The organism is Acinetobacter sp. AR2-3, assembly GCF_001878775.1.
GTDB lineage: Bacteria > Pseudomonadota > Gammaproteobacteria > Pseudomonadales > Moraxellaceae > Acinetobacter > Acinetobacter lwoffii_D.
Genome location: NZ_MJIQ01000019.1, coordinates 1 through 57,671, shown reverse-complemented (window position 1 = coordinate 57,671; position 57,671 = coordinate 1). Strand labels below are relative to the sequence as shown.

General features: G+C 42.0%; 54 protein-coding genes and 1 pseudogene (1 of these 55 running past the window's edge). 42 read left to right on the top strand and 13 right to left on the bottom strand.

What is annotated here, in order from left to right:
- The 9 genes from BFN00_RS01135 to BFN00_RS01095 all read left to right on the top strand — a co-directional run.
- A protein-coding gene (locus BFN00_RS01135) for a YqaJ viral recombinase family nuclease (protein ID WP_071850205.1) crosses the window boundary here: on the top strand, window positions 1-786 show its 3' portion. It extends 279 nt beyond the left edge of the window; the window shows 786 of its 1,065 coding nt (coding positions 280-1,065); its start codon lies beyond the left edge, outside the window; its stop codon occupies window positions 784-786.
- Window positions 787-963: 177 nt separating this feature from the next.
- Window positions 964-1,866 carry a recombination directionality factor gene (locus tag BFN00_RS01130; RefSeq protein ID WP_071850204.1) on the top strand — a complete coding sequence of 301 codons (903 nt, stop codon included), beginning with the start codon at window positions 964-966 and terminating at the stop codon, window positions 1,864-1,866.
- Between the two features lie 95 nt (window positions 1,867-1,961).
- On the top strand, window positions 1,962-2,192 hold the full coding sequence (locus BFN00_RS01125; protein ID WP_005096077.1) for a helix-turn-helix transcriptional regulator: 231 nt from the start codon (window positions 1,962-1,964) through the stop codon (window positions 2,190-2,192).
- Window positions 2,193-2,264: 72 nt separating this feature from the next.
- A complete protein-coding gene (locus BFN00_RS01120; protein ID WP_071850203.1) occupies window positions 2,265-2,849 on the top strand; it encodes a class I SAM-dependent methyltransferase in 585 nt (194 codons plus the stop codon).
- Entirely contained in the window at window positions 2,842-3,849 is a 1,008-nt protein-coding gene (locus BFN00_RS01115) for a DUF8808 domain-containing protein (protein ID WP_071850202.1), read from the top strand. Before BFN00_RS01120 ends, BFN00_RS01115 begins: the two co-directional genes overlap by 8 nt.
- A 152-nt stretch (window positions 3,850-4,001) precedes the next feature.
- Window positions 4,002-5,558 (top strand): type I restriction-modification system subunit M, encoded by a 1,557-nt coding sequence (locus BFN00_RS01110; RefSeq protein ID WP_071850201.1) that lies wholly within the window; start codon window positions 4,002-4,004, stop codon window positions 5,556-5,558.
- Complete coding sequence (locus tag BFN00_RS01105; RefSeq protein ID WP_071850200.1) at window positions 5,555-6,760, top strand: restriction endonuclease subunit S; 1,206 nt, start codon at window positions 5,555-5,557, stop codon at window positions 6,758-6,760. Before BFN00_RS01110 ends, BFN00_RS01105 begins: the two co-directional genes overlap by 4 nt.
- Window position 6,761: 1 nt before the next feature.
- Window positions 6,762-7,898 carry an AAA family ATPase gene (locus BFN00_RS01100; RefSeq protein WP_071850199.1) on the top strand — a complete coding sequence of 379 codons (1,137 nt, stop codon included), beginning with the start codon at window positions 6,762-6,764 and terminating at the stop codon, window positions 7,896-7,898.
- Window positions 7,899-7,921: 23 nt separating this feature from the next.
- On the top strand, window positions 7,922-11,047 hold the full coding sequence (locus BFN00_RS01095) for a type I restriction endonuclease subunit R (protein WP_071850198.1): 3,126 nt from the start codon (window positions 7,922-7,924) through the stop codon (window positions 11,045-11,047).
- Window positions 11,048-11,344: 297 nt separating this feature from the next.
- Here the strand turns inward: BFN00_RS01095 and BFN00_RS01090 are convergent.
- The 5 genes and pseudogenes from BFN00_RS01090 to BFN00_RS01070 form a co-directional block, all read right to left on the bottom strand.
- Window positions 11,345-11,528, bottom strand: a pseudogene (locus BFN00_RS01090) (transposase); the annotation flags it as partial.
- A gap of 28 nt (window positions 11,529-11,556) precedes the next feature.
- The gene (gene tnpC, locus BFN00_RS01085; RefSeq protein WP_071850197.1) at window positions 11,557-13,140 is read right to left on the bottom strand and encodes an IS66 family transposase; all 1,584 of its coding nucleotides are present in this window, start codon (window positions 13,138-13,140) and stop codon (window positions 11,557-11,559) included.
- 74 nt (window positions 13,141-13,214) lie between these two features.
- Complete coding sequence (gene tnpB / locus BFN00_RS01080) at window positions 13,215-13,550, bottom strand: IS66 family insertion sequence element accessory protein TnpB (RefSeq protein ID WP_005006379.1); 336 nt, start codon at window positions 13,548-13,550, stop codon at window positions 13,215-13,217.
- Complete coding sequence (gene tnpA, locus BFN00_RS01075; protein ID WP_005006377.1) at window positions 13,547-13,930, bottom strand: IS66-like element accessory protein TnpA; 384 nt, start codon at window positions 13,928-13,930, stop codon at window positions 13,547-13,549. The genes tnpB and tnpA overlap by 4 nt, the downstream gene beginning before the upstream one ends.
- A gap of 213 nt (window positions 13,931-14,143) precedes the next feature.
- On the bottom strand, window positions 14,144-14,962 hold the full coding sequence (locus BFN00_RS01070) for an IclR family transcriptional regulator (RefSeq protein ID WP_071850196.1): 819 nt from the start codon (window positions 14,960-14,962) through the stop codon (window positions 14,144-14,146).
- A 248-nt stretch (window positions 14,963-15,210) separates the two neighbouring features.
- Here BFN00_RS01070 and BFN00_RS01065 point away from each other — a divergent pair, with 248 nt between their 5' ends.
- From BFN00_RS01065 to BFN00_RS00995, 15 genes are all read left to right on the top strand, one after another.
- Window positions 15,211-15,516: a non-heme iron oxygenase ferredoxin subunit gene (locus BFN00_RS01065; protein ID WP_071850195.1), complete on the top strand. Its 306-nt coding sequence runs from the start codon at window positions 15,211-15,213 to the stop codon at window positions 15,514-15,516.
- 28 nt (window positions 15,517-15,544) lie between these two features.
- A complete protein-coding gene (locus BFN00_RS01060; RefSeq protein ID WP_071850194.1) occupies window positions 15,545-15,844 on the top strand; it encodes a recombinase-like helix-turn-helix domain-containing protein in 300 nt (99 codons plus the stop codon).
- A 15-nt stretch (window positions 15,845-15,859) separates the two neighbouring features.
- On the top strand, window positions 15,860-16,927 hold the full coding sequence (locus BFN00_RS01055; protein WP_071850193.1) for a Rieske 2Fe-2S domain-containing protein: 1,068 nt from the start codon (window positions 15,860-15,862) through the stop codon (window positions 16,925-16,927).
- Complete coding sequence (locus tag BFN00_RS01050; RefSeq protein WP_071850192.1) at window positions 16,920-17,684, top strand: SDR family oxidoreductase; 765 nt, start codon at window positions 16,920-16,922, stop codon at window positions 17,682-17,684. Before BFN00_RS01055 ends, BFN00_RS01050 begins: the two co-directional genes overlap by 8 nt.
- 10 nt (window positions 17,685-17,694) lie before the next feature.
- Window positions 17,695-18,624 carry a VOC family protein gene (locus BFN00_RS01045; protein WP_071850191.1) on the top strand — a complete coding sequence of 310 codons (930 nt, stop codon included), beginning with the start codon at window positions 17,695-17,697 and terminating at the stop codon, window positions 18,622-18,624.
- A 26-nt stretch (window positions 18,625-18,650) separates the two neighbouring features.
- Complete coding sequence (locus tag BFN00_RS01040) at window positions 18,651-19,859, top strand: NAD(P)/FAD-dependent oxidoreductase (protein WP_071850190.1); 1,209 nt, start codon at window positions 18,651-18,653, stop codon at window positions 19,857-19,859.
- Between the two features lie 42 nt (window positions 19,860-19,901).
- On the top strand, window positions 19,902-21,125 hold the full coding sequence (locus BFN00_RS01035; RefSeq protein ID WP_071850189.1) for an MFS transporter: 1,224 nt from the start codon (window positions 19,902-19,904) through the stop codon (window positions 21,123-21,125).
- Between the two features lie 173 nt (window positions 21,126-21,298).
- Complete coding sequence (locus tag BFN00_RS01030; RefSeq protein ID WP_071850188.1) at window positions 21,299-21,820, top strand: cupin domain-containing protein; 522 nt, start codon at window positions 21,299-21,301, stop codon at window positions 21,818-21,820.
- A gap of 15 nt (window positions 21,821-21,835) precedes the next feature.
- A complete protein-coding gene (locus BFN00_RS01025) occupies window positions 21,836-22,684 on the top strand; it encodes an alpha/beta fold hydrolase (protein WP_071850187.1) in 849 nt (282 codons plus the stop codon).
- A 9-nt stretch (window positions 22,685-22,693) separates the two neighbouring features.
- The gene (locus tag BFN00_RS01020; RefSeq protein ID WP_071850186.1) at window positions 22,694-23,488 is read left to right on the top strand and encodes an SDR family oxidoreductase; all 795 of its coding nucleotides are present in this window, start codon (window positions 22,694-22,696) and stop codon (window positions 23,486-23,488) included.
- A 9-nt stretch (window positions 23,489-23,497) separates the two neighbouring features.
- Complete coding sequence (locus tag BFN00_RS01015) at window positions 23,498-24,289, top strand: aspartate dehydrogenase (RefSeq protein WP_071850185.1); 792 nt, start codon at window positions 23,498-23,500, stop codon at window positions 24,287-24,289.
- Window positions 24,290-24,307: 18 nt separating this feature from the next.
- Window positions 24,308-25,774: an aldehyde dehydrogenase gene (locus tag BFN00_RS01010; RefSeq protein ID WP_071850184.1), complete on the top strand. Its 1,467-nt coding sequence runs from the start codon at window positions 24,308-24,310 to the stop codon at window positions 25,772-25,774.
- Window positions 25,775-25,822: 48 nt separating this feature from the next.
- Window positions 25,823-27,463 carry a thiamine pyrophosphate-binding protein gene (locus BFN00_RS01005; protein WP_071850183.1) on the top strand — a complete coding sequence of 547 codons (1,641 nt, stop codon included), beginning with the start codon at window positions 25,823-25,825 and terminating at the stop codon, window positions 27,461-27,463.
- Between the two features lie 177 nt (window positions 27,464-27,640).
- Window positions 27,641-29,071 (top strand): aspartate ammonia-lyase, encoded by a 1,431-nt coding sequence (locus BFN00_RS01000; protein ID WP_071850182.1) that lies wholly within the window; start codon window positions 27,641-27,643, stop codon window positions 29,069-29,071.
- 97 nt (window positions 29,072-29,168) lie between these two features.
- Window positions 29,169-30,368 carry a hypothetical protein gene (locus BFN00_RS00995; protein ID WP_071850181.1) on the top strand — a complete coding sequence of 400 codons (1,200 nt, stop codon included), beginning with the start codon at window positions 29,169-29,171 and terminating at the stop codon, window positions 30,366-30,368.
- Window positions 30,369-30,436: 68 nt separating this feature from the next.
- Here BFN00_RS00995 and BFN00_RS00990 read toward each other — a convergent pair whose 3' ends face one another.
- Complete coding sequence (locus BFN00_RS00990; RefSeq protein ID WP_071850180.1) at window positions 30,437-31,168, bottom strand: Fic family protein; 732 nt, start codon at window positions 31,166-31,168, stop codon at window positions 30,437-30,439.
- A 162-nt stretch (window positions 31,169-31,330) separates the two neighbouring features.
- Complete coding sequence (locus BFN00_RS00985; protein WP_071850179.1) at window positions 31,331-32,008, bottom strand: cupin domain-containing protein; 678 nt, start codon at window positions 32,006-32,008, stop codon at window positions 31,331-31,333.
- Between the two features lie 199 nt (window positions 32,009-32,207).
- Here BFN00_RS00985 and BFN00_RS00980 point away from each other — a divergent pair, with 199 nt between their 5' ends.
- The gene (locus tag BFN00_RS00980) at window positions 32,208-33,200 is read left to right on the top strand and encodes a Fic family protein (protein WP_071850178.1); all 993 of its coding nucleotides are present in this window, start codon (window positions 32,208-32,210) and stop codon (window positions 33,198-33,200) included.
- Window positions 33,201-33,531: 331 nt separating this feature from the next.
- On the opposite strand, the gene BFN00_RS00975 is transcribed toward BFN00_RS00980, so the two are convergent.
- Window positions 33,532-34,458 carry a LysR family transcriptional regulator gene (locus BFN00_RS00975; protein WP_249449775.1) on the bottom strand — a complete coding sequence of 309 codons (927 nt, stop codon included), beginning with the start codon at window positions 34,456-34,458 and terminating at the stop codon, window positions 33,532-33,534.
- A gap of 130 nt (window positions 34,459-34,588) precedes the next feature.
- Between BFN00_RS00975 and BFN00_RS16090 the strand changes: the two genes are divergently transcribed.
- From BFN00_RS16090 to BFN00_RS00945, 7 genes are all read left to right on the top strand, one after another.
- The gene (locus tag BFN00_RS16090; RefSeq protein WP_249449774.1) at window positions 34,589-35,386 is read left to right on the top strand and encodes an MFS transporter; all 798 of its coding nucleotides are present in this window, start codon (window positions 34,589-34,591) and stop codon (window positions 35,384-35,386) included.
- A 42-nt stretch (window positions 35,387-35,428) separates the two neighbouring features.
- The gene (locus BFN00_RS16215) at window positions 35,429-35,554 is read left to right on the top strand and encodes a hypothetical protein (protein WP_257221145.1); all 126 of its coding nucleotides are present in this window, start codon (window positions 35,429-35,431) and stop codon (window positions 35,552-35,554) included.
- Window positions 35,555-35,575: 21 nt separating this feature from the next.
- A complete protein-coding gene (locus BFN00_RS16085) occupies window positions 35,576-35,917 on the top strand; it encodes an MFS transporter (protein WP_228740346.1) in 342 nt (113 codons plus the stop codon).
- Window positions 35,918-35,947: 30 nt separating this feature from the next.
- Window positions 35,948-37,471: a M81 family metallopeptidase gene (locus BFN00_RS00960; protein WP_044111270.1), complete on the top strand. Its 1,524-nt coding sequence runs from the start codon at window positions 35,948-35,950 to the stop codon at window positions 37,469-37,471.
- 340 nt (window positions 37,472-37,811) lie between these two features.
- Complete coding sequence (locus tag BFN00_RS00955; protein ID WP_044111267.1) at window positions 37,812-39,035, top strand: efflux RND transporter periplasmic adaptor subunit; 1,224 nt, start codon at window positions 37,812-37,814, stop codon at window positions 39,033-39,035.
- Window positions 39,032-40,255 (top strand): ABC transporter permease, encoded by a 1,224-nt coding sequence (locus tag BFN00_RS00950; protein ID WP_044111265.1) that lies wholly within the window; start codon window positions 39,032-39,034, stop codon window positions 40,253-40,255. The genes BFN00_RS00955 and BFN00_RS00950 overlap by 4 nt, the downstream gene beginning before the upstream one ends.
- The gene (locus tag BFN00_RS00945; protein ID WP_044111262.1) at window positions 40,248-40,964 is read left to right on the top strand and encodes an ABC transporter ATP-binding protein; all 717 of its coding nucleotides are present in this window, start codon (window positions 40,248-40,250) and stop codon (window positions 40,962-40,964) included. The genes BFN00_RS00950 and BFN00_RS00945 overlap by 8 nt, the downstream gene beginning before the upstream one ends.
- A gap of 328 nt (window positions 40,965-41,292) precedes the next feature.
- On the opposite strand, the gene BFN00_RS00940 is transcribed toward BFN00_RS00945, so the two are convergent.
- Window positions 41,293-41,793 carry a Dps family protein gene (locus BFN00_RS00940; RefSeq protein WP_044111260.1) on the bottom strand — a complete coding sequence of 167 codons (501 nt, stop codon included), beginning with the start codon at window positions 41,791-41,793 and terminating at the stop codon, window positions 41,293-41,295.
- Window positions 41,794-42,552: 759 nt separating this feature from the next.
- On the opposite strand from BFN00_RS00940, the gene katE reads away from it, so the two are divergent.
- From katE to BFN00_RS00905, 7 genes are all read left to right on the top strand, one after another.
- The gene (gene katE / locus BFN00_RS00935; RefSeq protein WP_044111259.1) at window positions 42,553-44,676 is read left to right on the top strand and encodes a catalase HPII; all 2,124 of its coding nucleotides are present in this window, start codon (window positions 42,553-42,555) and stop codon (window positions 44,674-44,676) included.
- Window positions 44,677-44,745: 69 nt separating this feature from the next.
- Window positions 44,746-44,955, top strand: coding sequence for a hypothetical protein (locus tag BFN00_RS00930; RefSeq protein ID WP_044111274.1), 210 nt, complete (start codon window positions 44,746-44,748; stop codon window positions 44,953-44,955).
- Window positions 44,956-45,007: 52 nt separating this feature from the next.
- Window positions 45,008-45,991, top strand: coding sequence for an acyl-CoA dehydrogenase (locus BFN00_RS00925; protein ID WP_044111257.1), 984 nt, complete (start codon window positions 45,008-45,010; stop codon window positions 45,989-45,991).
- Entirely contained in the window at window positions 45,979-46,764 is a 786-nt protein-coding gene (locus tag BFN00_RS00920; protein ID WP_044111255.1) for a PIG-L deacetylase family protein, read from the top strand. Before BFN00_RS00925 ends, BFN00_RS00920 begins: the two co-directional genes overlap by 13 nt.
- Window positions 46,754-47,368: a class I SAM-dependent DNA methyltransferase gene (locus tag BFN00_RS00915; RefSeq protein WP_044111253.1), complete on the top strand. Its 615-nt coding sequence runs from the start codon at window positions 46,754-46,756 to the stop codon at window positions 47,366-47,368. The genes BFN00_RS00920 and BFN00_RS00915 overlap by 11 nt, the downstream gene beginning before the upstream one ends.
- Window positions 47,365-48,078 (top strand): glycosyltransferase family 2 protein, encoded by a 714-nt coding sequence (locus BFN00_RS00910; protein ID WP_044111251.1) that lies wholly within the window; start codon window positions 47,365-47,367, stop codon window positions 48,076-48,078. The genes BFN00_RS00915 and BFN00_RS00910 overlap by 4 nt, the downstream gene beginning before the upstream one ends.
- A gap of 205 nt (window positions 48,079-48,283) precedes the next feature.
- Window positions 48,284-49,528 carry an MFS transporter gene (locus tag BFN00_RS00905; protein ID WP_044111249.1) on the top strand — a complete coding sequence of 415 codons (1,245 nt, stop codon included), beginning with the start codon at window positions 48,284-48,286 and terminating at the stop codon, window positions 49,526-49,528.
- A gap of 25 nt (window positions 49,529-49,553) precedes the next feature.
- Here BFN00_RS00905 and BFN00_RS00900 read toward each other — a convergent pair whose 3' ends face one another.
- From BFN00_RS00900 to BFN00_RS00890, 3 genes are all read right to left on the bottom strand, one after another.
- Window positions 49,554-50,987, bottom strand: a complete 1,434-nt coding sequence (locus BFN00_RS00900; RefSeq protein ID WP_044111247.1) for an alpha,alpha-trehalose-phosphate synthase (UDP-forming) — start codon at window positions 50,985-50,987, stop codon at window positions 49,554-49,556.
- Entirely contained in the window at window positions 50,944-51,825 is an 882-nt protein-coding gene (gene otsB / locus BFN00_RS00895; RefSeq protein WP_044111246.1) for a trehalose-phosphatase, read from the bottom strand. The genes BFN00_RS00900 and otsB overlap by 44 nt, the downstream gene beginning before the upstream one ends.
- A gap of 1,028 nt (window positions 51,826-52,853) precedes the next feature.
- Window positions 52,854-53,048: a hypothetical protein gene (locus BFN00_RS00890; protein ID WP_044111243.1), complete on the bottom strand. Its 195-nt coding sequence runs from the start codon at window positions 53,046-53,048 to the stop codon at window positions 52,854-52,856.
- A 502-nt stretch (window positions 53,049-53,550) separates the two neighbouring features.
- Between BFN00_RS00890 and sbmA the strand changes: the two genes are divergently transcribed.
- From sbmA to BFN00_RS00875, 3 genes are all read left to right on the top strand, one after another.
- On the top strand, window positions 53,551-54,744 hold the full coding sequence (gene sbmA / locus BFN00_RS00885) for a peptide antibiotic transporter SbmA (RefSeq protein ID WP_004279349.1): 1,194 nt from the start codon (window positions 53,551-53,553) through the stop codon (window positions 54,742-54,744).
- A 688-nt stretch (window positions 54,745-55,432) separates the two neighbouring features.
- Window positions 55,433-56,413: a hypothetical protein gene (locus BFN00_RS00880; protein ID WP_044111241.1), complete on the top strand. Its 981-nt coding sequence runs from the start codon at window positions 55,433-55,435 to the stop codon at window positions 56,411-56,413.
- A 466-nt stretch (window positions 56,414-56,879) separates the two neighbouring features.
- Window positions 56,880-57,368 (top strand): hypothetical protein, encoded by a 489-nt coding sequence (locus BFN00_RS00875; RefSeq protein WP_044111240.1) that lies wholly within the window; start codon window positions 56,880-56,882, stop codon window positions 57,366-57,368.
- A gap of 19 nt (window positions 57,369-57,387) precedes the next feature.
- On the opposite strand, the gene BFN00_RS00870 is transcribed toward BFN00_RS00875, so the two are convergent.
- Window positions 57,388-57,671, bottom strand: a 284-nt coding sequence (locus BFN00_RS00870; protein WP_249449773.1) for a hypothetical protein, incomplete at its 5' end; no start/stop codon positions are given.

Below are 57,671 nucleotides of genomic sequence, written 5' to 3'. Positions count from 1 at the left end.
GGCGTTGCACCGTTGTATTGGGGCAAACAGCTAGAGCCATTGGTTGCTGAGTACTACAGTCTGCACACCAATAATAAAGTGAGACGAGTGAATGCCGTGCTTCAGCATCCCGATCCGGATAAGTCGTTTATGTTGGCAAATCTGGATTATGCGGTTGTGGGTAGTGATGACGTGCAGATCCTGGAGTGTAAAACAGCCGGAGAACATGGCGCTAAACTCTGGAGAGATGGTGTGCCTTTATACGTACTCTGTCAGGTGCAGCATCAACTTGCAGTCACAGGTAAACAGGCAGCGCATGTCTGTGTCCTGATCTGTGGGCATGAAACCAAGATCTTTAAAGTCAGCCGTTCTGAATCAGTGATTCAACACATTATTAAGGCAGAGGGTTATTTCTGGGAATGTGTGGAAACGGATACTCCGCCATCTGTAGATGCCAGTGAATCCGCAGCCAAAGCGATTCAGCAACTCTATCCAGCGCATATCCCACTAAGCGTTGAAGATCTCTCGCAAAATGAAAATGCCAACTTGATGTTCGATCAGCTCATCAAAATGAAGGAAGAGATTCAGCACAAGCAGGAACGCTTTGACCAGCTGAAGCATCACATCCAAATGCTGATGAAAGATGCTGAACGAGCCACCTTTGCTCATGGTTCTGTGGTGTGGAAGAAAGCCAAGGACTCAATCAGTCTGAATACCAAAGCATTGCTTCAGCATCAGCCTGAACTCATTGAGCTTTATCCACTTCAGAAGCAAGGCAGTCGTCGATTCAACATCTATACCGACTAAGTCTGTTTCAGCCCATTCAAATAGCGATGCACAAAAAACGTTCTCCGCCCTCCATTCGCTAGGAATAGAGGGCAATACGGTCGCGGCTTTTGTAGCGAGCTATATACATATTTATTGAATCAGGTGATCTACATAAAGCTGGATGATCTGTAAAAAAATCAAATTGAGGAAAATAGAATGATTAAAGGTTTAGCGATTACACCACCAGCTCTAGGGCGTATTAGTATTGGTCGGGTAGTAGAAAAGAATGGAAAACGCCTACCTGAAAAAGATGATCAGTTCACCATTACTTCCCAGATCCAAAGCAAGGAGAGTGGCTGGGTAAAACATCCACTGGATGAACAGCTTCGAGCCAATACTCCCAATCAAAAGCTACGCTCAATTCCTGTCAGAATGATCTTCAATGATCCTGACTTAAACCTACGTGCAGAATACAGCTTATTTGACCGCCAGACTGGACGGCCAGTCTGTGTCGGCAATGGAGAAACCTGCCAGCGTTTAACCAATCAAGGGGTAGAGCAACATCCATGCCCATCACCTGATTTATGTCCTCTGGCACAAGGCGGCAACTGTAAGCCCTATGGTCGTTTACATGTGAATTTGGATGATTCGGATGAATTTGGCACCTTCATCTTTAGAACCACCGGCTTTAACAGTATTCGGACTTTGGCAGCACGATTGAGTTATTACCATGCAGCTTCAGGAGGCTTATTATCTTGCTTGCCTTTGCAACTGACTTTAAGAGGCAAAAGCACCACACAAAGCTATCGTCAGCCGGTGTATTACGTGGATCTGACTTTACGGGAGGGCATTAGTCTGAATGATGCGATTACCCAAGCTAAGCAGATTGATGAACAGAGTAAGCAGGCCGGATTCTATCAAGAAGCTGTAGATCATATTGCCAGACGAGGTTTTGCCAATGCACGGTTTGAAACGGATATAGAGGAAGGCTTAGATGTGCTGGAAGAATACTATCCTGAACAAGAACAGAACCGGGCGGTGGAGCAACAAGCTTCGCCTGAAGAGTTTGTACAGGATATTCAGCAGGGGTTACAGCAAAGTGTAAGAGCTGTGAATTAAGCGAGAGGAGAGAAGATAGCTAACGTTAAATTTTACAGACCAGCTCTATTATTTGAGCGAATAGCCGCTCGCATCAATGATTAGGAGCTAGCCTCATGAATGCGTTTATCGGTCAAACATTTCAAATGAATCAACTCATCAGCATTAAGCAGGTCGTAGAATTTGTCGGTGTGGGGCGTTCTACCATCTACGAGATGATGGATGAGGACTCCCCCTACTATGATCCAACTTTTCCAAAGAAAGTTAAAATTACTCAAAATCGTATCGGCTGGTCAGCTTATGAGATCCATCAATGGATTGAAAGTAAGTTGGCGAGTCGAGAATAAGGGACGCTCTTAGCTCCCTTATTTTTTTATTTTCTTGTAGACTGAAAATGTCTTTTAGCCTAAGTGTCCGCAATGAAAACAATAGACTACTACAATAAACATGCAGAAGAATTTACAGCTTCAACTTTTGAAGTTGATATGGAAAGCCTATATAAGCCATTTTTAGCTGAGCTGCAGGAAGGTGCCAGGATTCTTGACGTTGGCTGTGGCTCTGGACGAGATACTTTAGCTTTTAAGAGAAAAGGCTATCACGTTGATGCAATCGACTACTCAGAAGAACTTGTTAAAAAGGCGACGGAACTTACTGGTATCCAAGTACATCATACAAGTTTTTATGACTTAGCTGACTCTGATAAATATGATGGTGTTTGGGCTTGTGCATCTTTGTTGCATTGTGAGCGAGATAAGTTGCTTGATGTATTGCATAGAATTCATCGTGCATTGCGCTGTACTGGCATTTGTTATATGTCTTTTAAATACGGCACAACGGATAGAGTAAAAGACGGCAGAGCATTTACCGATTTAGATGAAGAACAAGCTCAGGTATTGTTAGCTCAGTTGGATGGAGTTGCGGTAATAAAACAGTGGATCACTGTAGATAAACGCCCTGATCGAGATGAACAGTGGCTGAATGTACTTTGGAAAAAACATGTCTGACTTTATTCCTACGGCGCAGGAACAACTAAAGTTCCTTAAGAACATTCAGCTCATCTTACAATCAGGAAGTTTTAGTAGTACCTATAAATTTGCATTGCTCATTAGCCTTAGCCGATTGGCTATTGAAAAAGGTGAAGACTCAGGTGAGAGCCTATCACTTGAGTATGCTGAGATTGCAGAAAAGTTTATCGAGCTGTATTGGAAGCAGGCTGTACCGTATGTATTTAACGATGCAGGACAACTGATTTTAAATCAGAACAATGGTAAGCAAGCTGCCATTGTAAACCGAATCATCGAGCTTCGGCATAGTTACTCATCTCTTGGGCTGTTAAGACGAGACTCACTGGTATGGTTAAAGCTCGTTAAAGATGTGGCTCGTACTGTAAAAGACATGCCGGTACGTTATCTGCAAAACATCAATGGTCAAAATTTTGAGTTTTTATATCAGCTTGATCGGTGTGGAAAGCAACTTATTCTTCTACCGCAAGTCATGTTTTGCTTAAGGCAATTCAGTGAGATCATTGAAGAGCTGTGTCAGAAACGTTGGATCGACTATATCCGGAAGAATAGCAGCAATGCGTCCATCTTGAATCAATTACCTAATCTTGAACAATTCATGTTTGAGCCGAGTAGAAACCAGTTGAATGCGGTAGCAAATGTATTGGTCGATCTACAGGACTGCAAATGTTTCTACTGTAATAAGCCAATGAAAAAAGGCAATTATGCCGTTGATCATTTTATTCCTTGGTCCATGTATCCATCGGACACAGGGCATAACTTTGTATTGGCAGATTCAAGCTGTAATTCTAAGAAAAGTAATCTACTCGCATCTGATGAGTTTTTGCATAAGTGGAAAGAGCGAAATGAAGAAAAGGATTTGATTATTGTAGATCGAATCTCAGTTCTAGGTTTTTTAACTGACAAAGAGAGATCACATAAGGTAGCAGAGTGGGCTTATTCACATGGAAAAGAGAACAACTATTTAATGTGGAACGGTTGAAAAGGTTGATTGAACCAAACAATCTGGCTTCGACTAACCATTCTCGAATTTCTCTTATCAAGTTATTTCGCTATAATGTTCAACCAATTAAATACAATGCATTATTTAATGATTATTGTATTTTAAAATTTTGATTTTTAAAGGAAGTATTAATGACTAGTACCCAACAACGTGCAGCACTTCATCGCCAGATTTGGCAAATTGCCAACGAAGTACGTGGCGCAGTGGATGGTTGGGACTTTAAGCAATATGTCTTAGGTGCATTATTCTATCGTTTTATTTCTGAAAACTTTGCTCATTATATTTCGGGTGGTGATAAAGACATCAAATATAATGAGATGCCTGATAGTGTCATTACTCCTGAGATTAAAGATGACGCAATAAAAACCAAAGGTTACTTTATTTTACCTAGTCAAATTTTTAGCAAAGTGGTAAAGAGTGCCAATAATAATGAGAGCTTGAATACTGACTTAGCTAAAATTTTTTCAGCAATCGAAAGTTCTGCGAATGGTTATCCATCTGAGAAAGATATCAAAGGTTTATTTGCTGATTTTGACACTACTAGTAACCGTTTGGGTAATTCTGTTCCTGAGAAAAATAAACGTTTAGCTGCTGTACTGAAAGGTGTGGCAGCATTAGACTTTGGTGATGATATCCAAAATAGCCAAATTGATTTGTTTGGTGATGCCTATGAGTTTCTGATCTCTAATTATGCTGCAAATGCAGGTAAATCAGGTGGTGAGTTCTTTACACCTCAACATGTATCGAAACTGATTGCACAGTTAGCAATGCATAATCAAACGCATGTTAATAAAATTTATGACCCAGCATGTGGTTCAGGTTCTTTGCTTCTTCAAGCTAAGAAGCATTTTGATGCACACGTTATTGAAGATGGTTTTTTTGGACAAGAGATTAATCATACGACATATAACTTAGCACGTATGAATATGTTCTTGCACAATATTAATTACGATAAATTTAATATTCAACTCGGTGACACGCTACATCATCCGCATTTTATTGATGACAAACCATTTGATGCAATTGTATCGAATCCACCGTATTCAGTGAAATGGATTGGTTCAGATGATCCAACACTCATCAATGATGATCGTTTTGCACCTGCTGGTGTACTTGCGCCAAAGTCTAAAGCCGACTTTGCATTTGTATTACATGCTTTAAGTTACCTATCTGCCAAAGGTCGTGCAGCAATTGTTTGCTTCCCTGGTATTTTCTATCGTGGTGGGGCAGAGCAGAAAATTCGTCAATATCTGGTCGATAATAACTATGTTGAAACAGTAATTTCACTTGCACCAAACCTATTTTATGGTACGACTATCGCTGTAAATATTTTGGTGTTGTCAAAACATAAGAAAGATATGTCGATTCAGTTTATTGACGCAAGTGGTGAGGATTATTTTAAGAAAGAAACCAATACCAATGTTTTAACAGATGATCACATCAAGAAAATTATGCAGGTGTTTGATCGTAAAAATAATGTAGATCATTTTTCCCAGTCTATTCCTTTTGAGAGGATCAAAGCCAATGATTACAATTTGTCTGTAAGTAGTTATGTTGAAGCCAAAGATACTCGTGAGGTTGTCAATATTGTACAACTGAATGCAGAGCTGAAAAACACTGTAGCTAAAATTGATCAGCTTCGTAAAGATATAGAGACGATTGTTTCTGAGATAGAGGGCGAAGCATGAGTTTTTTAGAAAAGTTGCATGAAGTTAAGGTTGAATGGAAAGCATTAGGCGATATTGGTAGCTTTACTAGAGGAAAAAGATTTGTAAAAACAGATATGACTTCAGAGGGCGTGTCTTGTATTCATTATGGAGAAATGTACACTCATTATGGGGTTTGGGCAGAAGAATCAAAATCTTTCCTTGATGAAAGGTTAGCTAAAAAATTGCGCTTTGCTAATTGTGGAGATGTGATTATCGTTGCCGCTGGAGAAACTATAGAAGATATTGGAAATGGTACTGCTTGGTTAAGTAAAAATGATGTTGTGATTCATGATGCTTGTTTTTCTTACAAGAGTGATCTAAACCCTAAATATGTATCCTATTTTCTGAGAACTAATAGTTTTAAAGAGCAAATAAAAAAGAGCATCTCTTCAGGGAAAATATCTGCAATTAATGAAAATGGATTAAGTAAAGCCTTAATTCCCATTCCGTATCCAGAAAACCCTGAAAAATCTCTAAAAATTCAATCTGAAATTGTGAGAATTTTAGATACATTTAGCGCCATGACCGCTGAGCTGACCGCTGAGCTGACCGCTGAGCTTAGCATGATAAAGAGACAATTCAACTATTATCGTGATCAGTTGTTGAGCTTTGAAGAGGGAACAGGAGACCGGAAACCATTAGGTGAATTGGCAGAAAATCTTGATTCTAAAAGAAAACCAATTACGAGTAGTTTAAGGGATGCGGGGGAAATTCCTTATTACGGTGCCTCTGGAATTGTTGATTATGTGAAAGACTATATTTTTGATGGAGATTTTCTACTCGTTTCGGAAGATGGTGCAAACTTATTAGCTCGGAATACACCTATCGCATTTAGCATTAGTGGTAAAACTTGGGTGAATAACCATGCACATGTTCTAAAATTTAATACTTATGCTGAACGAAAATATGTTGAATATTATTTAAATAGTATAGATTTAACACCTTATATCTCAGGTGCGGCCCAACCAAAGCTTAATAAAAAGAATTTAGAAAGCATTCCTATTCCGAATCCCTCATTCGCAGAAAAAGAAAGAATCGTTGAAATTCTCGATAAGTTCGATGCATTAACAAGCTCTATTACTGAGGGTTTACCACGTGAAATTGAACTGCGCCAACAGCAGTATGAATATTATCGTAATCTATTATTTAGTTTTCCAAAGTCTGAAACGGTAGAAGTCTAATATGAGTAATACTTTAGGGGAAGTTGCTCAGCAACTAAAGGACGCTCAGAAGAAGGTACAGTTAATTTATGCTTTTAACGGGACTGGAAAAACACGCTTGTCACGAGAGTTTAAAAAACTAATCGCGGATAATGATGGGGGGGAGCCTGATGGCCCAACATCTACACGCGAAAAAATTCTTTATTATAATGCATTTACTGAAGACCTGTTTTATTGGGATAATGATTTAGAAGTGAATTTAGAACCTAAACTCAAAATTCAACCCAATACTTATACAGATTGGTTGCTTACCCTCCTGAAAGATCTGGGGCAAGATGGAAACATTGTTAAATATTTCCAACATTATACCAATGATAAATTAACACCGAACTTTAGTGCAGATTTAACAGAAGTTACTTTTACTTTTGAGCGTGGTGATGATGAGAACTTTGGAAATTTAAAAATATCTAAAGGCGAAGAAAGTAATTTTATCTGGAGTGTATTTTATACACTGCTAGATCAAGTGATTACGATACTCAATGTTGCTGATCCAACAGATCGAGAAACGAATCAATTTGATCAATTAGAGTATGTCTTTATTGATGATCCAGTGAGTTCATTGGATGAAAATCATTTGATTCAATTAGCGATTGATCTAGCGCGATTAATAAAATCAAGTGATTCCAATCTTAAATTCGTCATTACTACACATAATCCATTATTTTATAATGTAATGTATAACGAGTTTAGTCGTGCAAATAAATATATATTTCGAAAATCTGAAAGTGACACAATAACCTATAAATTAATGAAACAGGACTATGACTCACCTTTTTCATATCACCTTTACTTAAAAAATGAACTACTAGAAGCTGCAAACTCAGGTGATATACATAAATATCACTTCAATTTTCTACGGAATGTTCTAGAGAAAACATCTACATTTTTAGGTTATAACGAATGGGGTGAATTATTACCAGTTGTTGAGGGGAGTGATTCTGTGAGTAGTGCGAACCCTTATGCGCGAATTATCAATTTGTATAACCATGATAAGCATTCAGCTGATGAAATTAAGGAAGTACACGAAGATCACAAACGAGTATTCAAGTTTTTGGTTGGTGAGTTAGATAAAATTTATAAGGGAAATAGACAGTATTAAAATACTGACTTTAAGGGGTGAATATGAGTAATTATTCAACAGTTGCTGAATCTAACCATTTTATTATTCTTGATAAATATATCAATGAATCTCAAGCACTGGATACTTATCAAACTGAAGCAGATTTAGAGCGTGAACTCATACAAGATCTAACTAATCAGGGCTACGATTTTTTATCCAATATAAATCATGCTCAGGCTATGTTGAATAATGTGCGAGAGCAATTACAGTTACTCAATAATGTGCAATTTTTAGAGAGTGAATGGTCGCGTTTTGTTGAAACATATTTGGATAAATCAAGCGATCGTATTGTAGATAAAACTAGAAAAATTCATGATGACTATATTCATGATTTTGTTTTTGATGATGGTCGTATTCAAAACATCTATTTACTTGATAAAAAAAACATTGCTCGTAACAAAGTTCAAGTCATTAAACAGTTTGAACAAAAAGGTAATCATGCCAACCGTTATGATGTCACCATTTTGATCAATGGTTTACCATTGGTACAAGTTGAACTGAAAAAGCGTGGTATGGCGATCCGTGAAGCATTTAATCAAGTGCATCGTTATAGCAAAGAAAGTTTCAATAGTGAAAACTCACTATATAAATACTTACAACTGTTCGTTATTTCCAATGGGACAGATACTCGCTATTTTTCGAATACCACAGCACGTAATAAAAACAGCTTTGATTTTACGATGAATTGGGCTAAATCAGATAATAGCTTGATTAAAGACCTAAAAGATTTTACAGCGACATTTTTCCAAAAAAATACCTTACTCAATGTGTTGTTGAATTACTCCGTATTTGATGTAAGCGATACTTTGCTTGTAATGCGTCCTTATCAAATTGCTGCAACAGAACGTATTTTGTGGAAAGTTAAAAGCTCATTTGAAGCCAAGAGTTGGAGTCAAGCCTCAAGTGGTGGATTTATTTGGCATACCACTGGTTCAGGTAAAACCTTAACTAGTTTTAAAGCAGCTCGTTTAGCAACTGAACTTGATTTTATTGAAAAGGTTTTTTTTGTGGTCGATCGCAAAGACCTTGATTATCAAACTATGAAGGAATACCAACGTTTTTCTCCTGACAGTGTAAACGGTTCTGAAAGTACGGCTGGATTAAAACGAAATTTGGATAAAGATGATAATAAAATTATTGTAACAACTATCCAAAAGCTAAATATCTTGATGAAAACTGAAAATGATTTGCCGATATATAACAAGCAAGTCATGTTTATATTTGATGAATGTCATCGAAGTCAGTTTGGTGAAGCACAGAAAAATTTAAAGAAAAAATTCAAAAAATTTTACCAATTTGGTTTTACAGGCACTCCGATTTTTCCTGAAAATACATTAGGTAATGAAACCACTGCTAGCGTATTTGGTACATACGACAAGGATAAAAATAGGGGTGCTTTGCATGCCTATGTCATCACCGATGCGATCCGTGATGAAAAAGTCCTCAAATTTAAAGTTGATTATAATGATGTACGTCCACAATTTAAAAATATAGAAAAAGAACAAGATGTCAAAAAGCTGAGTGCTTATGAAAATAAACAAGCTTTATTGCATCCAGATCGTATACGCGAAATTAGTCAGTACATCCTAACTAACTTTCGTCAAAAAACGCATCGTTTACAAGTAGGTAGCAAAGGCTTTAATGCCATGTTTGCCGTGACTAGCGTAGATGCTGCTAAGTTGTATTATGAGTGCTTAAAAGATTTACAAAAAAATAGTGATAAGCCTTTAAAGATAGCGACTATATTTTCATTTACAGCGAATGAAGAGCAGGATGCTTTGGGTGATATTCAAGATGAAAGTTTTGACGTATCAGCTATGAATAGTAGTGCTAAGGAGTTTTTAAGCTCTGCAATTGCAGACTATAACGCAATATTTAAAACGAACTTTAGTGTTGAAACTAAGAGTTTCCAAAACTATTATCGTGATTTAGCTAAGCAAGTCAAAGCTAAAGAAATTGACTTGCTGATTGTGGTCGGTATGTTCTTAACAGGATTTGATGCACCAACATTAAATACTTTATTTGTCGATAAAAATTTGCGTTATCACGGTCTTATACAAGCATACTCACGGACTAACCGCATTTTTGATGCGACTAAAACATTTGGCAATATCGTAACTTTCCGTGATTTAGAACAGCCAACGATTAAAGCTATTCAATTATTTGGTGATCCTAATACACAGAATATTGTTTTAGAGAAAAGCTATGAAGAATATATGGAAGGCTTCACAGATGTATTAACTGGAGAGGCAAGAAGAGGCTATATAGAAGTAGTTAAAGAGTTGGAGCAACGGTTCCCTAACCCCGATGAAATTTTTAAAGAGTCAGATAAAAAGGCATTTGCTAAATTATTTGGTGAGTACTTGCGAGTAGAAAACGTACTGCAAAACTATGATGAATATGCGAGTCTAAAAGAATTACAAACTGTTGATTTGAATGATGCTAGTGCAGTTGAAGAATTTAAAAATAAGCATTATTTAAATGATGAAGAGTTAGGACAGCTCACAGCAATTGATATGCCAGCTGAACGTAAAATCCAAGACTATCGATCTAGCTATAACGATATACGTGATTGGTTACGTAGGGAACGATTAGCGGAGCAAAAAGAAAAATCTACGATTGATTGGAACGATGTGGTTTTTGAGGTTGATTTATTAAAGTCACAAGAAATCAATTTAGACTATATTTTAGAACTTATCTTTGAAAGTAATAAAAAAATCAAGGATAAAGTCGCGTTGGTTAATGATATGCGACGTGTGATTCGCTCAAGCTTGGAGAGTCGATCTAAAGAAAGTCTGATCGTTGATTTTATTAATCATACTGATTTAGACAAGATTGAGGATAAAGCTAGTGTAATGGATTCTTTTTACACTTTCGCTCAAATAGAACAGCAGCGTGAGGTTCAGGAACTGATTCAGGATGAAAACTTGAATGAGGGCGCCACTAAAAGATATATCATGGCTTCATTGAAGAGGGAATTTGCAAGTGAAAACGGCACTGAACTTAATGCGATTTTGCCTAAAATGAGCCCATTGAACCCACAGTATTTGACTAAGAAACAAAATGTTTTCCAGAAAATTTCATTTTTAGTTGAGAAGTTTAAGGGTGTTGGCGGTAGTTTAAAATAAAAATAAGATCTGTTGGCTAACTACCTGTGTTGCCACAGGTAGTTAGCATTAGTGGGTTAAATTGGGTAAAGTTAGAAGTATTAAATATAGAAATATTAGACAATTAGGTAATGGGTTAAACTGTCACCATCTCAAAATGATAGTAAAAGAAAAAAGGTTGTAGCAGGTGTTAGATACAAATGGATTCATAGAGGAAAATATGGATACTAGATCTTACTCAGATATGGCTACAGCTATTCAAAGGTTAAAACTTGATACAAGCAAAGACTTAGACAATTTAGAGTCATTGAAAATTAAATAGCTAATCGAAATACCAGTCTGCTTTTGTCTTCTGAAAAGAGTTGAATAAGCTGGAACTGTCCAATTTAAACCCGATAATTTATAGTTTAATAAGACTATGCAAAAATCCTGCGACCATACGCAAAGAAAGTCGAAATAGAAATTTTATGCTAAAACAGCATTGAATCGCTGTATCTGAGTAAGCGTCCGCTGAATCCCATGCCTATTTTTTAATTTTGGTCGGATTTCCAGCGGTGTGGCAGTAATTCTTCTATTTGGGTCACTTTATGTGTCGGCAGCCTTTTCAGCACATCACTGAGATAGGCATACGGATCCAGGCCATTCAGCTTTGCTGACTGGATTAAAGTCATGATATTTGCCGCTCGCTGACCACTACGCAGTGACCCAGCAAACAGCCAGTTCTTGCGTCCCAAGGCCCAAGGACGCATCTGGTTTTCCACCCAATTATTATCTATAGGTAGATTGCCATCATCCAGATAGCGGCTTAAAGCTGGCCAACGCTTCAGAGTGTAATTGATGGCCTTGGCGGTTGGAGAACTCGATGGCACAGTCAGTTGATGTTGGTTAAGCCATTCATACAGTTGTTGCATCACCGGTTGACTATGCTGTTGTCGGTATTCGCGGCGCTGTTCTGCCGTACCATCGGTCTTTTTCCTGAGTTCTGCTTCTATCGCATACAGTTTCTGAATCAGCACCAATGCCTGTTCAGCGACCTGACTTTTCCCGGTCACATACAGTTCATGGAATTTACGACGTGCATGGGCCATGCAGCCCACCTCAATGACCTGGCCTGATTTAAAGCGTGCTTTATAACCACTGTAATCATCACAGACCAGATAGCCCTGCCAGCCTTTCAAGAACTCTTCAGCATGCTGGCCTGAACGACTATCTTGAAAGTCATAGATCACTGCCTGAACTGGATTGTACTGTGTGGTGGCATAGGCCCAGACATAACCTTTCTTCGGTTTTTTCTCATTCTCACCCATCCGCATAATGGTGACTGGTGTTTCATCTGCATGCAGCACCTGCTGTTGCAGCACCACCTGTTTTAAGGCATTGGCCAGAGGCTCCAGTTCTACACCGCAGCGACCAATCCAGTCAGATAATGTGGATCTGGACAGATCAACACCTGCGCGTAGAAAGATCAGGCGCTGACGGTACAGCGGCAAATGATCGGCATACTTCGATACCAGCACATGGCTGAGCAATTCAGGACTGGCAATACCTTTATCAATCACATAGGCGGGCATCGCTTGCTGAGTCAGGGTGTCGCACTGATCACAGACCCATTTGCCACGGACATGCTGTTCCTTGTAGAATTGTGCCGGTCTGAAATGCAGTTTTTCACTGATATCTTCGCCGATACGACGTAACTGGCAGCCACAACTGCATTGGGTTGATGCAGGTTCATGCTCAATACGGATGGTGTGTAGATGATCTGGCAGCAGTCGACGTTTAGGTTTGTTGACTGTGGCTTTCTGTGTCGCTGCATCGGTTTTATCTGCATTTAATCGTTCTAATTCCAGATCAACGGCTGCGATATCTTCTTCGACCGCTTCGTCCCATAGATGGATTTGTTTTGCGGTGAGATGTTCGTTTTTACTGCCGAATTTATGCTTTTTAAACAGCGCCAGTTCATGCTCGTATTTTTGAGTGAGAACAGAGAGGTGTTGAACTTTGGCATCCAATTCTTGATTTGATTGCGCCAGAGACTGATGCTGCAGAGCCAACTGTCTGGTGAATTCCAGTAGTTGTTCATGGGTCAGTTGGCTTAAGTCAGGCAGCGTATTCATGACCGCAGTATGCCTGAGGTCATGAAGAGAATGAAATAGAACGTTTGGAGGATGGCAGAATAGCCGAGCTTGGTTTAGAGCATCGTGACCACCTGCTGTCGTCCAATGCGCTGCCAGGGCAAACCCTGGATTAATGCCTGTAACTGTTCCGGACTGATCGCCATGCTTTCACCCTGGTGAACCTGCGCCCAGTGGAATTTTCCCTGTTCCAACCGCCGGGCACACAGCCAGATGCCCAGTCCATCATGTACCAGCACTTTCATGCGATGGCCACGTTTATTACAGAACAGGTAAGCACAATGCGGTTTAATGTAGCCAAAGGCTCTCACCACCTGAGCCATGACAGTATCCATCCCTGCTCGCATATCCAGAGGTTGGGTAGAAAGCCAGATTTCATCAATGCTGATCATGTTGCAAGTGCCTTGAGTAATTCTGCTAAAGCAGATATTTCTGATACTTGCCATTTCAAGCCAATTTCTGCTTTTGAGTGGGGTAAAGTAATTTGAACCGTTAACATGTCAGTAGGAGTAGGATCTAATGGTGCAGAGCAAGATAAGGCAATAAATGCAGGTTTATTCGGTAGTGGTGAGCGATCATTCCCTGGCTTACCATCAATTAAGCGAATCCATTTGGATACAAGATTTGTATTCAATCCATGTTGCAAAGCGACCGAAGCAATTGAAACGTCCGGTGCTTTACAAGCCTGAACGATCTGCTGTTTAAATTCAGCACTGTATGTTCTTCGTTTTTTCGCAAGAGATGCGATGGATGTCTGGTTATTTGTAGTCATGAATTTTAGTCCCCACTTGTTTTTAAGTGGGGACTAAATTAAGGCTTATAGGATGAATTCATAAGGTGTGTTCAGCGGACGCTTACGTATCTGAGTAAGTTTGATTTCGATCTTGTTTGCCTTTTTGCTAGGTATATCATGTGAAAAACATATGAAGAAAAAAGCCATTTTGAAGATGGCTTGTTTATCAATTTAAACAACAGAAATGATGAATTAAATATAAACAAACTTAGAAATCTGTCTTGCGTAGTCCACCACTGTTTCAGCCACTTCACCACGAAATTCCTGTTCAGTATAAGTACTGAGTGGGCAACTGACAGAGAGTACCGCAGCCACTTCTTGGCTGGATTGACTATAAATAGGCGCAGCACAAGCGGCCATATCTGTATTGAAATGCCCCCAACTGACAGCAAATGACATTTTACGTACTTCATTTAAACGGGCAAGTAATGAATTGAGATCGCTAGGTGTTCGTTCAGAGAATACTTTCCAGTCATTCATATTTTCATAACGTTTAATAACTTCTGCTTCAGGGAGCTGTGACAAAATCAATTGACCGATGACCGTCGCGTGTGCAGGCCAGCGTGTGCCGATATGTACAGTGCTAGTGAATGGGCCAATCGATTGCACATTGCTAATAAAGACTACATCAGTGTCTTCTAATACAGATAAATGTACTGCAATTTTAATGTGATCCCGCAACGTGCGCATAATAGGTGTAGCCAAATCAGTTAAAGAAGATTTAGATAGGCTGTTAAAACCTAGTTCCATCACATTACTGTTCAACGCATAGGCCTTTTGCGACATTTTTCTTAAATAGCCACAATGTTCTAAAGTATGAATTAGACGGAAGGCACTAGAACGGTTGACCTCAATTTTTTCCGCTATTTCAGAAATAGTCATTTCCTGATGATGTTGATCAAATAACTTTAAAATTGCTAACCCTCGGATCAAACCTGGAACTAGATAACGTTCATCATTACTAGTTTCCGCTTCTTGCTCTACTGGGGCAGTTGTATTAATTGAATTCATTTGCCAAGCTCATCTTTGATTAAGTTTATACCTAATTTAGCTATTTTAGCGAGCAAAAAACAAGATAACAATGTTTATATATAAAACATTTATTTTTAAATAAAACATTGCAAAATGTGTTTTTTTAATATGTATATGAAAAATATAAATTTATAAAAATTGACAATTAAATCGTTCACAGACTATTCTATTTAAATAGTTTTAAATATTAAATATTGTTTTGTATATAAAACATGGAAGATGAGCACATGAACTGGATATCTGTTTGTAACGTGAGTGATGTTGCTGAGGAAGAACCTAAAGCGGTTGAAATCGAAGACAAAAAGATTGGTGTCTTTGTGATCGAGGAAAATTACTTCGCGGTTGAAAATGTATGCCCACATGCATTCGCACTGCTAACTGAAGGCTTCATTGAAGGACTCACAGTTGAATGCCCACTGCACGAAGCGATTTTCAATTTAGAAACTGGTGCATTGGAAAGTGGCCCAGGATGCAGAGATTTATGTACTTACCCAATACGAGTTGAGAACGGTGAAGTTCAGATTCAATTCTAAGGGCTAAGAAAGAAAGGGAAGATTTCACATGAAAGAATTTAATGAAAAACTTACACGATGGATTAATGCAGTTCCTTCTACTGATGCAGGCATCAACAATATTCAAATTCCGGGCAAGGTCGAGCACTTGGTTTGGCAAAACCGCAGCTATGCACCTAGCCAGTACGAATTGGATTTAGTACAGCATCTCATTCAAGCCTTTAGCAATGATGTGACAGAGCTAGATGCTTTAACCGATGCTTTAAATCAGCAAGGGTTTAGAACAGTGGCAGGCGATGTATGGACTACTGAAAGCTTCTCGAAAGAGATGCAGCGTCTAGGCTACTAAGAAAAGGATTTCATTATGACTACAGAAATGAATTTAGAACAATATTTGGATCTCGGTCTGCGTGATCAGTGGTATCCCGTATTGGCAAGTTGGGAAGTGGGTTCAAATCCAGTCGGGATTACTCGTGTAGGCGAAAACATTGTGGTATGGCGCGATGATCAAGGTGCTGTACATGCTTTAGAAGACCGCTGTCCGCACCGCGGCGCACGTTTGTCACTGGGCTGGAACCTCGGAAACCGCGTTGCTTGCTGGTATCACGGTGTGGAAGTGCGTCACGATGGCGTGGTGGAAGATGTGCCTGCAGTGCATGATTGCCCGCTCAAAGGCAGTGACTGCGTGAAGTCTTATCAAGTCAAAGAAATGCATGATGCGATTTTTATTTGGTTCGGAATTGATGATAAAGAAGCACCAGTAGAATTAAGCTTGCCAGAACAGCTTGCCAGCGAAGAATGGAGTTCATTCCTGTGTATGGCAGATTGGAAAGTCAATCATCAGTATGCGATTGATAACGTGATGGATCCAATGCATGGCACTTACCTGCACTGCACATCACACTCGATGGCGGAAGGTGAGCGCACAGCTGAAATGAAACACCGCGCAACCAAAGAAGGCTTTATCTTCGAAAAAGAGGGTCAAACCGGTGTGAACTTTGATTGGGTGGAATACGGTCAGACCGGCGCTGCATGGCTGCGTTTATCGATTCCATACCGTAAAGAATTTGGTCCAGGCGGCGTATTCTGGATTGTCGGCTTTGCAACCCCAATTGATGCGGAAAACACCCGTGTATTTTTCTGGCGCTGCCGTAAAGTTTCTGGCTGGCAACGGAATGTGTGGCGTTTCATGTACCGTAACTATTTGGAAAAATTGCATTGGGACGTACTCGAACAAGACCGTATTATTTTGGAAAACATGGCGCCAAATGCACGCCAGCATGAATTCCTGTATCAGCACGATGTTGGTCTTTCACGCCTGCGTCGCATGATGAAAAAAGAAGCGGAAAAGCAAATCAAGAAAATTACGGCGATGCGTGCTGAAGCGCAAGACGATAACCGTATTGAAATGAAGGATGCTGCCAATGGTTAGCCTGCAAATTTTAGCCGGCAAACGCATTCTGATCACCGGTGCGGCACGCGGCTTAGGACGGGATTTTGCACAGGCTGCAGCTGAGGCAGGCGCTGTGGTGGTCATGGCAGATATCTTGGCGGATTTAGTTTATAAAGAAGCGCAGGCCTTGGCAAAAAACGGCTTGAAAGTTTCATCGGTGATGATGGACCTCAGTGATAAACAATCTATTCAAAACGCGGTGCAAATTGCAGTCGATATTTTGGGCGGATTAGATGGCTTAATTAATTGTGCAGCGCTGGCAACAGGTGTTGGCGGTGTGGATATGATGGGCTATGACGAAGCGCTTTGGGATCGTGTCATGACGGTCAATGTCAAAGGCACATGGTTGGTTTCACAAGCCTGTGTCCCGCATTTAAAGGCTTCAGGTGAAGGAAAGATCATCAATATTGCCTCAGACACCGCTTTATGGGGTGCACCAAAGTTGATGGCTTATGTAGCCAGTAAAGGTGCCATTATCTCCATGACCCGTTCGATGGCCAGTGAATTAGGCCCAGATAATATTTGCGTCAACACCATCAGCCCGGGGCTGACTTTAGTTGAAGTGACAGAATATGTGCCGCAATCACGTCATGACTTATACGTTAATGGAAGAGCAATACAGCGTCAGCAGCTTCCACAGGATATTAACGGTACAGCGATTTATCTGCTTTCAGATCTATCGTCTTTTGTCACCGGGCAGAATATTCCTGTGAACGGCGGTTTTGTATTTAATTAAGGAGCGAGACATGATTACAGGAATTGAAGTCCTTAAATTTGGTGTCGAAAACCGCCAAGAGGCGAAAACCTTTTTAGCTGATTTTGGCTTAAAAGCTGTTGACTCTGATATTGATGGCGCAGATTTATATCAAACTCAAAATGGCAGCAAAATTTATCTGTTTGATCTTGCTGATATACGTTTGCCCGCAGCCATTGAAGCCGGTTCAACACTGCGTGAAGTGACATGGGGCGTTGAAAATAAGCAGGATTTTGAAACCTTGGCGGCTAATTTAGCCAATGAGCCGGGCTTTAGCCGTTCAGCAGAACGTGTGCAGTGTCTTGACCCAAATGGTATGACCATTGTATTTGAGAAAAGTATAACTCATGCATTGCCGCAAGCGAAAACCGAAGGCATTAATCAATTTGGTAATATCCAGCGCGTGAATGCAGCCAGTCCTGTGTATGAAAAAGCAGAACCTGTGGCGATTGGTCATGTGGTATTTTTCACACCGGATTTGGAAACCACACAAGCGTTTTATATTGAAAAAGTCGGCTTCCATTTATCCGATGCTTACCGTAAGCGCGGTGCATTTTTACGCTGCAGTGGTGAGGGTTTTCACCATGATTTATTCCTGCTTTCGATTCCGAATAAGCCTGCTGGCTTAAACCATGTGGCTTTTGTGGTGCGTGATATTCATGAAGTGATTGGCGGCGGTTTAAGCATGAACCGTCAAGACTGGTCGACTTTTATTGGTCCCGGTCGACATCCAATTTCATCGGCATATTTCTGGTATGTCAACTCACCATTGGGCGGTGCTTTTGAGTACTACACCAATGATGATTATTTGACAGAAGAGTGGCAGCCACGTGAAGAAGAACATAGTTTGGAGCTGTTTACTGAGTGGGCAATTGAAGGCGGTTTAGATCATGAAACCCGCCGTCAGATTAAACCCGCTTAAAGCCCAATCAGGATAAGGAGATCAGCATGGACAGGATTGTAATTGTGGGTGCAGGGCAAGCCGCAGGCTGGGCAGTGCATACGCTGCGCCGTCAAGGTTTTGGCGGTGAAATTCATGTGGTATCCAATGAAGATCAGGTCTTCTATGAGCGTCCGCCATTGTCAAAGCAAGTACTGTCGCAGGAAGCGGCAGTTGAAAGCTTGAATTTATTTTCTGCCGATCAGGTCAATGATTTTTCAGTGACTTGGCATAAGCCAGATCACGCTGTAAAACTGGATAAGGCGGATAAAACCGTACATTTGGAAAGTGGAAAAATCCTACCTTATGACAAGCTGCTCATTGCGACAGGCAGCCGTGCGCGTATTCCTGTTTCTGCGTGGTCTAGCATGCACAACGTGTACACCATGCGCGACATTAAAGACTGCCAAAAATTGGCTGAAAAATTTAAGTCGGCAGAGCACATTGCAGTGATTGGCGGCGGCTGGATTGGTCTTGAAATTGCAGCCACTGCACGCAAGCAGGGCAAGCACGTTGAAATTTTTGAATACGGTTCACGTCTTTGCGCACGCAGTGTGAGTCCTGAAGTCTCAGATTATTTAAAGCAATTGCATGAAGATGCGGGCACGGCCACTCATCTTAATGCCACCAAGCTGCATTTGATCGAAACAGCTGATCAGAAAGTCGAAGTTTTTGCTGCGGATATTAAATTAAAGCAGTTTGATTGTGTGGTGGTGGGTGCAGGTGCGGAAATTGCAAAGGAATTGGCTGCTTTAGCTGAACTAGAAGTTAAAGATGGCATTGTGGTAAATAAATTTGGCCAAACATCCGATGCAGATATTTATGCTGCAGGCGATGTGGCGATTCATCCATCACTCGGATACTGCATTCAGTCTTGGGCGAATGCGCAAAATCAAGCTATTTCTGCAGCTAAATCAATGTTGGGTGAGATGACGGCCTATCAGGATATCCCTTGGTTATGGTCAGATCAGTATCAATGTAACATTCAGATTTTAGGGACTTATCAGCCTGAAAAAACTCATCAGGTGGTGATCCGTCAAACCTCAGATACACAGATCAGCTTTTTCTATTTAGATGAACAGAATCAATTGCTGAATATGATTGCAGTGAATGATTCAAAATTAATCAAACTGGCAAAACGATGGATGGCCAGCCAGCGCGAATTGGATCCAGCTCAATTGCAAGATCCAGACTTTAATTTAATGAAATTGAAGTAAGCATTTAAAACAATATCAGCCCATGAATGAAAGGATTTACCCATGGATAATGATGCAAAAACAGGATTAAAGCATTGGACACCCGCGATCATTTTAATGATCTGCGTGGTACTGGCTTTCTTTGACAAAATCAGTATTGCTGTCTTGTTTTCAGATGAGACCTTCCAAAATGCGATGGGCATTGGACAAGACAAGGCTAAACTGGGCTGGCTGATGACCAGTTTCCTGTTGGCTTATGGCTTTTCATCAATGTTTTTAAGCTTTTTAGGCGACATTTTCTGCCCTAAAAAAATGCTGTTTTGGAGTGTGACGTCTTGGGGCCTATTGATGTTCTTGATGGGTTTCACGACAGATTATTCCACGATGATGACGCTGCGTGTACTGCTCGGTTTGGCAGAAGGCCCATTATTTGCATTGGCTTATACCATTGTGAAACAAACCTATACCGACCGGCAGCAAGCGCGCGCTTCGACCATGTTCCTGCTCGGGACCCCAATTGGCGCATTCCTAGGCTTCCCGATAACGGCATTTGTTTTGGCGCACTATGACTGGCACACCACGTTCTTTGTTATGGGGGCATTGACCTTCATTGTATTGATACTGATTGTGTATGGCCTGCGTAACTTACAGCTGAAACGTACCGTGGATTTGGAAGGCGTTGGCAAACGCGTAAATTTCAAAACGCATTTGAGTAATACCAAAAGCTTGCTGGGCAATGGTTCTTTTTGGCTGCTATGCATTTTTAATATCGCTTTGATGACCTATTTATGGGGTCTAAACAGTTGGGTGCCGTCTTATCTGATTCAAGATAAAGGCTTCAACTTAAAAGAGTTTGGCATTTATTCAAGTCTGCCATTTATTGCCATGTTGATTGGTGAAGTGGCTGGTGCATTCCTTTCAGACAAACTAGGCAAACGGGCAATTCAGGTCAGCGGCGGTTTACTGATTGCAGGCATCTTTATGTATGTGATGGTCATTGCGAAAGATCCAATGCTAGTGATTTTAGCCATGTCTTTAAGTGCAATGGCCTGGGGTTTTGGTGTCGCGGCAGTGTTTGCACTGTTGGCACGCATTACTTCAGCAGATGTTGGTGCAACCGCAGGCGGTATTTTTAATGGATTAGGTAACTTTGCTAGCGCAGCAGCGCCTGTAATTATTGGCGCAATCGTGATGCAAACTGGCAGTTTTAATATTGGTATTACGTTCTTGGCAGCCGTTGCCGTGATTGGTTCCTTCTTCTTGGCACCATTACTAAAACGCTACTGATGTTTAAGCGCACTGATTCAAGCGCCGTTTGATGCGGCAAAGAAACAGTACAGCGCACATTAATTTGCCGTGATTCAGACAGCTTAAGCCAAAGGATCACGGACTAACCAAACCTCAATGAGGACACAGCATAGCTTTAAACAAGAGCTTGAATGCTGCAAAAGGAGAAATTCATGTCTGCACAACAATTTGAAACTTGGACACAGCCTGAAGGTCAATCATTAGAAGACTGGATTGGCGGACGCATAGCTCGCTTTGAAACACGTCAATACGATTTTGATGCACTCAAATTTCAAGCGGATTACCACCCGAAATACCGCCGTGCGCAAATGCGTTATATGGGAACAGGCGCTACAGGCGTAGCAAACGATGGCAATACTGTTCCTGCAGAAAACTTTACGTTTTCAACCATGGTGCTACCGCCGCAATGTGAAGGCCCACTGCATATCCATCACGATGTAGAAGAAGTGTTCTTCATGCTGCGCGGTGAAATTGATTTGTTTATTGAACATGACGGTCAGAAGTTTTCAACCCGCTTAAAAGAGCGTGACTTGATTTCAATTCCACCGGGTATCTACCGTGGTTTGTTTAATCCAGGAACAGAAGATGCCTTGATGTGTGTGATGTTAGGTACGGGCAAACCGACCATTCCGAACTATCCGCCTGAACACCCGTTGTCTCAAATCAAGCGTTAATTTTTAGGAAGTGAAGTGATGACTTTAATTGATCAATTGGCACAGTTTGAATTGAAAACCGTTCAATTTGATGGTGTGCAGCAATCTTACCGCGAAGCGGGTAAAGGTAAAACATTGGTGCTGTTACACGGCATCAGTTCTGGCTCAGGTTCTTGGGTCAAGCAGCTGCAAGATTTAAGTCATCATTTTCATGTGATTGCATGGGATGCACCGGGCTATGGGCAATCGGATCGTTTAGCTGCGCAGCCTAATGCAGAAGATTATGCCAAACGTTTAAAAGGCATGTTGGATGCTTTAGGGCTTAACTTAGGTTCGGGGCAGGGTCAAAACAAAATTATTTTGGTTGGCCACTCTTTGGGTGCAATGCAGGCTGCGGCCTTTAATGCGCTTTATCCAGAGGTTATAGAGGCTTTAGTTATTGCTAATGTAGCGCAGGGTTACAAAGACAGTGATGCGCAGAAGCAGCAAGATGTTTTTGAAAAGCGTCCAAAAATGCTGCAAACACTGGGTGCTTCAGGTATGGCGCAATCACGCGGACCGCACCTAGTGGTCAATGCTTCAGCCGAAGTGCTGGCACTGATTGATGCAGTGATGCAAAACATCGATTTACAAGGTTTTACTGATGCTTCGTACCTCCTGGCCTACGATGCAATTCAAAGTTATTTACTGCCAGCACAACAACATGTACATGTCATCAAAGGCATGGTGGATGGCATTACCCCACCGCAAGATATTCAAGCATTGGCGGATCAGTTCCAGCTGAAGCCATGCTACGAAATTGTCGCTGCAGGCCATTTAAGTTATCTGGACCAAGCAGAGCAATTTAACCAAATTTTATTGTCGCTTAATGACGCACGGATGTGAGATAGGAAAATGAGCTTCCAATTAGAAGGCAAAAAAGCAGTAGTCACCGGTGGCTCATCTGGCATTGGCCTGGCAACGGTAGAGCTTTTGGTCGCGGAAGGTGCACACGTCGCATGGTGTGGCCGTGATGAACAGCGTTTGAATGAATCAAAAGCGCACATTTTATTGCGCTACCCAAATGCCAAAGTTTTGACTGTAACTTGCAACGTTTTAGACAAAGTTGATGTTCAAAAATTTGCCGATCAAGTGCAAAACGAATTTGGCGGCGTCGATATTTTAATTAATAACGCAGGCCAAGGCCGTGTTTCAAATTTTGAAAATACAGCTGATGAAGATTGGCTGAAAGAAGTGGAGTTGAAGTATTTCAGCGTGCTGCACCCGATCCGCGTATTTTTGCCGGCCTTGCAGCAGTCCAATCATGCATCGATTACCAACGTGAATTCTTTACTCGCGCTGCAGCCAGAACCGCACATGATTGCGACGTCATCTGCACGTGCAGCATTGCTGAATTTAACTCACTCATTGGCGCATGAATTCTCTAAATACGGTGTTCGTGTGAACTCAATTTTATTGGGCATGGTGGAATCTGCACAGTGGAAACGCCGTTTTGCAATGCGTTCAGATCAAGAACAAAGCTGGGAAGAGTGGATTGGCAATATTGCCAAAAAACGTGGCATTCCAATGGAACGTTTGGGTAAGCCAGAAGAACCAGCGCGCGCTTTAGTGTTCTTGGCATCACCAATGGCATCGTACACCACAGGCTCAGCCATTGATGTGTCTGGCGGCTTTAACAAGCATTTATAAGGTGAGCGTATGAAACAGCTGATGATGATTGGTTTTGGCGCAATGGCAAACGAAGTTCGTACCCATTTGCCTAAAGACCTTGAGTTGAAATGGGTGGTGGTGCCTGAGCGCAGTATTGAAAGCGTACGGCAAGAAGTGGCTGCTGATGTTCAAGTCATTGCCGATATTGATGATTGCAAGGGTACTCCAGATTACGTGATTGAAGTGGCGGGTCAGGCTGCAGTGAAAGAACATGCAGCAAAAGTGCTGGCAAAGGGCTGGAACATCGGTTTGATCTCCGTCGGCACATTGGCCGACAGCACTTTCTTTGAACAACTGCAAAACACGGCTGAGCAGTCTGGCGCGCATATCCATTTACTGGCAGGCGCAATTGCAGGCATTGATGGTATTTCGGCTGCCAAAGAAGGCGGCTTGGAAAAAGTTACTTATAAAGGTTGCAAGAGCCCAAACAGCTGGCGCGGCAGTTATGCAGAAAAATTGATTGATCTCGATCAAGTGACAGAAGCTACGGTTTTTTATACTGGCACAGCACGTGAAGCAGCGCTGTATTTTCCAGCCAATGCCAATGTCGCGGCGACTATTGCGCTGGCAGGCATTGGTTTAGATGAAACCATGGTTGAATTGATGGTTGATCCGAACATTAGCCAAAACAAACATACTATTATTGCCCAAGGGCGGTTTGGCCAAATGAGTATTGAAATGATGGGGGTGCCTTTGGAGAGCAATCCAAAGACCTCCACATTGGCAGCATTGAGCGTCATCCGTGCGTGCAGAAACAGCGTAGATGCGATTCAGATTTAAAGGGATTGGGTGAATGTCATGGTAAAAGAAATTTATATTGCAGGTGAATGGCGTTTAGGCCGCGGCAACGTGATTCAAAGTGTTTTTCCCGCAGACAATTCAGTCAATGCGGAAATTTCAACCGCAACGTTGGAAGATGTGGAAGAAGCGATTACAAAGGCCGATCAAGCTTGGCGTAAGCCTGAGTGGCGCAACTCTTTGCCGCATGAGCGCGCAAAAATTTTATACCGCGTTGCAGATATTATTGAGGCTCGTGCAGATGAATTGTCTAAACTGCAAACCCGTGACAATGGCAAGCCTTTAGCGGAAACACGTGCCTTGGTCATGAGTGCAGCAGCAACGGCGCGTTTTAATGCGGCAGCATGCGAAACTTTTAGTGAGGAATTGACTACACAGCGTGCACAAGATTTCTTGACCATGAGCGTGCATGAACCTGTAGGGGTAGTCGCAGCCATCACTCCTTGGAATTCTCCAATTGCCAGTGAAGTGCAAAAATTGGCGCCAGCCATTGCAGCCGGCAACGCGGTGATTTTAAAGCCAGCCGAAGCGACGTCATTGATTGCCTTGGAACTGGCCAAAATTTTTGAAGAAGCTGGCTTGCCGAAAGGCATTCTGAGTGTGCTGGTTGGGCGCGGTTCAGTGATTGGCGATGCCATCGCTCAGCATCCATTGGTACGCAAAATTTCGTTTACAGGCGGTACATCAACTGGCCGTCACTTGGCGCATATTGCAGCGGAAAAGCTGATTACAACATCGTTAGAATTAGGTGGAAAATCGCCAACGATTGTCCTGCCAGATGCAGATCTTGAAATTGCAGCCAAAGGCATTGTTTACGGTATTTTCAGTTCAGCAGGTCAAGCGTGTATCGCAGGTTCGCGTCTGTTTATTCACGCTTCAATTTATGACGAATTTTTAAAACGGTTAGTAGAAATCACTGAAGGCTTACGTGTAGGGCATCCTGAACAGCCCAATGTGCATATGGGCTCATTGATTAACCAAAAACATTTGGAATCTGTACACCGTTATGTGGAATTAGCAAAAGCCGAAGGCGGTACAGTGGTGACCGGCGGTGAAGCAATTACAGACGGCGAATTTGCCAAAGGCAGTTTTTATAAGCCAACCATTATTACGGGTTTGAGCAACAGCGCACAAACGTGCCAAGAAGAAATTTTTGGCCCTGTACTAGTGGTCATGCCATACGACAACGAAAAAGATTTATTTGAACAAGCCAACGATAGCTGTTTTGGTTTAGCGGCAGGCATTTGGACAGAAAGCTACCGTAAAGCATGGAAAATTGCCCGCTTGCTGGAAGTCGGTACGGTATGGATTAACACCTATAAAAAATTCTCCATCAGCGCGCCATTTGGCGGCTTTAAAGACAGCGGTATTGGCCGTGAAAAAGGTCGCCTCGGCATCCTGTCTTATATGCAGCAAAAAAGTATTTATCTGGGTTTAAACGAGCAAGCCAATCCATGGTCGGACTAGCAGCTGAACACCCATAAACAACGAATTGAAAAAATTAAGGAAAGAACAATGACTGAACGTGTAAATGTAGGCGAAGCAATCGCTCGAGTATTAGAACAGCATAATGTAGATAGTATGTATGGCGTGATTTCGATTCACAACTTACCTATTGCCGATGCTGTTGGCCGCCGTGAAAAAATGCGTTTTGTAGCCGCACGAGGTGAAGCTGGTTCTGTCACTATGGCAGATGCACATGCGCGTTTTAAAGGTTTAGGTGTAGCATTGACCAGTACGGGTGCAGGTGCTGGTAATGCAGTGGGCTCACTCATTGAGGCAATGAATGCTGGCAGTCCAGTATTGCATTTAACCGGTCAAGTAGAACGTGAATATTTAGACCGCGATGCCAGCTTCATTCATGAAACTAAAGACCAGTTAACCTTTTTAAAAGCATCAAGCAAAGCAGCTTTTCGTATTACTAACCCGGACAATGCAGTAGGTGTAATTCGTGAAGCGATTCGCATTGCAACTACTGTTCCTATGGGTCCAGTGAGTGTGGAAATTCCAATTGATGTGCAAGCTACTGAGATTGATTTACCAGCCAACCTTGGTCCAGTAAAAGCCATGCAATTGCCGCAAGCGGATGATGTTGAAATTGACATGATTGCAGATGCATTGAAGAATGCTAAACGTCCATTACTTTGGATTGGTGGCGGAACTTTAAATGCTGTTGCGGAAGTGAAAGCGCTTGCTGACTTGGGTATTCCAGTGGTGTCTTCAACTCATGCTCGCGGTGTATTGGCAGATGACCACCCACGCAGCTTACGTGCATTTCATAACTCTGTAGCCGTTGAAAAACTGATGAAAGAGGCGGATTTATTCATTGTTGCGGGTTCACGTCTACGCAGTAATGAAACCAAAACCTATTCGGTAGAGTTCCCTGAAAATATTATTCAAATTGATGCCAATCCAGTTGCGCAGCAGCGGAACTATAAGGTTTCACAATTTGTCTGTGCAGATACTAAAGATACCTTTGCACGTGTGATTAGCTCACTGAATGGCGCAAGCAAAGTTGATGCTGCCTATGATGCAGACATCAAAGCTGCGCGTGAACATGCAGTGGATGCACTGCGTACGCAAATGGATCAATACGCATTGATTTGTGATCACCTACGCGCTGCATTACCAGAAGACGGTATTTTTGTTCGTGACATCACCATGTCAGGCAGTACATGGGGTAGCCGTTTATTCCCTGTACAAACACCGAATAAAAACATTCACTCATTGGCTGGTGCAATTGGCCTTGGTCTTGCACATGCGATTGGTTCATCTATTGCCAATCCTGACAAAAAAGTTGTGGGCTTAGTGGGTGATGGCGGCTTGATGCTGGGTATTGGTGAAATTGCCACGATGGCACAAGAAAATACCGACATGGTGCTAATGGTAATGAATGACGGTGGTTATGGCGTCATGCGCGGCATTCAAAATAACTACTTTGGTGGTCGTCAATACTTTAACGAACTGCATACACCAGACTACCGTTTATTGGGCGAGTCGATGGGGGTGAAGAGCTGGAAAGTAGGTAGCGCAGAAGAGTTTAAAACCGCAATTCAAGAAGCCATGGATCTGAACGGTCCTGCAGTCATTGAACTGGATATGAATGCCATTGGTCCGTTGAAATTTGCAGGTCCACCACAGAAAAAATTGTACTGATTCATCCCAATAGGATCAATAAAAATTTAGCGCAAGATTTAAAGCAATATTGCTTTAAAAAATATTTAGAACAATGCAATGGTGCAATTTCCCAACAGGGGGATTGCACTCAGCTTTCGTTAAAGGATTACAGACCTCGGTACAGTAGACCGAGGTAAAACAAAAAGGTGAGTGGATATGCAAACAAGGATTGAGCATGATTTGCTGGGAGCTAAAGAAGTACCATATAGTGCTTATTATGGCATTCATACCCAAAGAGCATTAGAGAATTTTAAAATTTCCAATTTAACGGTTGGGCAATCACTGCATTTTATCCGCGCTTTAGGTTTTGTGAAAAAAGCTGCAGCACAAAGTAATTTTTATTATGAAAAAATCACTGAGCAGCAGCTGAATGCGATTGAATATGCAGCCGATCAGCTGATTGAACAGCCGCAGCAATGGGCGGCGTCATTTCCAATTGATGGCTATCAAGGCGGGGCGGGTACATCGGTTAATATGAACTGCAATGAAGTCATTGCCAATATCGGTTTGGAATACTTAGGTGAGCAAAAGGGCAACTATGCGATTTTGCATCCGAATGATCATGTCAATAAATCACAATCAACCAACGATGTCTATCCGACAGCATTGCGAATCAGCCTGTATCACCGCATTGACGATTTACTGCTGGCGTTGGGCAAATTGATTCATACCATTCGAGGTAAGGCTGCAGATTTTAAATATGTGCTGAAAATGGGCCGAACTCAGCTACAAGATGCCGTACCGATGACCATGGGACAAGAGTTTCAGGCTTTTGCAACCTTGTTGCATGAAGATATGAAGCTGATTAAGCAAATCCGTGAATTCTTGCTGGAAATTAATTTAGGTGCGACCGCGATTGGTACAGGCGTGAATACACCAGATGGTTATGCATATTACATTACAGATCGTTTAAGTGAGCTGACCGGATTGCCGTTAAAAGGTGCAGAAGACTATGTCGAAGCGACCAGCGATTGCGGCGTATTCATTTTAATCTCAAGTACTTTAAAACGTTTGGCATGCAAATTATCTAAAATTTGCAACGATTTGCGCTTACTCAGTTCTGGCCCGCGTACTGGATTGGCTGAAATACGCTTGCCGGAATTGCAAGCCGGCTCATCGATTATGCCAGCCAAAGTCAATCCAGTGATTCCTGAAGTGGTGAACCAAATTGCCTTTAAAGTCATGGGCAATGATTTAACTATTAGCATGGCGGCCGAAGCAGGACAGCTGCAGCTGAATGTAATGGAACCCGTGATTGCTTTGTCGCTGAATGAGTCGATTGAGCTGCTGCAGCATGGCATCAGTAGTTTGGATGAAAAATGCTTTGCAGGCATTGCGGTAAATGAACAGCAAGCATATGACATGGTGATGCGCAGTGTAGGGATTGTGACCTTGCTTGATCCGATCCTTGGGCATGAGCGCTGTGATGCTATTGGCAAACAATGTATCGCCGAAAATAAGACTATTCAAGATGTTGTATTGTCTCAAGGATTGATGACAGAAGACGAGCTGAAACAGGTCTTTTCATTTGAAAATTTAATTTCGGAAGTTCGCAGCATCGAAGCGCCGCTACAGGACATTGCTTAATCGCAAATCAAAGTTCGTGCCGGTGAAACTAAATTTTTTAGCTGAAATTTATTACAAACAAAGTTTTGTATACAAAATATAAAAATAGGGAAATGAAATGAATAAAACCATATTAACAGCAGCAGTTATGTTGTCTTTGAGCGCAGCTGTCGTTAGTGTCCAAGCCAAAGATGATCCATTGGAATGGAAAAGCGAAGATGGTACACAGTCATTGAAAGTGGGTGGAGTCTTACGTTTCAATCATCGTTATGAACAGTGGGATGCCAGTCTTAACCGCGGTGTAGGAAAACTAGATTTTGATATTTTCCGTTTAGATTTAAAAGGTAAATCTGATGATGCTTACTTGAATGCCAGCTATCTTGTGCAAGATCAGGAAAAAACCTCCATTGAAAAGGCATATGTAGGCTACAACCTGAACAAGAACAACAGCATTGAAGCGGGTTTTGTCTATAAACCTTTTGCGCTTTATCCTTATCCACAAAATGGCTGGACTTACCACATTCCGTTCTTTTTAGGTTATGGCAACAATGCCGCGCCTGGAGTGAACTGGAATTACAATAATCCTGAGTGGGATATTAAAGTTGGTTATTACCCGCGCATGTTGGAAACCAATCTGCGTTACTCACCAGAAGCTGCAACCTATGATGATCTTTCAGAAAATCATTTGCCTTTCCAAGCGGCCTATCAAAACGAAAAGCAGAATCAGCTGAATACGCGTATTGTGCGTAAATTTGGCGATGAGAAAATCGGTAAACATGAAATTGGCTTATCGGGTTCTGTAGCTCAGTTGCATAATAAAACTACGCGCGATGATGGGAGTTATTATGCAGCGGGTTTACATACTAACAGCAATTATCAGCGCTGGAATTTGCAGTCCTCCATGATTCATTATCAATATGACGCTGAAAATCCAGAAGGTGTAAATAACGATATGACGCTGATGGGGGCAAATGGTTTAACGCCAGCATATTTTATTGCCTCAGAGGGTACAGTTGCCAGTCTAAATTTAGCCTATACTTTGCCAGTGCAGAATATGGGAAAATTAAAAGCTATTCGTTTTTATAATGATTACAGCTATTTAGACAAAGAGCGCAGTGACTGGGCAGCATCGCAAATGAATACTACAGGAGCGATGTTTATTGCTTCACCGTTTATGGTTTGGGCGGATTATACTTGGGGTAAAAATGCCAATATTATTGGCGGTGCAACTAATGGTACAGGATTTACTTCAGCAACATCGGAAAATAGTGAAAAATGGATGTACCGAGTGAATTTAAACATTGGTTTTAGCTTTTAAGTTAAAGTGATTATTTTAAATAAAATCAGTTATTTATTAAGAGTAAGTAAAGGAGTTAACTCCTTTACTTAAATACCTAGAACAATCTGATATGGTTTAAATCCTTCTAGTACAGCATCTGCGACCAATTGAATAAAAAGCTCAGTCTTTCCATAAGCCATCCATTGATCCAAAGCCTTGTAATAAGCCAATCGATTTTCTACAGTGATGACACAAGGTGGGTAACCAGCTTTTAGCAATTCTAGATTCATCAAAAGACGTGATGTGCGACCATTGCCATCAATAAACGGATGAATACCTACAAAATCCGCATGTACTTTAGCTGCACGTTCAATGGGATGAAGTTTATGTGCTTCCAAGTTATACCAATCGACAAGTTGAGCCATCTTGTCATTCAATAATGTATAGTCGGGTGGGGCAGTAGTAGCACCTGAAATCAATACGTTTTGCTGGCGATAACGTCCTGCATTGTCATCATCAATATTTTTTAGAATGAGCTGGTGGATATTTCGAATCTGCCATTCAGAAAAATGTTCTTCCTTTCTAATAATGTCTTCAACGTAATAAATGGCATTTCTATGGTTAATTACCTCGAAATGTTCTCGTAATGCTTTGCCACCAACAGTTATGCCTTCTAGTACAACTTTAGTTTCTAATAGAGTAAGTGTATTGCCTTCAATAGCATTGGAATGATAAGTCCATCGTACAATAAGGTCTTCTTGTAAATTTTTGACAATTGACGGAAAGAGAGGGCGATGTTGATCTAATTTTTTCTTTAAATTATCAATAGTTTCAAACATAACCTTATCCTTCAATTTGTCTTAGTCGATAATACATGAAAAAAGAAATATCAGAAATGTAGTGATATATCATTACATTTTGTACTGATTTTAAAAGTATTAACTGGACAGCTTCCAGTATTCTAGACACAAGACAGCCTTATTCTGAAGATACATTATTGTTCATTTCACCCATACATCTATGGCATGTTGTAGATGACCAGTTTTGACATAAAGCGTTGCGCCTGATGGACCTGCCTGAAATTTAGCAGCACTATTGATGGGAAGACGGACCCATGAACCTGCTGGATATATTTCAGTGCCGCAAAATAATTGACCTTTGATAATTAGCAACTCAATCCCTTGTTCTGATTTCTCTACGAAAATTTGATCAGGTTTTAGCTTTTCTAAATAGGTCTGCTCATGTTCCGATTGAAATAACGGGCATATCATCCGATGTTCGGTAAGCTTCCAATTCGCTAGCTCATGGGTATTAATCCGGGTTGGTTCTCTCTCATGTTCAGTCATTTGCATCAGTTTCACAAAGATTAAACAACCTGCTTTACTGGAAACCCGATGAGTTGAACGATGGGGGTTACGTAAATACCAGCCTGCTGGATAATCATCTTCAGCATTCTCGGTAAAAATGCCTGACAAGATGAGGACTTCTTCACCCAAAGGATGTTGATGTTCAGGAAAGGCAGATTCTGGTGCGTATTTCACAAGACTACTTGCACGTGCTTTCTCATCGCCAATACGATCAAGCATCATTCTATCGACTTCACCTCCTGGAGATTTCACCCAATGGTAATCTTCTGGTTTGATGATGACGGGTTGTGAGAAGTCGGCATGAATAAACATAATGCTGTCCTGTAATGAAGAAACCTAAGTATTTTAACGAGAATGCATAGGTTTATTTTAAAAGAAATAGCGATTAGTTAGCTCACTGTTTCAGAAAAGATAAGCATGTTAATAGCAGATATTACTCACTAAGCTATGAAATATTAATATTTTAGAGTTTAATCAACTGTGCTTTGTTTTTACATCAATGAGGAATGGCATGAAATATCAACCGCCTTATACGATCACCTCTAAAATTATTCACTTGATTGCACAAATTAGTGAATCAATAGGGCGTTTGACTGCATTAACCCAAATCCAAGATAGCCTTAAATTGCGAAAAGCCAATCGTATTCGAACGATTCAAGGGTCTTTAGCAATTGAAGGGAATACCTTGAGTACAGAGCAAGTCACCGCAATCCTGAATGGCAAGACCATTATCGCTCCACCTAAAGAAGTGCAAGAGGTACGTAATGCCCTAAAGGCATATGAAGAAATTCAAGATTGGAATCCTGATCAAGAATCGCATTTGCTTAAAGCACATCAAATATTGATGACAGGACTGATTGATGAGGTTGGACAGTATCGCCATAGTGGTGTGGGTGTGATGTCAGGGGATCGGGTCGTGCATATGGCTCCGCCTGCGAATCAAGTTCACCGTTTAATGGGAGAATTATTGCATTGGTTGGCTGAGGGTAATGAGCATCCATTAATTCAGAGTTCAGTATTTCATTATGAATTTGAGTTTATACACCCATTTGCTGATGGCAATGGGCGGATGGGGCGTTTATGGCAAACTTTAATCTTAAGCCAGTGGAATCCTATTTTTCTCAACATCCCTGTAGAAAGCTTGATTTATCAAAACCAAAAAGCTTATTACAATGCACTGCAAGCGAGCACATATCGTTCAGATTCTGCACCTTTTATTGAGTTTATTTTGCAGATGATTCTAGATGCAATACTTAGTTCTGATGCCAGCGATCAAGATACCGCTCAAGCTAACGTACAAGTTAGCGATCAAGTTAAACGTCTCATCCAGAATATGGAGCAGAAAGAATATAGCTTAACTGAGCTTATGGCTCTATTAGACTTGTCCCATCGAGCCACATTCCAAAAAAATTATTTAACTCCAGCATTAGAAGCAGGTGTGATTGAACGTACCCTTCCTGATAAGCCTAAGAGTCCTAAGCAAAAGTACAAATTAAAAAATTGAACTGTACTGAAGTTGATGTGATTATTAATATCATAACGAGATAATTGAAATGTTATAACATTACATTTATTTTTAGGTGTAATTTGCTGCTATAATGCCGTACGCCACTTCAAATCCTGAATTAGTATTTGAACAAGATTTATAAGTGATTCAATACACTAAATCTGACGTGGGTCAAAATTGGGTCAATGAATTTTTTTATTCAATAAAATGGCTTTAAAATTAGTGGGTTAGGTTTTGAGTTCAATTGACGCCACCTCCACCAAAATTCTTGTTATAAATCAGCCGCTTATTTAAGTGGCTTTTTTATTGCCTAAATTTTATAAGCGATTTAAAAAATCAAATCAAAACTAGAGCGAATACGCTCAATCAATAAATGCTTCGACTCTGACAAATGGGTATTTTTACGTACCATCAATTGGGTTTGAGCCGTGTTGCACAGTTCGGAATCAATAGTTAAGGCAACGGCCTGACCTTCTTTAACTGCATCTGCGATATCTGCATAGCGCATGGCGGAAATCCCATGTCCAGCCACCACATAATTTTTTAAGGCATAAATAGAATTGGTGGTCAGGCCAATATTCAGGTTCACTTGTAAGCGTACCATTTCACTGTCGAGTAGCTGACGAAAACCATGCCCTACGGGCATTAAGGCAAATTTATAGGCTGAAATTTCGGAAAGACAAATGCGATGCTTGAGCTTGGCAAGAGGATGACCGGCAGGAACAGCCACAATAAAAGGTTCTATTTTATGGGCAATAGTGCTGATGTCTGTATGAAATGGGGGATTATACGCCAGTCCAATATGCGCCAGGCTGTCCACGATATGTCGTACCACATGTTGGGCACTCATTAATTCTAACTGGATTTCAAGATTTGGATATTTATGATGCACATGTCGAAGTACATCATAAATCATGTGTTGCATATAACTTTCACTAGAAACAATGTTCACTTTGCCGAGTTGAGAAGATTGCAGCTGAAATAAACTGTCAAATAATTCATTTTCACGATTTTTATTTTCCTTGAAATACTCAAGTACCAGATAGGCAGCTTCAGTCGGAATAATATGCCGTCCCTTACGTTTAAATAAGTTTATTTTTAGTTCAGATTCAAAGAGTTGAATCTGTCGGCTCATGGCAGACTGTTCGATATTCAGGATGTCTGCTGCTTTACGCATCGAGCCAAACATCATCACCGTATAGAAATAGCGTAAACGCTTTTCATTGATTCCGTTCAGTGGCGCAAGGAATTGCAAGTTTCTGTCCATAAAAACTCTGATGCTTTTAAAGCATCAGTATGCCTAAAAAATTACATTGTTATCAAGTCAGGAGCATGCTTACATGGGTTTTGAACAATAAGAAGATCTAGATAAAAAGGAGTTTTAGATGGATTTAATCACCTCCCGTCAACAACGGTTAGACCAGATTTACAAGAAAGTAAGCTGGCGCCTGCTGCCATTTTTATTGCTGTGTTATTTCTTTGCTTATCTGGACCGGATCAATATCGGATTTGCCAAGTTGCAAATGCAGCAGGAGCTGGGCTTTAACGATGCAATTTATGGCATGGCAGCCGGCATATTCTTTTTAGGTTATGTCCTGTTTGAAGTGCCAACCAACCTGTATTTTGAAAAAGTCGGCGCCAGAAAAACCATTACCCGCATCATGATTTTGTGGGGCCTGACCTCCATGTCGATGCTATTTGTCACCACCCCGCAGATGTTCTATGTCTTGCGCTTTTTACTAGGCGTATTCGAAGCCGGTTTTGCCCCGGGCATGATTTTCTATCTGACCTATTGGTATTCCGGTGCACGCATGGCACGTGTCATGGCGATTGTCATGCTGGCCGGGCCGCTTGCTGGCATGTTAGGCGCACCGTTATCGACACAAATTATGAGTACTTTCCATCAGATTTATAATCTTTCTGGCTGGCAATGGTTATTTTTATTAGAAGCTGTGCCGACCGTGCTGTTGGGCTGCGTAGCGTACTTTTATTTAACTGATCATCCCTCACAAGCAAAATGGCTGTCCCAAGAGGACAAAGCCTTATTGGTGAAAGAAATTTCCCAACATCAGTCTGCCACTGGTCATAGTAATTTTAAAGCGGTATTAAAGGATCCTTGGATTTATTTCATGGCCTTGGCCTACTTCACCATTATCTGTGGGATCTATGCGATTGGCTTCTGACTACCATCTTTACTGAAGTCGGGCGGTATCCAAAATTTGCAGATGATTGGTTGGCTGGTGGCGATTCCATATTTATGCGGTGCAATTTTCATGATCATTTTTGCCCGCAGCTCGGACAAATGGCAGGAACGGAAATGGCATTGTGTAGTGCCGACGGTATTGGCCTGAGTCAGCTTGATGTTGTCGGTGATGAGTGCGAATTTCCTGCTGTCCTTTATTGCGATCTGTACCGCAACGGGCTTTATGTTTAGTGCCTATACCATTTTCTGGTCAATTCCATCGAAATACTTAAGCGGTAGTGCGGCAGCAGGCGGAATTGCCCTGATTAACAGTATTGGATTACTCGGTGGTTTTGTCAGTCCAAATATTATGGGCATAGCGCAATCAATGACCGGTTCCATGCTGGCAGGCTGGTTCACGATTGCTGTGATCATGATGCTCGGTGGCGCTTTCCTAATTTATGCCTTCAGACTGAAAAAGCAAGCTGCACCTCAGCAAACAACACGCGCCGCCTTAATCGTCGATAAATAATCAATACGTAGCATAGGAAGGATTCAGGATATGAAGAAAATCATCATTGCGGGCTTTCAACATGAAACCAATACCTTTGCCCCGACCAAAGCAAGCTACGCGGATTTTGTCCAGGGTGGGGGATTTCCGCCGCTTAGCCGCGGCGCAGATATCCTGAAATTTCGGGAACAGAACATTCCGATTGGCGGTTTTATTCAACAAGCGGAACAATTCGGGTATCAACTTTTACCGGTGATCTGGGCGGGCACTTCACCTTCAGCGCATGTAGAGCAGGACACTTACCAGCGGATCTGTGATGAAATTATTGCAAGCATCCAGCAGCATCCGGCAGATGCAGTGTATCTGGATCTGCATGGCGCCATGGTCAGTGAACAGGTGGATGATGGCGAAGGCGAATTGTTAAGACGGGTTCGTGAAGCAGTCGGGCCGGACATTCCGGTAATTGCCAGTCTGGATTTCCATGCCAATGTCACGCAAGTGATGTTTGCTCATAGTGATGTGCTGATTTGCTATCGGACCTATCCGCATGTAGATATGGCTCAAACCGGACAACGCTGTGCCCAACTGCTAGATCAAATATTCCGGGGTAAAAAGCTGCATAAGCAAATGTATAAGCTGCCGTTTTTGATTGCGCTGAATGCACAATGTACCGAGCTGGAACCTACCCAATCATGCATGAATTTACTGGAACAGCTAGAGCAAAATAATTCTGTCCAGATGAATTTCACGCCGGGTTTTCCGGCGGCAGATTTTGAGGAATGTGGTGGTTGTATCTGGGGTTATAGTGAAAACGCTGAGCAGTTAGATCAGGCCATGCAACGCTATATCGCCCATGTGCTGCAACAAGAAACGTATTGGAATATGGATTTTTTATCACCAGATCATGCCGTGCTGCAGGCACTTCAACTTTATCAACAGCATCATTCGACCAGACCCGTGGTGATTGCAGATACTCAGGATAATCCGGGAGCCGGTGGTGATTCGAATACGACCGGGATGCTATCGGCGCTACATCGGCATCAGGTTAAAAATGCACTGATTGGGCTTATTGTTGATCCTGCGGTGGTGCAACAAGCCTATCAGCTTGAGCTTGGTCAGCATTTTTATGCGAAATTGGGCGGAACATCGGGTATTGCGGGGGATGCTCCATTTAGCGCTAAATTTAAAATCAAAGCCTATAGCGATGGAAAATTCAGCTATGGCGGACCCATGATGCATGGCGTCGAGGCGGATATCGGCCCGAGTGTATTACTGGAAATAGACGGTATTGAAATTGCAGTCAGTTCCTATAAAGCTCAGTTGCTCGATCGTAATATGTTTAGAATTTTTGGTATTGTGCCTGAAGATAAAACGATTGTCGTAGTGAAAAGCTCGGTACATTTTCGTGCAGATTTTCAGGACATGGCTGCTGCCATTTTGGTCGCGAAAGCGCCTGGTGCCATGAAAGCAGACCCGAATGATCTGCCTTGGCAAAAGATTGATCCTGATAGACGACTCGTGCCGATGGGCAAAAGTCTGGCGCAACGTGATCAGCCATTGCGTCGTACGGTCTAACATTTAACTAATATCCAATTAACACCCAAGCGATTGAACAGGCGAGCTCTATCATGATCTAGCCTGTTTTTTAATGAAAGCTCCCATTCCTTGAACTCAAGAGAAATTTAATACAATTTTCTGTTACCTGATCCCGTGTCTGGATCTGCCAAAGATGGACTAGTCTGATATCAAACAGGGCTAGCTAAAAAAAGCGGACAGGAATTCAATATTCTTTTCAAACTCAACAAAATACCTATAATTCCAATTAGAAACTTGTTGTAAATTAAACCTTAGGAAAAAAACAAATACAGTTTTGACTTTCTTATTTCAAATTAGACGAATCAATCGGAGATTCTCATTGCGCGCTGCCCGCTATAAAATTTTGCTCATTATCGTATTGCTACTGGCAGTAGGGTTTGCTCTATTTCGCTGGTGGCAGGGGCCAGTGGTGCCTAGTTATACGCTGAGTGCCATGCCGCTGGTACAAAATGTTGTTGCGACCGGACGTGTTGCGACAGTCTCACGTGCCCAGGTAGGTAGTGAAATTAGCGGTGTGGTTCTGCAACGTCTGGTGCAGGAAGGAGATCAGGTTAAACCAGGTGATCTGCTGGTGGTATTGAATTCGGATGAATTGCTGGCCCAAGTCAGACAGGCCGAGCTGGCATTGACTGAATTGGCAAGCAGCCGACGGCCACAGGCTGCAGCAGAACTGGCCAGTGCCAAAGCCCAGCTGGAGCAGGCCAGCCGAGAAGCAGCACGTAGACGTAATGCAGAAGCCGGCATCCTGTCGAGGGAAGAAGTCGAACAGGCTGTGGAAGCGGAACGAGTCGCGCGCAATAATTATGAGACAGCCCGGGTAAAAGCAACAGCATTGGCTGCGGGTCAAGTCGAAGAAGCATCGCTTCGGGAACAACTGGCGGTGGCACAGGCTCAACTGGCCAAAACCAAGATTCGGGCTGCGGTCGCCGGTACAGTATTGACACGCGATGTCGAGCCGGGTGATCTGGTTCAGCCGGGACAAACTTTATTTACCATTGCGTTAACAGGGAATACAGAAATCCGGGTGCCGCTAGATGAGCGGAATTTACCGCAACTGGCCTTGCAGCAAAATGCCACCGTGATTAGCGATGCCTATCCGGATCAGTCTTTCCCGGCCCGGATTAACTTTATTGCACCAAGTATCGACCCACAGCGAGGTACGGTAGAAGTCAGACTTACTGTCAATCCCGTGCCAGATTTTTTGCGTCAGGACATGACGGTATCGGTGAATGTCGAGACGGCCAAACGAGCACGGGTACTGGCTATTCCGAATGATGCTTTAAGCAGTATCAAAGGAGATAAGGCCGTGGTGTTAATGGTACGTGATGGAAAAGTACAGCGTCAGCAGATTACTTTAGGCTTGCGTGGCCTGGCCATGTCAGAAGTGAAATCCGGCCTGAGCGAGGGCGATCAGGTGCTGGCAGATGGCGAATCTTCATTGGAGGATGGCACCAGAGTTCGCTTAAAACCACAACTGAGTTCATTACAGAATTCTGCTGATATGGCCAATAGTAAAAATGAATTACCGGTGAACTTCGATTGAAAAATTTATTCGGGCGGCTCTGGATCGAATGGAAAATCGCGGTCAGTTTTTTGCGTGAGGGTTGCGCGCAGTCCATCATGATCACCATCGGGGTCGCCGTGGGCGTGGCAGTAATCGTCTTTATCACCGCTTTGATTCAGGGGCTGCAAGCCAATATTGTCGAACGAACCTTAGGTACACAGGCACATATTCGTCTGTTGTCACCGGATGAAGTCAACCGGATTGTGTCACCTCCCGCCGGGACCGTGCAATTATTGCAGGAAGACAAACGGGCACAGCGCCTGCGTTCGATCAACAATTGGCAACAGATTACTGAAACGCTGGATCAGTTACCTGTACTGACCGCTGTCTCGCCGGTGGTGTCTGGGCCGGCCTTTGTGCAACGGGGTGATGCGATTGAATCCGTGGCCTTGGTCGGAATGAATTTGGAGCGTTATCAGCAGATCATTCCATTAAAAGAATATTTAACCAGTGGCCAGTTGCGGGTTGGCGCGGATGATGTACTGATTGGCAGTCAATTGGCCAAAGACCTCGGTGTTCAGGTCGGCAGCAAGTTGCGACTGGATACTGGCCAACAGAATAGTGCCTTGGTGAATATTGCCGGTATTTTTGAGCTGGGTGTGCGCGAACTGGATGCGCGCTATGTCTATCTGGATCTTAAGCAGGCACAGTCCTTACTCGGCCTGCCAGGCGGAGTAACGGTGATTGACCTGACCATTGCCAATATTTTTGAGGCAGACCAAGTTGCAGCACAAGTCGGACGCCTGACCTCATTAAAAGCCGAAAGCTGGATTGAAACCAATGCCCAGCTGATGAATGCCATTACCGCACAAAGCCTGTCCACCAATATGATTATTGTCTTTGTCGCAATTTCGGTGGCTTTCGGGATTGCTAGCGTCATGTCCGTTAGCGTGGTACAGCGCACCCGGGAAATTGGTATTTTGCGGGCGACAGGTGCGACCCAATCGCAAATCCTGAGGGTTTTTCTGTTTCAGGGTGCAATCTTTGGCTTGCTCGGTTCAGTGCTGGGCAGCATAGTCAGTTATGGTCTGGTGTGGGTATTTAATAATTTTGGGCCAGGATTATTCTATATTCCAATTTCGATTGAACTGGTGATTTTGGCGCTATTATTGGCGACATTAACCGGCGTACTGGCGGCAGCGGTGCCATCACACCGGGCCGCGGCACTCGATCCGGTGGAGGCGATTCGTCATGTCTGAGCAATCTCAGGAAGTCCTGTGTCTGGAAGCGCTACGAAAATCTTATAATATTGGCCAGCCCAATGAAGTGGAGGTCTTGCATGGCATTGACCTGCGTATTGATCGTAACGACTTTGCTGCACTTATTGGTCCTTCCGGTTCTGGAAAAAGTACCTTACTGAATATTCTGGGACTGCTGGATAAACCAACGAGCGGCGAGCTGTACTTGTTGGGACAAGCTACCAGTGCGATGGATGACACCGGCCGTACGGCGCTGCGCGGCAACAGCATCGGGTTTGTATTTCAGTTTCACCATCTGATTCAGGCGTTTAGTGCATTGGATAATATTCTCATGCCTTTAATGATGGCGCATGGCAAACCAAATCAGCAGGCAATGCAACGCGCACGTGATTTACTGGCGGCAGTGGGACTGGAAAAATTTGCCGAGCGTAAACCGAATGAATTGTCCGGAGGACAGCAGCAGCGGGTGGCCATTGCCCGGGCCTTGATTACTGAGCCGGCATTATTATTGGCCGATGAACCGACAGGTAATCTGGATACCCAGACCGCGGCTGATATGTTTGAACTGTTTCGTAAAGTGCATCGTGAACGCGACTGCGCCGTACTTTTGGTCACGCATGATCCGCGCCTGTCCGCTACTTGTGATCGCACCATTAATCTGGTCGATGGCCGGATTGAAAGCGATTCGAGCAATTCTCCTGAAGATTAAGCTGTACTGCAAGGAGCCAGGAGGGCTAATTTTTTGAAGCGATAGAAAAGATATTTCAGATTTATAGCTTTCAAAAAATGATAGCCATATCTGAGATTGAAATAATCTGGAAACAACCTGTTTGTTAAAAAAGGATGTACGCGATTGCCTACATCCTTAAAATTTTACAGTTGAATTCTAATGATTGTGTTTTTCAGGTTGATCTAATCAATGAGCGCCGGTAAATCATACCTATTGAAAGCGTCAGGATGAAACTGAACTTAATGGTACTACCACAAGTTTGCGCTTCATCCTTGCATAAGCCCGATCTCAAAGATTCAATCCGACTTTATTGTTCCAGATTACTTCTCAGCATCCAGGCGGTTTTTTCGTGTACTTCCAGTCTTTGCGTGAGAATGTCAGCAGTCGGCTGATCATTGGCTTCTTCAATGATCGAGAAAATACTTCTGGCAGTACGTGCCACAGTTTCATGCGCATCTACCAGTAAACGTATCATTTCTTCGGCTTTAGGCACACCTTCGACTTCTTTAATGGAGGTAAGTTTCACAAACTGTTTATAAGTACCGGGTGCTGCAAAACCCAAAGCCCGAATACGTTCAGCAATGACGTCCAACGCATTCCACTGCTCGGTGTATTGAGTCATAAACATGTTGTGCAGGCTGTTGAACTGGGGGCCGGTGACATTCCAGTGGAAATTATGAGTCATCAAATACAGGGTATAGCTGTCTGCTAAAAGTCTGGATAAACCATCGACAATTTTGGCGCGATCATCATGCGAAATCCCGATATCAATTTTCATTGCTTTAGATTCTTTTTTAGAAGAGGCCATGCTCTTACTCCTTCAAACTTAACGCGATACGGTGTATTAAAATAAAGTCGGATGTATCTGAAGCCCGAGCCAAGAGATGAAATGATCTCTATGACTTTGTATTTGATCTAACAGGCTAAGAGATTTAAGTGGTTATAAGTTATAGATATTATATCAATATAAAGGCAGGAAGTTTAGTCATTATGTATAAGCAGGACGCGGGATTGTAACTATTTAAATCTGTCAAATTTTGACTATACTTCAGCGGTAGCACGTTAATTTCTCATAGCAAATTGAACTTCTAAAAAGTCCTAATCATTTCAGGATTGAAACATCGTTTTGGGTTATGACGCTTATTTGTGAGCAAGATCACATATCACCATACTGAATCTTTATTTCGAAATATCTCTGTGAAATTTTAATATTTTATTTTAAATAAATAACTTAGATAAAAATTTAAATCATAAATAAACCCGAAATTTATAAAAAATAACACAATGCTGCCTTAATTAAACAAGGCACTACAAACAATAATAAATCTCTTTCTCAAATGCAGTTATGTTAGGACACAGGCGAAACCAATAACAATATTCCCAGAAAAGCAAAAATGCTTCGAGTCAGCATATTCAGAAGAAATGTGAGGCTGATACAGGATCGGCTGTAGCAGATTGACTTGCGGGATGATTTTGATTCGGTAAGCCATGCAATATATAAGCTCAAGCGACTTTGAGATAGACCAAAAATATCTGAACTAAACTCAAGCTCAGCAAGGAATACATCATGAAAATTAAGGCCAATAGCCCCGCGACTGGTAAAGACGGTTTAGACAAACAAAATACCAATAAAAAAAGTGAACAGCTCGACGCATATCGCAGTGATGCGACCGAACAGGCACTCACTACCAATCAAGGGGTTAAAATTTCCGATAACCAGAACAGTCTCAAGGCAGGCGTTCGCGGTGCGACCTTGATCGAAGATTTTATTCTCCGGGAAAAAATTACCCATTTTGACCATGAGCGAATTCCAGAACGTATTGTGCATGCCCGCGGTGTCGGCGCACATGGCTATTTTGAGGCTTATCCGGGGAATGAAAAACTGACCAAGGCAGGCTTCCTGACCAATACCAGTGTGCAAACGCCAGTATTTGTGCGTTTTTCTACCGTACAGGGACCACGTGGTTCAGCAGATACGGTACGTGATATCCGTGGTTTTGCCACCAAGTTTTATACGGATGAAGGTAACTTCGATCTGGTAGCGAATGATGCGCCGGTATTCTTTATCCAGGATGGGATCAAGTTCCCGGATTTTGTACATGCAGTCAAACCTGAACCTCAGACCGAGATTCCTACCGGTGCATCTGCACATGATACTTTCTGGGATTTTGTTTCTTTAGTGCCTGAATCTGCACATGCGGTGATGTGGGCCATGTCGGATCGGGGTATTCCGCGTAATTTAAGAGCCATTCAAGGCTTTGGTGTACATACTTTCCGTTTTATCAATGCCGAGAATAAAGCGGTTTTTGTTAAATTCCACTGGACGCCAAAACAGGGTCTAGCCCAACTGGTCTGGGATGAAGCACAAAAACTGGCGGGTAAAGATCCGGATTTCCATCGTCGTGACTTATATGAAGCGATTGCCTCCGGTAACTATCCGGAATGGGAGTTGGGTGTACAGGTCGTCCCAGAAGAAGATGAGATGAAGTACGACTTCGACTTGCTGGACCCAACCAAAATTATTCCGGAAGAACTGGTGCCGGTGACGCCGATTGGCAGAATGGTGCTGAACCGTAATGTCGATTATTTCTTCGGTGAAACCGAGCAGGTGGCATTCTGTCCGGGACATATTGTGCCAGGACTGGATTTTACCAATGATCCATTATTGCAGGCCCGTCTGTTCTCTTATACCGATACTCAGCTCAGCCGTTTAGGTGGTCCAAACTTCCACCAGATCCCAATTAACAAGCCGGTTTGTCCATTCCACAATAACCAGCGTGATGGTTTACACCAGCGTATTGTACATACCGGTCAAGCCAGTTATGAGCCGAATTCGATTGACAATAACTGGCCGACTGAGACTCCGCCAGCCGAACAAGGCGGTGGTTTTGAAAGCTATCAGGAGCGTATTGATGGACACAAGATCCGTCAGCGTAGCGAATCATTCAGTGATCACTTTAGTCAGGCCCGTCTTTTCTACCGCAGCCAGGCACCACATGAGCAAAAGCACATTGTCGATGCCTATGTCTTCGAGCTGAGCAAGGTGGAGCGCAAATATATTCGTGAACGTGAAGTACTTGAAGTGCTCTGCAATATCGATCTGGACTTGGCACAGCAGGTTGCTGACCAATTGGGTATTGAAATTCCGGCAGAGAAAATGGCGGCAAAATTGCCAGAGGTGCAGGTTTCACCACGTTTATCTTTTGAGGCATTTAAACCTGAAGATATTAAGGCACGCAAAATTGCGCTATTGGTGCACGACAAGGCCAATGAGGCCAGTATCAAAGCTGTTCAAGCTTGGGCAGAATCAGAAGGGGCTGTGGTCGATGTACTGACCCCAAAACCGGGCCCGGTACTGGGTCAGCAAGGCGAGGTGATTCCTTCCGATGGTATGCAAAAAGCAGAACCATCCATTGCCTATGATGCCGTGGTGATTGCTGACGGTGATAATTACGATGTGGTAATGAAAGACGGTGTGGCGACTCATTATCTGCTGGAAGCCTACAAGCATTTAAAACCAATCGTGTTCCTGGGTGATAAAGGCAAGCTGATTGAGGATCTGCGCTTGGTTAGCGATGAAGGAACTCTGGCAAACGGACAGTTTGCAGCAGTACAAGATAGCTTCAAGACTTTGATCCTGAACCATCGTGTCTGGGCGCGTGAAGCGATTGCGGAAGCAATTCCTGCCTAAACGATCCAATTTATGTTAGAGGATAGAGGCTCCGGCTTCTATCCTCATGGTTTCAAAATGGATGAAGAGATGGTGAGACCGGACGTCAAAAAGTTGTTAGCACAAGCACAGCAAGCCAAATGGAGCAGAGAGCAGGATATCTATCTCATTGAACATAATCATTTGCCTTTAACTGAACTGATGCAGCAACTCTGTTTCAATGAAGAAGAGATTAATGCACGGCGTAAGATATTAGGGCTGACCACACGTTTAAAACAAATGCGCAAGCTTTCTCATTAACTGACTTTACAAACAAAACAAATTTATCCGTATTTTATGAGGAACCGCATGCATGAACCTCGGTTCAATATTACAACGATTTGAAAATTCTCCTCTGGAGCTACAAGAAAAAATTCAGCACACTTTAATGGAACTGGTGGCGATTTCCGACCAGGTGCCTTATCCCGCTTCTGGAGCAACCTTAAAACGCTGGCAGATGCTTAGTCAGGTTTCGGCAAGCAATTTGAGCCTGGGCAAACTGTATGAATCGCATTTAGATGCTTTAGCTATTCTGCATGAACTGAATATTCCGGTAGAACAAAAAGGCTTATGGGCAGTATGGGCGGCAGAAGGCGGTCCCAAACCTTTAACATTGCAAGCAGGAAAGCTAAGCGGAATTAAGCCCTGGTGTTCTGCATCGGTCTGGGTGCAACACGGTCTGCTGACTTACCGTGATGAGCAGCAACAATCCCAATTACTGATTCTAGATTTGTCACAAGAAGGCATTCAGCATCATCAGGATGCCTGGCAGGCAGTGGGCATGCAGCATACCTTGACTGCCCGGCTGGAACTGGATCATGTTGAGGTGGGAAAAGTCGCAGCTCCAAATGCCTATCTGGATCGGCCCGGATTCTGGCATGGCGCCGCAGGTGTGGCCGCGTGCTGGTATGGCGCAACCGTGCGTTTGGCTGAATATTTAAGGCAGACGTTCTTGCTCAAACCGCATGCCTATAAAGCCATGTATCTTGGTGAAGTTAGTCGGGAGCTTTTAGCGACACAGTCCTTATTTTATCAAGTTGCTGCATTGATTGATCAGCAACCGCAACACGCACATGAGTTAAAGATTCGTAGCCTACGTGCTCAGGTTGAAGCGACGGCTTTAAATGTACTGACTCATGTAGGTAAGGCCCTAGGTGCTGCGCCGTATTGTGAGCATCCGCATTTCGCCCGGCTTGCAGCAGATCTTCCGGTATTTATTCGTCAAAGTCATGCCGCATTTGATTTGGAGCGAATTGGTGAGCTGACTGCACAGGAGGAACAATTATGGACGTTATAAGACATGAGATTGTAGGTGATCGTGTCATCCATGGTGAAGGCACACGGCTCGAAGAATGGCGTTCCTGTCAGATCCTGCAACAGATGCCGGAGTTCGATATTCCTCAGGTTATTCCCCTAGATGCAAGAGTCTGCATCATTGCCCCTCATCCTGATGATGAAATTTTGGGCTGTGGAGGCCTGATTCAGCGTCTGGACAAATTGGGCTATCAGATCGTACTTTTTGCCGTTACCAATGGGACAGCCAGTCATCCCGGCTCTAGTCTGTATACTCCCGAAGAGTTGAACCAGATTCGTCCTGCTGAAACGCGAGCAGCTTTAGAAGCGTTACCTTTAAAACAGAATATCTTGCGGATCGCTTTAGATATTCAAGATGGCAAGGTGGCCGAACAGCGGGATGTGTTGCAACAGCATCTGCAATCTTATCTGCAACCGAATGATGTGTTAATTAGCACATTTGTTCATGATGGACATCCAGATCATGAAATTACGGGGCAGGTCACACAGCAGCTGGCCACTGAACTTCATTTGCCCTGTATTCAGGTCTTGATTTGGGCATGGCATTGGGCAACACCTGGAGATACCAGAATTCCCTGGACCGTCGCTCATCAACTCAAATTAACTGAGGAAGAATTACAATATAAGTCTCGAGCTGCGCGGTGTTTTAAGAGCCAGATCGAGCTTGATCCGACGATAGATCAATCACCGATTCTGCCAGAGCAGGCATTACAACGTATTTTACAGCCCTGGGAGGTGTATCTGTATGAACAGTAAAGCAGCCTATGATCAGGAATATTTCGATGCCTTATATGCACTGAATCAGGGAGATCCCTGGCAATATGAACAGCGTTGGTATGAACAGCGCAAACGGCAGATTTGTCTGGCGATCTTGCCGCACTTGCAGTTTGACTCCGCGATTGAGATTGGTTGCAGTAATGGCATCTTTAGTCAGGAACTGGCGCGGCGGACAAATAGCTTAATGTGTCTGGATGCCAATAATACTGCGATCCATTTGGCGCAGCAGCGTTTACAAGCTTATCCGCATGTACAGGTGTTACAGCGGATCGTGCCAGATGATTTGCCCGAACAGAAATTTCAGCTCATTGTCGTCAGTGAGATTTTATATTATTTGAACCCGATTGATCTGCAACAGGTGCTGACATGGCTGCATACTGCACTGGAACCGGGCGGATGTATCTTGAGTTGTCATTGGCGCGCGCCAATCTCGGGATTTAGCCTAAATGGTGAAGATGTCCATCAGTATCTCAAAGCGCATTTAAACTATACACATCATTTAAGTTTACAGGACTCCGATTTTTTAGTGGATCTCTGGCTAAATACAGCACAATCCGTAGCAGAGCAGGAAGGCTTAAGATGAAAAAAATCGGTGTGGTGATTCCGGCCTGTAATGAAGAAGCCTATATTGAACGCTGCTTGCTGGCTTTAAAATCAGCACAAACTTATTTTTTTCAATACTTTAAAACAATGGAAAATCTTCCTGAAATCCAGATTCTCGTGGTCTTGGACCATTGTACTGATAGTACCGCTGCTAAAGTTCAGCAAATGAACATTCCAGCTATCAGTTGCAACTTCCGAAATGTCGGTAAGGCACGCCATTTGGGGATTCAGCAGATGATCGAGCAAGGTTGTGATTGGATTTGCTGCACCGATGCGGATTCTTTTGTACAGTGCGACTGGTTTCAGGTGATGTTACAGCATCAACCCACCGATGCGATTTGTGGTGTGGTCGAGCTGGATCAATGGGATCATTTAAGCCGGAAAACCCGTCAGGCTTATCTCCGACATTATCAGGACAGCATGGGACATCGGCATGTTCATGGCGCAAACCTGTGTTTTAAAGCTTCGGCTTATATACAGGTCAATGGGTTTCAGCAACTGGACTGTCATGAAGATGTCGATTTCATCCGTCGTTTAGAAAAAGCTGACGCGCAGATTGTCTGGTCGAATCAGCTGAGAGTCACCACCAGCAGTCGTCTTAGCTCAAAAATTGCCGCAGGCTTTGCACATTTTCTACAAAAACTTGAGCTTAAGCAGGCCGCGGAAAAACCGATCAGCCTATGCAAATAAAAGCATAAAACTATAAATTTTATACAATCAGATACTTGTAAAAAATCTTAAAATTCGGTTCTAAAAACTATTCCATTTAAATTTATTCTGTTTATAATTCACGCAAATTCAGCCCCGCATACTTATATATTTCAACTATAAGTCTGTGGGGTTTTTCTATGGATGATCGGTAATGGATGCCTGAGCCTTCTTTTTTGGTAATACAATGTTCAATCAAACACTGCTTTCTCGAATTCAGTCTCCATCACCATATCTATGGCAGAAAATAGCGACTGCGTTGTGCTTCTTTAGCTTGGGCTTTAGTACTGCGGCTTGGGCACCCTTAATTCCATATGCACAGCAGCGCCTGTTATTAAATCATGCTGATTTTGGCCTGTTATTGCTGTGTGCCGGAATCGGTTCAATGCTGGCGATGCCGCTGGCCGGCCGACTGGCCAATGCCTTGGGTTGCCGTGCTGTTTTGGCCGTAATTCTCAGTGCATTTTTATTTATTTTGCCTGCTCTGGCTTATAGTCCGAATCATTTAATGATGGCAATCAGCCTGTTTTTCTTTGGTGCCAGTGCCGGGGCTTTGGGCGTGACTGTCAATATTCAGGCTGCACAGATTGAGAAAAAACTCGGTAAAAGTTTAATGTCAGGTTTTCATGGAGTGTGTAGTTTAGGTGGTCTATCAGGCGTACTGGGCATGACCATGTTAATGGGACTTGGCTTGGCGCCTTTAACCGGTGCGGTGATTGTCAGTGTGATTTTGCTGCTTATTGCCTTATTTGCTGTTCCTTTGAGCTTGGGCGCTGAGCCTAAGACAGCGGTAGAAGAAACATCATCAGAACAACCTGCGAAAAAAGCAGCACCGACCTGGGCAATTTTAGGTATTGGTCTGATCTGTTTTGTGGCTTTCCTTTCGGAAGGTGCAGCTATGGACTGGAGTGGTATTTATCTTGCTACTGAGTTCAGCCTGCCTGCGGCGCAAACCGGTCTGGCTTATAGTTTCTTTGCTGGTTTGATGGTACTGGGACGTTTTAGTGGACACCTGATTATTCAGCAGTTTGGTGAAAAAAATACGATTCTCTTAAGCGCACTATTGGCTGCAACCGGTTTATTAACCGTAGTCTTTGCGCCAGTCTGGCAAGTGGTGTTGGTCGGCTATGCGATTTTAGGTTTAGGTAGTGCCAACATTGTACCGCTGATGTTTTCCCGTGCAGGACGTCAGAAAACTTTGGCTTCACATGTGGCATTGTCTTATGTATCGGTATTTGCTTATACAGGTTCATTGATTGGACCGGCATTGGTCGGCTTCGGCAGTGAAATCATCGGATTGAGCTTAGTATTTAGCGTCATTGCGATTGGTCTATTGAGTATTGTGATTTTGAATCATCTCACTGCAGACCCAAACGAAGTACAACAAAGCGAAGAGATTGTGGCTCCTCTTCAAAACGAAACACCAGCTTAATGCTGGTGTTTTTTTACTTAAAAATTTAGGCATGTACACTGAACTGGTTTGAAGCTCCTGCAGCCACGGGACGATAGATCCGCAAGCTTTGTGAGTTTTTCAGGTCAGTAATAAACTGATCACGCCAGCGAATAATATCGAAATTTTTCAAGCCTTGGCTTAAATAACGATAGCGCTCTAAACGTTCTGATTTAGACATGCGCAGCGCCTTCTTCAAAGCTTTAGCCATACTGTCATGCTCATAAGGATCGACCAGTAAGGCTTCTTTCATTTGTTCAGCAGCACCGGCATATTTAGATAGAATCAAGACACCCGGATCTAAAGGATCCTGTGCAGCAATATATTCCTTGGCGACCAGATTCATACCATCCCGGATCGAATTTACCCAGCAAATATCTGCCTTACGATACAGTTGCATCAATGCCTCATGGCCCAAAGTATCATAGCTGCAATCGAAAGGTAACCAGTCCGCTGTGCCATGCTGGCTATTAAGTTCATGCACGGCAGATTTAAATTGCGTATACAGGTTCTTATAGGTCTTTACATCCAGTCGGCATGGACAGGCAATTTGTAATTGCTGGAATTGATTTTTAAACTCCGGTTGATCTTCTAGCAAGCTCTGCAACGATCCGATTTTTTCCAATAAGCCTTTACTATAATCAATCCGGTCAACTGAAATGATGGTTTTATAAGGCTGCACTGTATCCAGATCAAAGGGAAGCTTTTCCAGATGGGTATCTGAGGCCTGATTCTGTAGCTGCACAGGATGCACACCAATCGGATAGCATTTCACATGAATCTTTCGAGATTGATAATTCAGGATTTCATTGTGACGATGCTGCACTTTTAAGGTTTGTTCAAGGAAATTTAAACAGTTTTCCTGATCGCGAGAGGTCTGTAAACCCAGTACATCGTAGTTGGCTAAATGATGTGCCAGATCGCGATGAGCGGCTAAAGTCTGCCAGAGCCTTAGTTCAGGAAAGGGAATATGCAGGAAAAATCCAATACGGTTACGCATGCCCAGTTTACGGCAATAATGTGCCACGCTTAAAAAATGATAATCATGGATCCAAATGATGTCATGTGGAGATGCCACCTGTTTCAGGTGCTTGGCAAAACGCAAATTGACATCCTGATAGATCTTAAAATCCTGCGGCTGATAATCTACAAGTTGATGCTGGTCGTGCATCAGCGGCCACAATGCACTGTTGGCAAAACCACAATAAAAACCTTGATATTGGGATTCAGTCAATGGACTCGTGTGATATTCAACATTTTGATGCTTCAGGATTTGAAACTTCTGCTCTTTCGTCTGGTCAACTCGGGATCCATTCCAGCCAACCCAGATACCGCCTATATCCTGCAAAGCATCCTGCAATGCCACCGCTAATCCACCTGCCTGTGTATTGTCTGACTTAGGTAGATTTACACGATTTGATAACACTATGAGTTTCGACATGTAATTTCTCCAATAATAATTGTTGTTGTGCTTTCAGTATTTCTAAAAATTCTGCTAGAAAAGCCTGTACTTGAGTCACGTTTTCGAGGCGATGTTGTGCCACGGTGTTGCCTGTACCGACTTTGATAGAGCAGCCTTTGAATGTGTTGATGACTTGAAAACCGGCTTCGTCGGTCAGGTCATCTCCGATAAAAATGGGGTAATGATCACTTAAGTGATATTGCTGAATGATTTGCTGGATGGCTGAACCTTTATTTGCCCCTTTGGGCACCAGTTCGAATACAAACTTTCCAGCCTTAAGTTCAAAATCCTGAAAATGAGTAAGACAATTCAAGGCAAATGCATGCACTTGATGCTCTAAATAGGGATGTTCACGAAAATGCAGGGCGACTGAATAGTCTTTAATTTCTATTCGAGTCTGAGGAATATTATTACTATGCTCTGTAATATAATTTTTTAATAATTCAAACTGTTCAGGATTTAAATCAATTAACTTGCTTAAACGCAATTGATAGCTTAATTCCAGACCATGAGAGCCTGCAATATTCCAGTCAAATGGATAAATAAGTTTTTGGGCTTGTACAATTGAGCGGCCGGTTACTAATACTAATTGAATATCTTGTTTTAACTCTTTTAAGGTATTTAAGGTTTCGCTCTTAATTATACTTTTTGCTGGATCTGGGTGGAATTCAGAAATGGTTCCATCAATATCAAGAAATAAAACAAGTTTGTGAGAATAAATAATAGGTTTGAGCTGAGTTAAAATCACTTGAGGTAATATATAAGAAGATGTAGCAAGTGAATCTTCTAGATCTTGATCTTCTTTTAGAGTCGACATAAATACTACCTAAGCCTCTGAATTTAAATTGATTTAAAAGTTAGAATTACCTGAATGGTCATTGCTTTGATTAAATTTATAACACATTTCATTTAACAGACTGGCTTTAAGTGCAGAAACGAAACACTTTTAACAAGTACAGTTACTTTGTAAGATTTAGAAATATTTTGGTAGAAATCCAGTATTGTTAATAAATTTTAAAAATAAATTATGAGGATTTTATATTTTAAGATTTTCTTGGATTGATTGTTTTTCAGGATTTTACATAATAAGATTTATTATTTAATCTTTGTTTTTGAATGTGTATTTTGTAATTAATTTTTCAGAATATAGTATTTATTATTAATTTGTATTTTATTTTTTAAATATAATAATTTAAATAAATTTATAAATTGGGCATATATAATTAAAATTTTTAGCTTAAGTTTATGAAAGTTAATAATTTTTAAGATTGGCTAAGCTGTCTTAAAAGGAAAAAATACTAAAATTGTCTAGAGGGAAATTTCGTATTATTAAATTTTCCTGGGACCAATTGCAGAGCTATACAATTTAAACAGCCTCTTAATTTAGCATCTCAGATTATTTTTTAATTCTTATTGATAAATTTTATCAGAGGATAAAAAATCGAAGAAAGATGAACGCCAGTTCTATGACTAAACTCTGAAAATAACTTGAATATTCTTTTTTTTGAATCGAAGCGTAGGTATTAGATGAAGTTGAGCTAAACAGAGAGAAGAGATGTAAAGGTGTCATCGCAAGGACAGAGTAGATACAAAAGACCGAAAACAGATCATTAGTGATCTTACATAGGTTACAAAACTAAATGATGTTTCAATTAAACAGAATTTTTTGCTCAAATGGATATGAGCCAATTTAAAATCAATAAATGATGACAGAAGAGGAAAGAAATAATTTTTTGAAAAAATAATAAAAGAGCAATCAAAGTGGAGAAAAGCTAAGGGTCGTATCCTATAAGTTAAGAAACCCAACTCAGATACAACCCATCTATTTGCATAAGAGAAAAATACTCAAATTTCTCGCCACACTTCATTTTTGTCTTTTAAAGGAATGGTAAAGTTAAAGTCATCATCATTACTGACCAGAAGACTGGTTGGAGTCTGCATCACCACTTTCAAAACAGTACCTGCTTCAAAACTAATAGGGGCGCAGTTTTCTTTTTCTAGAGTCACCGGTTTAAGTAATTCAATTACCGAACTTTCCATAGTTTTTTCCAAAATAAGATTACTTTTCGATAATTAAATCATAGCATAATTTTCGAAAATTTAACCGTTTCTTCAAAAACTGAGAACTTGATCAATGACTTATTCAAATAGGAGAAGTACTCTAGTTTGATAAAAGATACTCAGGAGACGTGCAGTATGCCTGATGTTCATCCTGTTCTTGCAATGCTCGCAAGTATGAATTTCTTTTACATAAACCCGACAGATAACAGGCATAAAAAAGTCTATCAAAATAACGAAAGGTCAAAAACATGATGATTTTTCTGTTTTTTGATATCGCTCGGCTAAATGATAAAAATCGAGAATATAAGGAAAATCATAACGCAGAGCTGAATGATAAAAATAATTTTCTAGAGACTCGATATCTTTCTATCCTTTTTTACACTAAATTGAAAATTAATGCTTTATAACAGTAAAAATCTAAAATAAGAATAAACTATGCGTCATTTGGATGACCAAGAGACATAAGGAGAACTGGGTCGGCATGTTTAAGTCATTTTTCCCGCAACCCGTCTGGTTTTTTAGCAGCCTGATTTTATGGTTTATCATTAATCTTGTGCTTTGGCATAGTGGCGGATCAGGATGGGGAACCTATCTGGGTTTTCCTGAAAATTATTTTGATGAAAAGCTTACAATCGGTATCGGGCGTTTCTGGTCAGCTCAATTCATCTGGTTTTATCTCTGGTATTTCATGGCAACTACGATATTTGCGCTGTTCTGGCAATGGAAAGCCGGACACCGATGGCAGCGCTGGTCGGTCTGGGGCTCGGCATTTATTCTGTTTAATATCTGGTTCGGGGTACAGGTCAATGTCGTATTAAATGAATGGTATAGCCCGTTTTATGATCAGATTCAACAAATGCTCACGAAGGGTGGTGGGGATGTTTCATTGCTGTATCAAGGCGCATTAACCTTTATTTATATTGCGATGGTTTATGTCACTTTAGCGGTATTTAACCTGTTTTTTGTCAGCCATTATGTCTTCCGCTGGCGTACCGCGATGAATGATTATTACACCGCACATTGGGAGCAGTTACGTCATATTGAAGGTGCATCACAACGTATCCAGGAAGATACCATGCGCTTTGCCAAAACCACGGAGCAGTTAAGTGTTTCCTTGATCGAAGCGCTGATGTTGCTGATGGCATTCCTGCCGATCTTATATCAGCTCTCTAGTCATGTGAAAGTTTTACCGATTGTAGGGGAAATACCGCATGCTTTAATGTGGGCCTCGATCGGCTGGGCGGTATTGGGTACGGTCATTTTAATGGTCGTGGGAATGAAATTGCCCGGACTGGAGTTCAATAACCAGAAAGTTGAGGCAGCCTATCGTAAAGAGCTGGTCTATGGCGAAGACTATGCTGATCGCGCACATCCGCTGACATTACAAGAACTGTTTAGCCGGGTACGCTGGAATTATTTCCGGTTGTATTTTCACTATGCTTATTTCAACATGGTTCGGATCTGGTACTTGCAATTAGACAATATTTACGGATTATTTATTCTGTTTCCAAGTATTGCAGCAGGGGCAATTACTCTTGGTTTGATGATGCAAATCCTGAATGTATTTGGCAAAGTGCGGGAATCTTTCCAGTATCTGATTCTGTCTTGGCCGACTATTATTGAACTGATGTCGATCTATAAACGCTTAAAAGCATTTGAATCACATATTGATTAATTTTTTCTCATATTATTATCCTGCTTTATTAGCCAAACAGTTTTAGGTTTGGCTTTTTTTAGGGCGAGTTAATTTACAAAATCCAATGGAAAATATCGATCTGACCGTTGGTCAGATGACTTGGGTAAATCGTGTCAGAACCTCCCAATATTGGGGTATTCAGATATTTTTTTCTTGTCTAAAATCCTAAGGGCCAGCCAAGATGGCGTTTAATTTCCGATGGTTTGACGTATAAAAATAACAAATGTACGTTGAGGAAATTATTCTTATGCTGATCTTGTTCAGGCAATGTTATAGCGGATAAAAGGTAAATTTATTACCCATTATAATAAAGGTCTGTAGCGTTCCCTGAATAAGCCGCCGGAGAAGGACTCACCGCTTTCTTCGTTTTTTTATGTGTTTTTTCTATCTTTTTCTTGAGTCCTGAATGGAATTGTTTATTATTTGAACTGATTTAAAAATGATACTTGTGTCAATTTTTATCACATGAAGCTTGGCATAATCAGCAAAGTTGAGGCTGATATGTGCCTTTTTACCATTTAAATATTATAGTTATCAATATCTTGTGTTTGTTGTTTTGTGCTATTTAAGCTATGTTATACGGGATTTTGGGGTTGAGATATTTGCTGTGAAGCTAAAAGTAATAATTCTAATAATAGGGGCAGCAGCTTTAGCTGGATGTAATAGCGTGAACCGGTTGAAATCAGAGGTGTTACATCCTTTTGCCAGTCCGGAAGAACTAATTGCCAAACGGGCTTTGAATCAACGTGATGGTAGTGCAAAAGATTATATTTATCTTTGGGGACAAGCCCAGAAAAATAATACGACTCAGGCCATGTATACGCGTTCGATACTAACGCAATATTGTCATGAGCAGGGCGGCAAATTCTCATTGCTGTATAAAAGTAATTTTAGTGCAGTGGCAGATGTTGCCCAGCGCAAACGCCTGAGTACCAATCGGAGTGTTATACAAGGTAGCGGTGCCTATCAGTGTCGTATGGATGACCTGACTGAAAGCTGGATTGTCTCGATTGAGCCAACTTCTGAACGACAAGCTGATAAATCTAGCCAGACGCGTAGTGTTCGACTACTCACCCAGGTCATGAGCCCTTCTCAAGCAAAAAACTTTTATCGTCCAACTAAAGCCAAGGTTGCTGTGGAGAAAACCAAATCTGCATCGATAAAAACCACGACTCCTCCTAAGACTCCTGCCGCAAAGACGACAAATGAACTGAAGGAATCAGCACGTAAACAACTGGAGAGGAAAGAATTAGAGCGAAAAGAATTAGAAAGAAAAGAGTTAGAGAAAAAAGAAGCGGAGAAAAAGCAGCTAGCAGCGGCATCAGCTCGAGCTACGGTAGTAGAAACACCGCAACAACATCAGATGAAGATTTATGTGGCAGCGCGACGTGATATTAACAGTGGCAAGAATCTGAATAATGCCTGTAACAACGCCCAGCGTGCCTATAACTATGGTAAATTGCAGGGCACAGAGGGAACACGTGTCTATACTGAATCAGGGATGCTGGTTGCACGCTGTCTGAATAGTATTCCGGTCTATGCCAGCCGTTTCCCGAATGCTAAAGCTCAGTCCAAGCGGATTCTGCAGAATTTGGCCAATAACTATAATCATGCCGGAGCCAAGAATCTTTTGAGGCAGTTAAAATAAGCGCGGGATCAAAAGACTTAATCCAAAATCCGTATGATCCTTTTGACGATCGAGAAGATAGGCGCAAAAATCTGCTCGATCCGACGGGAGAGAGCAGACGAAAGCCGGCTTGGTTTTGTAGGGAGATCACGTGACCCGAGAATCTCCTTCCGTGATGTCGGATGAATGAATAAAAATACGATGAAGACGAAAAAAAGGACAAGTCCCCACAGTATGATGCTGTGAAATATGTTGTTATTCATAATTATAAGTTTTTATTTTTATTGTTTTAGTCTAAATCATAGCGCTAAGTTTGACTGATCAATATCCTGATCTGATGAATAGCAATATGGACATCAGAGCGATTATCTAAGTGTTTTAAATCTGGGTCAGGTTTTACAGAGTTCTATCAGTTTATTGCCCTGTTCCATGCTACAACTAACTGGTTTCATATCACTGGCCGGACATCGAAGAACAGGAAATTATGATGGCGCATAGATCTTTTACAAAGCTTCGTACAATTTTAATAAGTGCAACATTATTAAGTGCGACTCAGGTTGCCATAGCAGGTCCGACAGTCAACCAGCTCAGTGACTGTTTGATGAAATCCACCACAGTCACGGATAAAACTACCGTCTTGCAATGGACCTTTGTGGCTTTAGGTAATCATCCGGACTTAAAGGCTTTTAGCAATGTGACCGCGAGTCAAAAGGAAGCATTAGACAAGAATCTGGCGACGGTGTTGCAGCGCATTTTAGTGGAGCAATGTTCAGCACAGACCAAGGCGGTGATTCAGGCTGAAGGGTTACAGGCTGTGGGCGATAGTTTTCAGGCTTTAGGTAAAACCACAGGCGAGGAAATTTTAAAGAATCCTGAAATTAATAATCAGCTGAAAGGTGTGCTGCGTTATATCGATTTGAATCGTGTTGCACAGACTTTTTTGACACCGGATTTGTTGAATAAGTTTGGATTATAAGGCGATAAGTCATGAGGCTTTATTTGAAGATGCCTGTAATAAGTTTAATTAGCCAGTAAATGGGAATAAAAATAAGTTCTAGCCCATCTGCCCAATCAGATCCTCTTTGACGTTTGGAGGTATCGCCTTTAGGTTCTGTGATCTTTTTTCGCCATTTGGGATAGATGAGCATGATGACGATCACAAGCACGAATATGCCAATGAAAGCTTGAATGATGGTAAGTAATAGTTCAGGTGTCATTTTTGTTTTTCTATTAGTTAGTTTTTTGATTTTATAGCATAAAAGTAATCCTCTCCCTAACC

Coding starts and splice junctions, on each gene's coding strand:
- BFN00_RS01130 (WP_071850204.1), top strand. CDS start 964: ATGATTAAAGGTTTAGCGATTACACCACCAGCTCTAGGGCGTATTAGT.
- BFN00_RS01125 (WP_005096077.1), top strand. CDS start 1,962: ATGAATGCGTTTATCGGTCAAACATTTCAAATGAATCAACTCATCAGC.
- BFN00_RS01120 (WP_071850203.1), top strand. CDS start 2,265: ATGAAAACAATAGACTACTACAATAAACATGCAGAAGAATTTACAGCT.
- BFN00_RS01115 (WP_071850202.1), top strand. CDS start 2,842: ATGTCTGACTTTATTCCTACGGCGCAGGAACAACTAAAGTTCCTTAAG.
- BFN00_RS01110 (WP_071850201.1), top strand. CDS start 4,002: ATGACTAGTACCCAACAACGTGCAGCACTTCATCGCCAGATTTGGCAA.
- BFN00_RS01105 (WP_071850200.1), top strand. CDS start 5,555: ATGAGTTTTTTAGAAAAGTTGCATGAAGTTAAGGTTGAATGGAAAGCA.
- BFN00_RS01100 (WP_071850199.1), top strand. CDS start 6,762: ATGAGTAATACTTTAGGGGAAGTTGCTCAGCAACTAAAGGACGCTCAG.
- BFN00_RS01095 (WP_071850198.1), top strand. CDS start 7,922: ATGAGTAATTATTCAACAGTTGCTGAATCTAACCATTTTATTATTCTT.
- tnpC (WP_071850197.1), bottom strand. CDS start 13,140: ATGAATACGCTGCCTGACTTAAGCCAACTGACCCATGAACAACTACTG.
- tnpB (WP_005006379.1), bottom strand. CDS start 13,550: ATGATCAGCATTGATGAAATCTGGCTTTCTACCCAACCTCTGGATATG.
- tnpA (WP_005006377.1), bottom strand. CDS start 13,930: ATGACTACAAATAACCAGACATCCATCGCATCTCTTGCGAAAAAACGA.
- BFN00_RS01070 (WP_071850196.1), bottom strand. CDS start 14,962: ATGAATTCAATTAATACAACTGCCCCAGTAGAGCAAGAAGCGGAAACT.
- BFN00_RS01065 (WP_071850195.1), top strand. CDS start 15,211: ATGAACTGGATATCTGTTTGTAACGTGAGTGATGTTGCTGAGGAAGAA.
- BFN00_RS01060 (WP_071850194.1), top strand. CDS start 15,545: ATGAAAGAATTTAATGAAAAACTTACACGATGGATTAATGCAGTTCCT.
- BFN00_RS01055 (WP_071850193.1), top strand. CDS start 15,860: ATGACTACAGAAATGAATTTAGAACAATATTTGGATCTCGGTCTGCGT.
- BFN00_RS01050 (WP_071850192.1), top strand. CDS start 16,920: ATGGTTAGCCTGCAAATTTTAGCCGGCAAACGCATTCTGATCACCGGT.
- BFN00_RS01045 (WP_071850191.1), top strand. CDS start 17,695: ATGATTACAGGAATTGAAGTCCTTAAATTTGGTGTCGAAAACCGCCAA.
- BFN00_RS01040 (WP_071850190.1), top strand. CDS start 18,651: ATGGACAGGATTGTAATTGTGGGTGCAGGGCAAGCCGCAGGCTGGGCA.
- BFN00_RS01035 (WP_071850189.1), top strand. CDS start 19,902: ATGGATAATGATGCAAAAACAGGATTAAAGCATTGGACACCCGCGATC.
- BFN00_RS01030 (WP_071850188.1), top strand. CDS start 21,299: ATGTCTGCACAACAATTTGAAACTTGGACACAGCCTGAAGGTCAATCA.
- BFN00_RS01020 (WP_071850186.1), top strand. CDS start 22,694: ATGAGCTTCCAATTAGAAGGCAAAAAAGCAGTAGTCACCGGTGGCTCA.
- BFN00_RS01015 (WP_071850185.1), top strand. CDS start 23,498: ATGAAACAGCTGATGATGATTGGTTTTGGCGCAATGGCAAACGAAGTT.
- BFN00_RS01010 (WP_071850184.1), top strand. CDS start 24,308: ATGGTAAAAGAAATTTATATTGCAGGTGAATGGCGTTTAGGCCGCGGC.
- BFN00_RS01005 (WP_071850183.1), top strand. CDS start 25,823: ATGACTGAACGTGTAAATGTAGGCGAAGCAATCGCTCGAGTATTAGAA.
- BFN00_RS01000 (WP_071850182.1), top strand. CDS start 27,641: ATGCAAACAAGGATTGAGCATGATTTGCTGGGAGCTAAAGAAGTACCA.
- BFN00_RS00995 (WP_071850181.1), top strand. CDS start 29,169: ATGAATAAAACCATATTAACAGCAGCAGTTATGTTGTCTTTGAGCGCA.
- BFN00_RS00990 (WP_071850180.1), bottom strand. CDS start 31,168: ATGTTTGAAACTATTGATAATTTAAAGAAAAAATTAGATCAACATCGC.
- BFN00_RS00985 (WP_071850179.1), bottom strand. CDS start 32,008: ATGTTTATTCATGCCGACTTCTCACAACCCGTCATCATCAAACCAGAA.
- BFN00_RS00980 (WP_071850178.1), top strand. CDS start 32,208: ATGAAATATCAACCGCCTTATACGATCACCTCTAAAATTATTCACTTG.
- BFN00_RS16090 (WP_249449774.1), top strand. CDS start 34,589: ATGGATTTAATCACCTCCCGTCAACAACGGTTAGACCAGATTTACAAG.
- BFN00_RS16215 (WP_257221145.1), top strand. CDS start 35,429: ATGATTGGTTGGCTGGTGGCGATTCCATATTTATGCGGTGCAATTTTC.
- BFN00_RS16085 (WP_228740346.1), top strand. CDS start 35,576: ATGAGTGCGAATTTCCTGCTGTCCTTTATTGCGATCTGTACCGCAACG.
- BFN00_RS00960 (WP_044111270.1), top strand. CDS start 35,948: ATGAAGAAAATCATCATTGCGGGCTTTCAACATGAAACCAATACCTTT.
- BFN00_RS00945 (WP_044111262.1), top strand. CDS start 40,248: ATGTCTGAGCAATCTCAGGAAGTCCTGTGTCTGGAAGCGCTACGAAAA.
- BFN00_RS00940 (WP_044111260.1), bottom strand. CDS start 41,793: ATGGCCTCTTCTAAAAAAGAATCTAAAGCAATGAAAATTGATATCGGG.
- katE (WP_044111259.1), top strand. CDS start 42,553: ATGAAAATTAAGGCCAATAGCCCCGCGACTGGTAAAGACGGTTTAGAC.
- BFN00_RS00930 (WP_044111274.1), top strand. CDS start 44,746: ATGGTGAGACCGGACGTCAAAAAGTTGTTAGCACAAGCACAGCAAGCC.
- BFN00_RS00925 (WP_044111257.1), top strand. CDS start 45,008: ATGAACCTCGGTTCAATATTACAACGATTTGAAAATTCTCCTCTGGAG.
- BFN00_RS00920 (WP_044111255.1), top strand. CDS start 45,979: ATGGACGTTATAAGACATGAGATTGTAGGTGATCGTGTCATCCATGGT.
- BFN00_RS00915 (WP_044111253.1), top strand. CDS start 46,754: ATGAACAGTAAAGCAGCCTATGATCAGGAATATTTCGATGCCTTATAT.
- BFN00_RS00910 (WP_044111251.1), top strand. CDS start 47,365: ATGAAAAAAATCGGTGTGGTGATTCCGGCCTGTAATGAAGAAGCCTAT.
- BFN00_RS00905 (WP_044111249.1), top strand. CDS start 48,284: ATGTTCAATCAAACACTGCTTTCTCGAATTCAGTCTCCATCACCATAT.
- BFN00_RS00900 (WP_044111247.1), bottom strand. CDS start 50,987: ATGTCGAAACTCATAGTGTTATCAAATCGTGTAAATCTACCTAAGTCA.
- otsB (WP_044111246.1), bottom strand. CDS start 51,825: ATGTCGACTCTAAAAGAAGATCAAGATCTAGAAGATTCACTTGCTACA.
- BFN00_RS00890 (WP_044111243.1), bottom strand. CDS start 53,048: ATGGAAAGTTCGGTAATTGAATTACTTAAACCGGTGACTCTAGAAAAA.
- sbmA (WP_004279349.1), top strand. CDS start 53,551: ATGTTTAAGTCATTTTTCCCGCAACCCGTCTGGTTTTTTAGCAGCCTG.
- BFN00_RS00875 (WP_044111240.1), top strand. CDS start 56,880: ATGGCGCATAGATCTTTTACAAAGCTTCGTACAATTTTAATAAGTGCA.